The sequence below is a fragment of the Aromatoleum evansii genome (genome assembly GCF_012910805.1).
In the GTDB taxonomy this organism is placed as follows: Bacteria; Pseudomonadota; Gammaproteobacteria; order Burkholderiales; family Rhodocyclaceae; genus Aromatoleum; species Aromatoleum evansii.
Genome location: NZ_WTVK01000009.1, coordinates 54,340 through 111,320 on the forward strand (window position 1 = coordinate 54,340; position 56,981 = coordinate 111,320).

The 56,981-nt window shown below is 67.3% G+C and carries 51 protein-coding genes (2 of these 51 only partly in view); 30 read left to right on the top strand and 21 right to left on the bottom strand.

The genetic code is table 11. The features are described 5' to 3' along the window. The 4 genes from pcnB to GO615_RS06275 form a co-directional block, all read right to left on the bottom strand. Positions 1-756, bottom strand: the 5' portion of a protein-coding gene (pcnB, locus tag GO615_RS06260; RefSeq protein ID WP_169126184.1) for a polynucleotide adenylyltransferase PcnB. Its footprint begins 603 nt before the window's first position; the window shows 756 of its 1,359 coding nt (coding positions 1-756); the start codon lies at positions 754-756; its stop codon lies off the left edge, out of view. Positions 757-902: 146 nt separating this feature from the next. Beyond that, positions 903-1,565 (bottom strand): histidinol-phosphatase, encoded by a 663-nt coding sequence (locus tag GO615_RS06265; protein WP_169126185.1) that lies wholly within the window; start codon positions 1,563-1,565, stop codon positions 903-905. A 34-nt stretch (positions 1,566-1,599) separates the two neighbouring features. Then, positions 1,600-2,271, bottom strand: a complete 672-nt coding sequence (gene hda / locus GO615_RS06270; RefSeq protein WP_169126186.1) for a DnaA regulatory inactivator Hda — start codon at positions 2,269-2,271, stop codon at positions 1,600-1,602. After that, positions 2,268-3,359 carry an AI-2E family transporter gene (locus GO615_RS06275; protein ID WP_169126187.1) on the bottom strand — a complete coding sequence of 364 codons (1,092 nt, stop codon included), beginning with the start codon at positions 3,357-3,359 and terminating at the stop codon, positions 2,268-2,270. Before GO615_RS06275 ends, hda begins: the two co-directional genes overlap by 4 nt. A 139-nt stretch (positions 3,360-3,498) precedes the next feature. Here GO615_RS06275 and purM point away from each other — a divergent pair, with 139 nt between their 5' ends. From purM to GO615_RS06295, 4 genes are all read left to right on the top strand, one after another. Then, positions 3,499-4,545, top strand: a complete 1,047-nt coding sequence (gene purM, locus GO615_RS06280; protein ID WP_169126188.1) for a phosphoribosylformylglycinamidine cyclo-ligase — start codon at positions 3,499-3,501, stop codon at positions 4,543-4,545. A 245-nt stretch (positions 4,546-4,790) separates the two neighbouring features. Next, positions 4,791-5,936: an efflux RND transporter periplasmic adaptor subunit gene (locus GO615_RS06285; protein ID WP_169126189.1), complete on the top strand. Its 1,146-nt coding sequence runs from the start codon at positions 4,791-4,793 to the stop codon at positions 5,934-5,936. A 10-nt stretch (positions 5,937-5,946) separates the two neighbouring features. Continuing rightward, positions 5,947-9,021, top strand: a complete 3,075-nt coding sequence (locus tag GO615_RS06290) for an efflux RND transporter permease subunit (RefSeq protein WP_169126190.1) — start codon at positions 5,947-5,949, stop codon at positions 9,019-9,021. Beyond that, positions 9,018-10,355 carry a hypothetical protein gene (locus tag GO615_RS06295; protein WP_339380148.1) on the top strand — a complete coding sequence of 446 codons (1,338 nt, stop codon included), beginning with the start codon at positions 9,018-9,020 and terminating at the stop codon, positions 10,353-10,355. The genes GO615_RS06290 and GO615_RS06295 overlap by 4 nt, the downstream gene beginning before the upstream one ends. A gap of 125 nt (positions 10,356-10,480) precedes the next feature. Here GO615_RS06295 and miaA read toward each other — a convergent pair whose 3' ends face one another. Both miaA and GO615_RS06305 read right to left on the bottom strand, forming a co-directional pair. Then, complete coding sequence (gene miaA, locus GO615_RS06300; RefSeq protein WP_169126191.1) at positions 10,481-11,428, bottom strand: tRNA (adenosine(37)-N6)-dimethylallyltransferase MiaA; 948 nt, start codon at positions 11,426-11,428, stop codon at positions 10,481-10,483. A 212-nt stretch (positions 11,429-11,640) separates the two neighbouring features. Further along, positions 11,641-12,831, bottom strand: a complete 1,191-nt coding sequence (locus GO615_RS06305; RefSeq protein WP_246262173.1) for an MFS transporter — start codon at positions 12,829-12,831, stop codon at positions 11,641-11,643. A gap of 266 nt (positions 12,832-13,097) precedes the next feature. Here GO615_RS06305 and GO615_RS06310 point away from each other — a divergent pair, with 266 nt between their 5' ends. Next, positions 13,098-14,258 (top strand): NnrS family protein, encoded by a 1,161-nt coding sequence (locus GO615_RS06310; protein ID WP_169126192.1) that lies wholly within the window; start codon positions 13,098-13,100, stop codon positions 14,256-14,258. Between the two features lie 7 nt (positions 14,259-14,265). On the opposite strand, the gene GO615_RS06315 is transcribed toward GO615_RS06310, so the two are convergent. Continuing rightward, on the bottom strand, positions 14,266-15,324 hold the full coding sequence (locus GO615_RS06315; protein WP_169126193.1) for an RNA methyltransferase: 1,059 nt from the start codon (positions 15,322-15,324) through the stop codon (positions 14,266-14,268). A 294-nt stretch (positions 15,325-15,618) separates the two neighbouring features. On the opposite strand from GO615_RS06315, the gene GO615_RS06320 reads away from it, so the two are divergent. The 4 genes from GO615_RS06320 (at position 15,619) to GO615_RS06335 (ending at position 19,505) form a co-directional block, all read left to right on the top strand. Then, the gene (locus GO615_RS06320) at positions 15,619-16,011 is read left to right on the top strand and encodes a hypothetical protein (RefSeq protein ID WP_169126194.1); all 393 of its coding nucleotides are present in this window, start codon (positions 15,619-15,621) and stop codon (positions 16,009-16,011) included. 76 nt (positions 16,012-16,087) lie between these two features. Then, complete coding sequence (locus GO615_RS06325) at positions 16,088-17,233, top strand: rhodanese-like domain-containing protein (protein ID WP_169126195.1); 1,146 nt, start codon at positions 16,088-16,090, stop codon at positions 17,231-17,233. 16 nt (positions 17,234-17,249) lie between these two features. Continuing rightward, positions 17,250-18,866, top strand: coding sequence for a tetrathionate reductase family octaheme c-type cytochrome (locus GO615_RS06330; RefSeq protein WP_169126196.1), 1,617 nt, complete (start codon positions 17,250-17,252; stop codon positions 18,864-18,866). A gap of 24 nt (positions 18,867-18,890) precedes the next feature. Beyond that, positions 18,891-19,505, top strand: coding sequence for a cytochrome b/b6 domain-containing protein (locus GO615_RS06335; RefSeq protein ID WP_169126197.1), 615 nt, complete (start codon positions 18,891-18,893; stop codon positions 19,503-19,505). A gap of 6 nt (positions 19,506-19,511) precedes the next feature. Here the strand turns inward: GO615_RS06335 and GO615_RS06340 are convergent, their stop codons facing one another. The 4 genes from GO615_RS06340 to GO615_RS06355 all read right to left on the bottom strand — a co-directional run bounded on the left by GO615_RS06340 (position 19,512) and on the right by GO615_RS06355 (position 23,831). Next, positions 19,512-20,081, bottom strand: coding sequence for a hypothetical protein (locus GO615_RS06340; RefSeq protein WP_169126198.1), 570 nt, complete (start codon positions 20,079-20,081; stop codon positions 19,512-19,514). Positions 20,082-20,294: 213 nt separating this feature from the next. Then, a complete protein-coding gene (locus GO615_RS06345) occupies positions 20,295-21,758 on the bottom strand; it encodes a DegQ family serine endoprotease (RefSeq protein ID WP_169126199.1) in 1,464 nt (487 codons plus the stop codon). 103 nt (positions 21,759-21,861) lie between these two features. Beyond that, positions 21,862-23,172 (bottom strand): ATP-binding protein, encoded by a 1,311-nt coding sequence (locus tag GO615_RS06350; protein ID WP_169126200.1) that lies wholly within the window; start codon positions 23,170-23,172, stop codon positions 21,862-21,864. Continuing rightward, positions 23,169-23,831 carry a response regulator gene (locus GO615_RS06355; protein ID WP_169126201.1) on the bottom strand — a complete coding sequence of 221 codons (663 nt, stop codon included), beginning with the start codon at positions 23,829-23,831 and terminating at the stop codon, positions 23,169-23,171. Before GO615_RS06355 ends, GO615_RS06350 begins: the two co-directional genes overlap by 4 nt. Before the next feature lie 299 nt (positions 23,832-24,130). On the opposite strand from GO615_RS06355, the gene GO615_RS06360 reads away from it, so the two are divergent. From GO615_RS06360 to GO615_RS06370, 3 genes are all read left to right on the top strand, one after another. Continuing rightward, on the top strand, positions 24,131-24,820 hold the full coding sequence (locus GO615_RS06360; RefSeq protein WP_169126202.1) for a response regulator transcription factor: 690 nt from the start codon (positions 24,131-24,133) through the stop codon (positions 24,818-24,820). Further along, entirely contained in the window at positions 24,810-26,201 is a 1,392-nt protein-coding gene (locus tag GO615_RS06365; RefSeq protein WP_169126203.1) for a sensor histidine kinase, read from the top strand. The genes GO615_RS06360 and GO615_RS06365 overlap by 11 nt, the downstream gene beginning before the upstream one ends. A 264-nt stretch (positions 26,202-26,465) precedes the next feature. Further along, complete coding sequence (locus GO615_RS06370; protein WP_169126204.1) at positions 26,466-27,467, top strand: TerC family protein; 1,002 nt, start codon at positions 26,466-26,468, stop codon at positions 27,465-27,467. 85 nt (positions 27,468-27,552) lie between these two features. On the opposite strand, the gene GO615_RS06375 is transcribed toward GO615_RS06370, so the two are convergent. Further along, positions 27,553-29,166 carry a calcium-binding protein gene (locus GO615_RS06375; RefSeq protein WP_169126205.1) on the bottom strand — a complete coding sequence of 538 codons (1,614 nt, stop codon included), beginning with the start codon at positions 29,164-29,166 and terminating at the stop codon, positions 27,553-27,555. A gap of 548 nt (positions 29,167-29,714) precedes the next feature. Here GO615_RS06375 and GO615_RS06380 point away from each other — a divergent pair. The 3 genes from GO615_RS06380 to GO615_RS06390 all read left to right on the top strand — a co-directional run bounded on the left by GO615_RS06380 (position 29,715) and on the right by GO615_RS06390 (position 33,639). Then, positions 29,715-31,007 (top strand): DUF445 domain-containing protein, encoded by a 1,293-nt coding sequence (locus tag GO615_RS06380; RefSeq protein WP_169126206.1) that lies wholly within the window; start codon positions 29,715-29,717, stop codon positions 31,005-31,007. Between the two features lie 123 nt (positions 31,008-31,130). Beyond that, positions 31,131-32,993, top strand: coding sequence for a sulfatase-like hydrolase/transferase (locus tag GO615_RS06385; protein ID WP_169126207.1), 1,863 nt, complete (start codon positions 31,131-31,133; stop codon positions 32,991-32,993). Between the two features lie 85 nt (positions 32,994-33,078). Continuing rightward, the gene (locus tag GO615_RS06390) at positions 33,079-33,639 is read left to right on the top strand and encodes a CDP-alcohol phosphatidyltransferase family protein (protein ID WP_169126208.1); all 561 of its coding nucleotides are present in this window, start codon (positions 33,079-33,081) and stop codon (positions 33,637-33,639) included. 21 nt (positions 33,640-33,660) lie between these two features. Here GO615_RS06390 and GO615_RS06395 read toward each other — a convergent pair whose 3' ends face one another. Continuing rightward, complete coding sequence (locus tag GO615_RS06395) at positions 33,661-34,479, bottom strand: IclR family transcriptional regulator (RefSeq protein ID WP_169126209.1); 819 nt, start codon at positions 34,477-34,479, stop codon at positions 33,661-33,663. A gap of 352 nt (positions 34,480-34,831) precedes the next feature. On the opposite strand from GO615_RS06395, the gene pta reads away from it, so the two are divergent. From pta to GO615_RS06410, 3 genes are all read left to right on the top strand, one after another. Then, the gene (gene pta / locus GO615_RS06400; protein WP_169126210.1) at positions 34,832-35,866 is read left to right on the top strand and encodes a phosphate acetyltransferase; all 1,035 of its coding nucleotides are present in this window, start codon (positions 34,832-34,834) and stop codon (positions 35,864-35,866) included. Between the two features lies 1 nt (position 35,867). Continuing rightward, positions 35,868-36,635 (top strand): TSUP family transporter, encoded by a 768-nt coding sequence (locus GO615_RS06405; protein ID WP_169126211.1) that lies wholly within the window; start codon positions 35,868-35,870, stop codon positions 36,633-36,635. A 127-nt stretch (positions 36,636-36,762) separates the two neighbouring features. Next, entirely contained in the window at positions 36,763-37,071 is a 309-nt protein-coding gene (locus tag GO615_RS06410) for a hypothetical protein (RefSeq protein ID WP_169126212.1), read from the top strand. A 25-nt stretch (positions 37,072-37,096) separates the two neighbouring features. Here the strand turns inward: GO615_RS06410 and GO615_RS06415 are convergent, their stop codons facing one another. The 3 genes from GO615_RS06415 to GO615_RS06425 all read right to left on the bottom strand — a co-directional run bounded on the left by GO615_RS06415 (position 37,097) and on the right by GO615_RS06425 (position 38,631). Further along, entirely contained in the window at positions 37,097-37,669 is a 573-nt protein-coding gene (locus tag GO615_RS06415) for a tellurite resistance TerB family protein (protein ID WP_246262174.1), read from the bottom strand. Between the two features lie 63 nt (positions 37,670-37,732). Continuing rightward, positions 37,733-38,248: a hypothetical protein gene (locus tag GO615_RS06420; RefSeq protein ID WP_211166971.1), complete on the bottom strand. Its 516-nt coding sequence runs from the start codon at positions 38,246-38,248 to the stop codon at positions 37,733-37,735. A 29-nt stretch (positions 38,249-38,277) separates the two neighbouring features. Further along, entirely contained in the window at positions 38,278-38,631 is a 354-nt protein-coding gene (locus GO615_RS06425; RefSeq protein ID WP_169126213.1) for a hypothetical protein, read from the bottom strand. Positions 38,632-38,913: 282 nt separating this feature from the next. On the opposite strand from GO615_RS06425, the gene GO615_RS06430 reads away from it, so the two are divergent. Beyond that, positions 38,914-40,599, top strand: a complete 1,686-nt coding sequence (locus GO615_RS06430) for a winged helix-turn-helix domain-containing protein (RefSeq protein ID WP_169126214.1) — start codon at positions 38,914-38,916, stop codon at positions 40,597-40,599. 70 nt (positions 40,600-40,669) lie between these two features. Here the strand turns inward: GO615_RS06430 and GO615_RS06435 are convergent, their stop codons facing one another. From GO615_RS06435 to GO615_RS06450, 4 genes are read right to left on the bottom strand one after another with little or no spacing between them, the layout of a single operon-like run. Then, positions 40,670-41,044, bottom strand: coding sequence for a Lin0512 family protein (locus tag GO615_RS06435; protein ID WP_169126215.1), 375 nt, complete (start codon positions 41,042-41,044; stop codon positions 40,670-40,672). Then, on the bottom strand, positions 41,037-41,390 hold the full coding sequence (locus tag GO615_RS06440; protein ID WP_169126216.1) for a Lin0512 family protein: 354 nt from the start codon (positions 41,388-41,390) through the stop codon (positions 41,037-41,039). The genes GO615_RS06435 and GO615_RS06440 overlap by 8 nt, the downstream gene beginning before the upstream one ends. A 35-nt stretch (positions 41,391-41,425) precedes the next feature. Beyond that, positions 41,426-43,168, bottom strand: coding sequence for a cobaltochelatase CobT-related protein (locus GO615_RS06445; protein WP_169126217.1), 1,743 nt, complete (start codon positions 43,166-43,168; stop codon positions 41,426-41,428). Further along, entirely contained in the window at positions 43,165-44,142 is a 978-nt protein-coding gene (locus GO615_RS06450) for an AAA family ATPase (RefSeq protein WP_169126218.1), read from the bottom strand. The genes GO615_RS06445 and GO615_RS06450 overlap by 4 nt, the downstream gene beginning before the upstream one ends. A 232-nt stretch (positions 44,143-44,374) precedes the next feature. Between GO615_RS06450 and GO615_RS06455 the strand changes: the two genes are divergently transcribed. The 11 genes from GO615_RS06455 to GO615_RS06505 all read left to right on the top strand — a co-directional run bounded on the left by GO615_RS06455 (position 44,375) and on the right by GO615_RS06505 (position 56,312). Continuing rightward, positions 44,375-45,802, top strand: coding sequence for an amino acid permease (locus GO615_RS06455; RefSeq protein ID WP_339380149.1), 1,428 nt, complete (start codon positions 44,375-44,377; stop codon positions 45,800-45,802). Between the two features lie 291 nt (positions 45,803-46,093). Continuing rightward, entirely contained in the window at positions 46,094-47,905 is a 1,812-nt protein-coding gene (gene xsc, locus GO615_RS06460; protein ID WP_169126219.1) for a sulfoacetaldehyde acetyltransferase, read from the top strand. A gap of 112 nt (positions 47,906-48,017) precedes the next feature. Then, positions 48,018-49,025, top strand: coding sequence for a YeiH family protein (locus GO615_RS06465; RefSeq protein ID WP_211166981.1), 1,008 nt, complete (start codon positions 48,018-48,020; stop codon positions 49,023-49,025). A gap of 16 nt (positions 49,026-49,041) precedes the next feature. After that, the gene (thiS, locus tag GO615_RS06470) at positions 49,042-49,251 is read left to right on the top strand and encodes a sulfur carrier protein ThiS (protein WP_211166973.1); all 210 of its coding nucleotides are present in this window, start codon (positions 49,042-49,044) and stop codon (positions 49,249-49,251) included. A gap of 27 nt (positions 49,252-49,278) precedes the next feature. Beyond that, a complete protein-coding gene (locus GO615_RS06475) occupies positions 49,279-50,100 on the top strand; it encodes a thiazole synthase (protein WP_169126221.1) in 822 nt (273 codons plus the stop codon). 166 nt (positions 50,101-50,266) lie between these two features. Next, complete coding sequence (locus GO615_RS06480) at positions 50,267-50,686, top strand: nuclear transport factor 2 family protein (RefSeq protein ID WP_169126222.1); 420 nt, start codon at positions 50,267-50,269, stop codon at positions 50,684-50,686. 29 nt (positions 50,687-50,715) lie between these two features. Next, positions 50,716-52,152, top strand: a complete 1,437-nt coding sequence (locus GO615_RS06485) for an NAD(P)/FAD-dependent oxidoreductase (protein ID WP_169126223.1) — start codon at positions 50,716-50,718, stop codon at positions 52,150-52,152. Between the two features lie 80 nt (positions 52,153-52,232). Further along, positions 52,233-53,231, top strand: a complete 999-nt coding sequence (locus GO615_RS06490; protein ID WP_169126224.1) for a TRAP transporter substrate-binding protein — start codon at positions 52,233-52,235, stop codon at positions 53,229-53,231. Positions 53,232-53,423: 192 nt separating this feature from the next. After that, complete coding sequence (locus GO615_RS06495; RefSeq protein WP_169126225.1) at positions 53,424-53,972, top strand: TRAP transporter small permease; 549 nt, start codon at positions 53,424-53,426, stop codon at positions 53,970-53,972. Positions 53,973-53,998: 26 nt separating this feature from the next. Then, positions 53,999-55,339, top strand: a complete 1,341-nt coding sequence (locus GO615_RS06500) for a TRAP transporter large permease (protein ID WP_169126226.1) — start codon at positions 53,999-54,001, stop codon at positions 55,337-55,339. Between the two features lie 94 nt (positions 55,340-55,433). Further along, the gene (locus GO615_RS06505; protein WP_169126227.1) at positions 55,434-56,312 is read left to right on the top strand and encodes a cache domain-containing protein; all 879 of its coding nucleotides are present in this window, start codon (positions 55,434-55,436) and stop codon (positions 56,310-56,312) included. Between the two features lie 67 nt (positions 56,313-56,379). Here GO615_RS06505 and GO615_RS06510 read toward each other — a convergent pair whose 3' ends face one another. Next, a protein-coding gene (locus GO615_RS06510) for a LysR family transcriptional regulator ArgP (RefSeq protein WP_169126228.1) crosses the window boundary here: on the bottom strand, positions 56,380-56,981 show its 3' portion. Its footprint extends 316 nt past the window's final position; only the last 602 of its 918 coding nucleotides appear in the window; its start codon lies beyond the right edge, outside the window; it ends in the stop codon at positions 56,380-56,382.

Sequence of the window (56,981 nt, forward strand, 5' to 3'; positions counted from 1 at the left end):
CTGCTGTAGGCACTTGACGGCGTAGCCGGAGAACAGCAGCTTGAGCATCTCGTCGAAGAGGCGTGCTGCGGGCACGTTCTCGAGGAGTTCCGCCATCTCGCGGATGGGGTTGCGCGCGGCGGGGTCGAGCGTGAGCCCGAGCTTGGCGCCGAGTCGCACGCCGCGCAGCATGCGCACGGGGTCTTCGCGGTAGCGCGCGCGCGGGTCGCCGATGATGCGCAGGGTCTTCTGCTTGAGGTCCGCGACGCCGTGGTGGTAGTCGAGGATCTGTTCGGTGGTCGGGTCGTAGTACAGCGCGTTGACGGTGAAGTCGCGGCGCGTGGCGTCCTCGGCCTGCGAGCCGTACACGTTGTCGCGCAGGACGCGTCCGTGTTCGTCGGTTTCGGCGTCCTCGGCAGTCTGGCTGGCGCGGAAGGTCGAGACTTCGATCGTTTCCGGGCCGCTCATGACGTGCACGATCTTGAAGCGGCGGCCGATGATGCGCGAGCGGCGGAACAGCGCGCGCACTTCCTCGGGCGTTGCGCTGGTGGCGACGTCGTAGTCCTTGGGCGGATGGCCGACCAGCAGGTCGCGCACGGCGCCGCCTACGACAAAGGCCTTGTGGCCGGCTTCCTGCAGCACGGTGCACACCTTGCGGGCGGCAGGCGAGATCTGTTCGCGACGGATGCCGTGCTGGGTGACGGGGACCAGCGCAGGTTCGGTGTTGATGGGCGAGGCGGCGCGGCGGAAGACCTTGCGCAGCAGCTTGCGGATCATTGGAGGGAAAGGGGTGCAGTCAACATAAGCTTGGAATCATAACCGATGCGGCGCTGCGGTAGGGGCTGCATCGTGCTGTGGGAGCGGCTTCAGCCGCAAATGGGCGCCGATTCGCGGCTGAAGCCGCTCCCACGGGGCGACGGGGCTCAGCGCAGCGACATGATCGGCCAGCCGGCCTGCGTCGCGTGGGCGCGCAGGGTGTCGTCGGGATCGACGGCGACGGGATCGGTGACGCGCGACATCAGCGGCAGGTCGTTGTGCGAGTCGCTGTAGAACCACGAGCGCGCGAAGCTGCCGGCATACAGGCCGAGCGATTCGAGCCAGGCGTCGACGCGCTCGATCTTGCCGGCCTTGAACGCGGGCATGCCGCGCGGCTTGCCGGTGAAGGCGCCGTTCTCCTGCGCGGGGATGGTGGCGACGAGGTGCGGGATGCCGAATTCGCGCACGATGGGGCCGGTGACGAAGCTGTTGGTGGCGGTGACGACGGCGACGAGGGCTCCGCTTTCGGTATGTTGGCGCACCAGCGCGCGGGCCTTGTCGGTGATCATCGGTGCGACCGAGCCGGCCATGAACTCGCGGTGCCAGGCGTCGAGTTGCTCGCGCGAGTGGCGTGCGAGCGGGGCGAGCTGGAAGTCGAGGAACTCGAAGATGTCGAGCGTGCCGGCCTTGTACTGCTCGTAGAACTCGATGTTCTTCGCTTCCTGCACTTCGCGGTCGAGGACGCCCTTGGCGATGAGGAACTGGGCCCAGGCGAAGTCGGAGTCGCCGGCGAGGAGGGTGTTGTCGAGGTCGAAGAGGACGAGATCCACGTGTATTTCCTTGGGGTTGGGGCCTGCGGCCGGCTCAGATGTCGAGGCCGGCCTGCATCATTTCGCGCAGCAGCGGCAGCGTGACGGCGCGCTTGCGTTCCAGGGACGCGTTGTCGAGGGCGTCGAGCACCGTGAGCAGGCTGGGGAGGTCGCGGCGGCCATGACGCATGAGGAAGTCGATGACCTCGTCGGCCAGCCGCAGGCCGCGGCGGGCGGCGAGTGTCGCGAGGATGGCTGCGCGCGATTCGTCGTCGAGCGGGCGGACTTCATACACGAGACATTGCCCCACGCGCGTGCGCAGGTCTTCGCGCAGCACCAGCGCGAGGGGGCGGGCGTCGCCGGCGAGGAGCAGTTTCTGGCCGAGTGGGCGCGAGCGGTTGAAGGCGTTGAAGAGCGCGATCTGCGCCTCCGGGGCGAGCGCATTGATGTCGTCGATGGCCAACAGCAGGTCGGGCGTTTGCGGCAGTTCGTCGCCGATCCGGGCGGCTTCGAGATAGGCCGCCGGGCGGCCCGCCTTGCACGCGGCGTCGACGGCGGCGCGCAGCAGGTGGGTGCGCCCGCAGCCGGCCGGACCCCACACGTAGACGTGGCCGGGCAGTTGCGCGGCGTCGTGCAGGGCGGCGACGAGTTCCTGGTTGTTGCCGACCACGAAATTGTCGAGGGCTGGCGGCGCGTCGGGGCGGATGTCGAGGACGAGCTGTTTCATGACTGCGGCGGGGGCGAGTCGGTGTCGCCGAGGTAGAGGCGGCTGGTGAGCCAGGCCGTGCGCACTTCGCGCAGGCCGACGAGGATGGCTGCGCTGGCGGGCAGGGCGACGAGGACGCCGACGAAGCCGAAGAGCTGGCCGAAGGCCATCAGCGCGAAGATCACCGCGAGCGGGTGCAGGCCGATGCGTTCGCCGACGAGGTAGGGGGTGAGCACGAAGCTTTCGATGAGCTGGCCGAGGCCGAACACGATGGCGACACCGATCAGCGGCGACCAGCCTTCGGCCTGCAGCAGGGCGGTGAGGATGGCGAGCAACAGGCCGCCGCCGAAGCCGACGTAGGGAATGAAGACGAGCAGGCCGGTGATGACGCCGACCGGCAGCGCGAACTTGAGCCCGGCGATCCACAGACCGACGCTGTAATAGACGGCCAGCAGCAGCATCACGGAGAGCTGGCCGCGCAGGAACTCGGACAGCACGCGATCGATGTCGTTGATGATGCGCATCGTGCGTTCGAGCATCGGGCGCGGGATGACGGTCTGCAGGCCGTCGAGGATGCGGGGCCATTCCTGCAACAGGTAGAACATCACGACCGGCACGAGGAAGACGCTGGCGGCGGCGCCCAGCAGCGCGAGCCCGCCCTGGCGGAGCTGGCCGAGGATCACGGGGATGAGGTCCTGCGCGCTGTCCCAGTGCTCGGCGATCCAGGTGCGCACGAAGGCGGCGTCGAGCTGGAAGTCGATATCGAAGCGCGCCTGCAGGACGGGGGCGACGCGCGCGTTGAGGAGCTCGATGAGGTCGGGCAGGCGGCGGATGAGCGCGATCGCTTCGCGCCACACCATGGGGGCAAGGATCAGGAACAGCAGCACGAGCAGCAGCCCGGCGCCGAGGATCACGATCAGCACCGCGGCGGGGCGCGGGATGCGCCGGGCGGCCATCCAGTTGACCGCCGGATCGCAGATATAGGCGAAGACGGCGGCGATCGCGAAGGGCGCGAGGATGGGCGACAGGGCGTAGAACAGGGCGACCAGCGCCAGCGCGACGCCGGCCCAGGCGGCGGTTTGCAGACGGTCGGCGCGGGAAGGGTTCATTTCGAGTAAAATCGCGGACTTGGCGCGGGCTATGGTGGCCCGCGAAACCCGTAAATGTAGCCACTTGGCGTGGCGGCCTCAAGTTCGGCCGCCCCCGGAAGCGGCCCGAACGCGCATTCAGCAAGCCTGAGGAACGATCTTGAGCTCCCCGAAACCCTCCCTTTCCTACCGTGATGCCGGCGTAGATATCGATGCCGGCGACGCCCTCGTCGACCGCATCAAGCCGCTCGCGAAACGCACCATGCGCCCCGAGGTGCTGGGCGGCATCGGCGGTTTCGGCGCGCTGTTCGAGCTGTCGAAGAAGTACCGCGAGCCGGTGCTGGTGTCCGGCACCGACGGCGTCGGCACCAAGCTGAAGCTCGCCTTCCAGTTGAACAAGCACGACACGGTGGGCCAGGATCTGGTGGCGATGAGCGTGAACGACATCCTCGTGCAGGGTGCCGAGCCGCTGTTCTTCCTCGACTACTTCGCCTGCGGCAAGCTCGATGTCGAAACCGCCGCGGCGGTCGTCGGCGGCATCGCGCGCGGCTGCGAGCTGTCGGGTTGCGCGCTGATCGGCGGCGAGACCGCCGAGATGCCGGGCATGTATCCGGACGGCGAGTACGACCTCGCGGGCTTCGCGGTGGGCGCGGTGGAGAAGTCGGAGATCATCGACGGCTCGACGATCGGGCCGGGCGACGTGGTGCTGGGGCTGGCGTCCAGCGGCGCGCATTCGAACGGCTATTCGCTGATCCGCAAGATCATCGAGCGCGCGCAGCCGGACCTCGACGCGGACTTCCACGGTCGTCCCTTCCGCGACGTGGTGCTGGAGCCGACGCGCCTGTACGTGAAGCCGATGCTGGGCCTGATGCGCGCGATCCCGGGTGTCGTGAAGGGCATGGCGCACATCACTGGCGGCGGCCTGACGGAGAACGTGCCGCGCATCCTCGCCGACAACCTGACCGCGACGATCGATGCGTCGTCGTGGACGCTGCCGCCGCTGTTCCAGTGGCTGAAGCGCGAAGGCAACGTGGACGCGCAGGAGATGTACCGCGTGTTCAACTGCGGCGTCGGCATGGTCGTGATCGTGGCGCCGGAGCAGGCCGACGCGGCGGTTGCGAACCTGGAGGCGGCGGGCGAGACGGTGTATCGCCTCGGTCGCATCGAGGCGCGCGCGGAAGGCGTGGCGCAGACGACGGTGGCCTGATTTCGGGGGCGCGCGGCACGCGCGCCTGCCGACCGCGCAACTTTGTTGCCGGAACCGTTGTCAGCAGCAGGCAGGGAGCGCACAGGAAAGGGTGCGCTCGTTTTTTTTCCGGATCTTTCCTGGTAACCCGGCAACGAAATACCGTTCGGGCTGAGCTTGTCGAGGCCCTGCCAGTGCCCTTCGACGAGCTCAGGGCGAACGGGGATAGCCGACCGCCGCCTTGATTGTTTGAGTGCTCGCCGAAAATGCCCGTCCGTCGTCACCTGATCGCCGCCCTCAGCCTTGCCGGAATCGCCGCTCTCGCGGGCTATGCGTATTACGCGCATCGCAGCGTCGGCACGGTGCCGTCGGCGCCCGGGGCGAAAGCGGCGGCGGGTGCCAAGGGGGGCGCCACGCAGGGACCTGCGGAGGTCGAGACGACGACGGTCGTGGCCGAGGCGATTGCGGACGACGTGAGCGCGGTCGGCACGCTGCGTTCGAACGAGTCAGTCGTGTTGCGCCCGGAAGTCGCCGGGCGCATCGAGACGATCCGCTTCCGCGAGGGCAGCCCGGTCCGCCGCGGTGACGTGCTGGTCGACTTCGATGCCGCCGTGCAGCGGGCCGAAGTGCAGCAGGCCAAGGCGAACCTTGCGCTCGCGCAGGCGAATTTCGGCCGCACCGAAGATCTCTTCAACCGCAAGTTCCTCAGCCAGAGCGCGCGCGACGAGGCGGCGTCGCGGCTGGAGGTGGCGCGCGCGAACATGGCGCTGGCCGAGGCGCGGCTGGACAAGATGCGCATCCGCGCGCCCTTCGCCGGCATCGTCGGCATCCGCAACGTGAGCGTCGGCGACTACGTCAAGGAAGGCGAGAACCTCGTCAATCTGGAGGACATTGCGACGCTGAAGGTGGATTTCCGCCTGCCCGAGATCTACCTCGCGCAGATCCGCCCGGGGCAGAAGCTGGAGCTGGCATCCGATGCGGTCGAGGGCGGGCGCTTTGCCGCCGTGGTCAGCGCGATCGATCCGCTCGTCGACGAGCAGGGGCGGGCGGTGGTGATGCGTGCGTCGCTGCAGAACGAGGGGCTACGCCTGCGCCCCGGGATGTTCGCGCGCGTGCGGCTGATCCTGCAGGAGCGTGCGAACGTCGCGGTCGTGCCCGAGGAGGCGCTGGTGCCGGCGCCCGGTGACGTGCAGTTCGTGTATCGCGTGGTGGACGGCAAGGCGCAGCGCGTCGAGGTGAAGACCGGCGTGCGGCGCGGCACGCGGGTGGAGATCGTCAAGGGCGTGCAGGCGGGCGATGTGATCGTCACCGCAGGACAGCAGAAGCTGCGCGACGGGGCAGCCGTCAAGCTCGTCGGGGCGGGCGAGGCGCCGGTCGCGCCGGCAGCCGGAACGGCCAAGCCGGCAAGCTGAGGAGGCGGCCATGGTCCTGTCGGAGATCTGCATCAGGCGCCCGGTGTTCGCGACGGTGCTGTCGCTGCTGGTGCTGCTGATCGGGCTGATGTCTTATTCGCGCCTGACGGTGCGCGAGTATCCGAACATCGACGAGCCGGTCGTGACGGTGGATACGACCTATACCGGCGCGAGCGCCGAGATCGTCGAGTCGCAGGTGACGAAGCCGCTGGAGGATTCGCTCGCGGGCATCGAGGGCGTCGATGTGCTGCAGTCGATCAGCCGCCAGGAGCGCAGCCAGATCACGGTGCGTTTCCGCATCGAGCGCAATGCCGACAGCGCCGCCGCGGACGTGCGCGACCGCGTGTCGCGCGTGCGCCGGCGCCTTCCCGACGACGTCGACGAGCCGGTGATCTCGAAGGTGGAGGCGGACGCGAACCCGATCATCTGGATCGCGTTCTCGTCGGACCGCCATTCGCCGCTGGAACTCTCGGACTTCGCCAGCCGCGTCGTCAAGCCGCGCCTGCAGACGCTGTCGGGGGCGGCGGACGCGCGCATGTTCGGCGAGCGTCGCTATTCGATGCGCATCTGGCTGGACCGCGACCGGCTGGCGGCCTTCCGGCTGACGCCTCAGGATGTCGAGGACGCGATCCGGCGCCAGAACGTGGAGCTGCCGGCCGGCCGCATCGAGAGCCGCGAGCGCGAGTTCGCGGTGGTGGCGCAGACCGATCTCGATACGCCGCAGGAGTTCGAGGCCATCGTCGTGCGCGAGCCGCAGGCGCCCGGCGGCTACGCGGTGCGCATCCGCGACGTGGGCCGCGTGGAGGTTGCGGCACAGAACGAGCGCACGCTGGTGCGCTTCATGGGCAAGCCGGCGGTGTCGATCGGCCTGATCAAGCAGTCGGTGGCGAATCCGCTGGATCTCAAGCGCGGCCTCGTGGAGATGCTGCCGGTTCTGGAGGCGGAACTGCCCGAAGGCATGCGCATGAACATCGCCAACGACACGACGGTGTTCATCGAGCGCTCGATCGAGTCGGTGTTCAGCACGATCTGGGAGGCGGTGCTGCTGGTCGCGGTGATCTGCTTCTTCTTCCTGCGCAACTGGCGCGCGATGCTGATACCGCTGGTGACGATCCCGGTGTCGCTGGTCGGCGCGTTCGCGCTGATGCTGCTGTTCGGCTTCTCGATCAACACGCTGACGCTGCTCGCGCTGGTGCTGGCGATCGGCCTCGTCGTGGATGATGCGATCGTGGTGCTGGAGAACATCTATCGCCATGTCGAGGAAGGCATGGAGCCGCTCGCGGCGGCCTTCCGCGGGGCGAAGGAGATCGGCTTCGCGGTGGTCGCGATGACGATCACGCTCGCCGCGGTGTATGCGCCGGTGGCCTTCATGACGGGGCGCACCGGCAAGCTGTTCACGGAGTTCGCGCTGACGCTCGCGGGGGCGGTGATCGTGTCGGGATTCGTCGCGCTGACGCTGTCGCCGATGATGTGCTCCAAGCTGCTGCGTCACGAGAGGAAGCACGGGCGCGTGTATAACGCGATCGAGGGTTTCCTCGGCGGGCTCACGGTGGGCTACCGGCGCGCGCTGGGGGTTGCGCTGAATGTGCGCTGGCTCGTGATGCTGGCCTTCGCCGTGGTCGCCGGAACATCGTTGGTGTTGCTGAAGACGCTCAAGACCGAGCTCGCGCCAGTCGAGGACCGCGGGCGCGTCGTGGGCATCTTCTCCGGGCCGGAAGGGGCGACGATCGATTTCATGGCGCGCTATGCGGCGCAGCTGGAGGGGATTTACGCGAAGGTGCCGGAGGTGGATCGCTACCTCGTGATCTCGGGCAATCCGACGGTGTCGCAGGGGATTTCCTTTGCCGGCTTCAGCGACTGGGCCGAGCGCGGGCGCAACTCGACGGCGATCGCCGGCGACATGCGGCCGAAGATGGCGGCGATCCCCGGCCTGCAGGCTTTCCCGGTGCTGCCGGCGTCCTTCGGGCAGAGCCCGCGCACGCGCCCGATCAGCTTCGTCATCACGACCTCGGAGTCCTACGACGAGCTCGCGCGCTACACGGACCTGATCCTCGACGAGATGCGCAGGCAGCCGGGCTTCGTGTCGCCGGACACGGACCTCAAGCTCACCAAGCCCGAACTCGCGGTGGACGTCGATCGCGACAAGGCGGCCGATCTCGGCATTCCGGTGGATGTGATCGGGCGCACGCTGGAGACGATGCTGGGCGGGCGCCAGGTGACGCGGTACAAGCAGGACGCCGAGCAGTACGACGTGATCGTGCAGGTGGAGGCGCCGAGCCGGGCCGTCGCGCGCGACATCCGCGAGATCTACGTGCGCGCGAAGAATGGCGAGATGGTTCCGCTGGCGAACCTCGTGAAGGTGCACGACCGCGTGAGTCCGCGCGAGCTGAACCACTTCGGGCAGCGCCGTTCGGTGACGATCTCGGCTAACCTCGCGCCGGGCTTCGCGATGGGCGAGGCGCTGGAGTGGCTCGAGGGGGCGGCGGGGCGCATCCTGCCGGCCGGCTATGCGATCGACTACGATGGCCAGTCGCGGGAGTTCAAGACCAGTTCGGCGAGCCTGGCGCTGACCTTCGTGCTCGCGCTGGCCTTCATCTACCTCGTGCTGGCGGCGCAGTTCGAGAGCTTCCGCGATCCCTTCATCATCATGCTGACGGTGCCGCTGTCGATGACCGGGGCGCTCGCGGCGCTGTATTTCGCCGGGGGTACGCTCAACGTGTATAGCCAGATCGGGCTGGTGACGCTGGTCGGCCTGATCACGAAGCACGGCATCCTGATCGTGGAGTTCGCGAACCAGTTGCGTGACCAGGGCGCGGCGCTGCGCGAGGCGGTGATCGATGCGTCGGTGCTGCGCCTGCGCCCCATCCTGATGACGACCGGGGCGATGGTGCTGGGCTCGATCCCCCTCGCGCTGGCGACCGGGGCGGGGGCCGAGAGCCGCCAGCAGATCGGCTGGGTGATCGTCGGCGGGCTGCTGCTGGGGACCTTCTTCACCCTCTTCGTAGTGCCGACCGTCTATACGCTGCTCGCGCGGCGTGAACGCAACCGGCTCGCGGTCGAGGACGGCGCGCCCGCGTCCGCGTGAGCGTCCGCGGCGTGTCCGACGCGCATCTCCACCCCCTGTCGCGTCCGCGCGCCGTCCTTGCCGCCTGGCTGATGGCGGGGCTGGTGCTGCTTGCGTTCGCGCACGGCGCACGCACGGGGTTGCCGGCCTGGCCGGCGGGTGTCGCCGCGTGGGGAGCGGGTGTCGCGCTGTGGCCGCGCCTCGATGCGGGGCAGCGCCGGTTCGCGCTGATCCTGTGCGGGCTGGGGATGCTCGCGCTGGGCGTGGCGGTTTGGCGCGGGGGGCGGCCGGCGTGGAGCGGCCTGCTGACGCAGAACACTGCGCTGCTCGGGATGCTGGCGGCCGTGAGCTTCCTGCAGCTCGTCGGCGTCGGCAAGGACGGGGAACGGCCGCTGCCGCGCGGCCGCCGCGCGCTATGGCAGACGCTCGCGGGCGTGCATGTGCTGGGGGCGGTCATCAACATGTCGGTCGTGTTCATCATCGCCGAGCGCATCGCCCGGGACGGTCGCCTGAGCGCGGCGCAGGCGGCGCTGCTCGCACGCGGATTCCTCCTCGCGGCGTTGTGGTCGCCGTTCTTCGGCGCGATGGCGGTGGCGCTGACCTACGCGCCGGGGGCGCGGCTGGAGGAGCTCGTGCTGGCCGGCGTGCCGCTGGCCGTGACGTTGTTGTGGCTGATCACGCGCACCCTGCCGGCGGACGCGGATGCGGGCGGGTTCGTCGGTTTTCCGATGCGCGCGTCCTCGCTGTGGCTGCCGCTGGCGCTGACGGCGATGGTGTCGGCGGGGCTGGCCTGGCTGCCCGGCTGGTCGTCGCTCGCGGTGATCAGTGGTTCGGCGTTGATGATCAGCGTCGTGTCGATGCTGGTGGCGCGCGGGCCGGTCGATGGTGTCGAGCGGCTTGCGGCCCATGCCTTGCGTCGTCTGCCGGCGATGTCGGGGGAGCTGATGCTGTTCCTGTCCGCGGGCGTGTTCGCCACCGGCCTGCAGGCGCTGATGCAGGGCGATGCGGGCTGGACGCCCTTCGAGCGCTTCGGCCCGGTGGAGGCGGCGCTGGTGCTGGGCGCGATGGTCGCGCTCGCGGCGATCGGCGTGCATACGGTGATCACGATCGTGATCGCGTCGACCTGGCTCGCGCCGCTGTCGCCCGATCCGATGCTGCTGGCGCAGATATTCCTGATGGCCTGGAGCATCGGCCTCGCGCTCAATCCGATGGCGGGCGTGCATCTGTCGCTGCAGGGGAGATTCGGGCTGTCGGCCGTGGGGCTGGCGCGGGGCAACCTGCGTTACTGCTTGGCGAGCTACGTGCTGGCGTCGCTGTGGCTGGTTGCGGTGGGGGCGTGGCGGGGCATATTGTGAATGCAGATCCGGTGTGGGAGCGGCTTCAGTCGCGAATTGGCTGAAGCCGCTCCCACAGCGGTAGATCTGCAAGCGGCGGGAGGCGCTGGGCTTTCCCGCCCTACGACAGGGCCGCGCGAATCCTGCTACGCGGCGCTTAGCAGGCGTTGCGCCGTCGCAGCGACGGCGGCGGCGAGGTCCGGGCGCAGGCAGTCGAGTTCGACCAGCTCCGGCCAGGTGTCGCGGAACTGGCGTTGCCAGGTGAGCTGGCGCTTCGCGAGCTGGCGCGTGGCCGCAATGCCCTTGAAGCGCATCGTGTCGTAGTCGTCCGTGCCGTCGAGGTATTCCCACGCCTGCCGGTAGCCGACGCAGCGCATCGACGGCATCGACAGGTCGAGTCGGTAGCGTTCGCGCAGGCCGCGTACTTCGTCGAGGAGGCCGGCCGCGAGCATCGCGTCGAAGCGCTGTTCGATGCGCGCGTGCAGCACCGCGCGGTCGGACGGCGCGAGCGCGATCGGCAGCAGGCGGAAGGGCGGCGGCGCCATCTCGCGCTTTGCGTAGCTGTCGGCGAGTGGGCGGCCGGTGAGGCGGACGATCTCTAGCGCGCGCTGGATGCGCTGGGAATCGCCCGGTTCGAGCCGCGCCGCGGCGTCCGGGTCGAGGCGCGCGAGCTCGGCGTGCAGTGCGGGCCAGCCGCGCTTCGCCGCTTCCGCGTCGATCTCGGCGCGCAGGGTGGCGTCCGCCGCCGGGAGGTCGGACAGCCCGTCGCGCAAGGCCTTGAAGTACAGCATCGTGCCGCCGGCGAGCAGCGGGATGCGGCCGCGCGCGGTGATCTCGTCCATCAGGCGCAGGGCGTCGGCGCGGAATTGCGCGGCCGAGTAGCTTTCCTCTGGCGTGACGATGTCGATCAGGTGGTGCGGGCAGGCGGCAAGCTCCTCCGCCGTCGGCTTGGCCGTGCCGATGTCCATGTCGCGATAGACGAGGGCGGAGTCGACGCTGACGATCTCGACCGGCAGGATGCGCGCGAGCGCGAGCGCGGAGGCGGTCTTGCCGCTGGCGGTGGGGCCGAGGAGAAGCAGGGCGGGCGGGAGCATCGGTCGGGCGCGTGAGCAGGGCTGAGGCCGCGATTGTAGCGATGAAACGTGCCCGACCCGAGAAGCTTCCGGCACAGGGGAGGGCAATCGCACCAATGTAGTGCAGTCCCGCCGTGGGAGCGGCTTCAGCCGCGAATGGGCGTCTGGTGGGTGCGAGCCGGTTGATTCGCGGCTGAAGCCGCTCCCACGGAAACGGGTTTCGCCCCGGCGGGTCAGCGCGTTCGCATGAGCACGACGAGCAGCGTCGCGCCCGCCAGCGCGGCGCCGGCGACGAAGGCCCAGGCGGCGCCGAACTGTTCCCACAGCAGGCCTGCCAGCGCGCTCGCGAGCAGCAGGCCGATGCCGCTGACGAGGTTGAAGACGCCGTAGGCGGTGCCGCGCAGCGCGGCGGGGGCGGTGTCCGCGATCATCGTCGCGAGCAGGCCCTGGCTCATGCCCATGTGCAGGCCCCATAGCGCGATGCCGGCGACGAGCCAGGGCCACTCGGCGCCTTGCGCCAGCGCGAGGTCCGCCGCGACCAGCACGACGAGGCCGAGCGCGAGCAGGCGCGCGTGGTTCATGCTGTCGGCGAGCCGGCCGAAGGGGTAGGCGGTGAGCGAATAGACGACGTTCATGCCGATCAGCACCAGCGGCGTGTACGCGACCGGCAGGCCGGCGTCGAGCGCGCGCAGCACGAGGAAGGCCTCGGAGAAGCGCGCCAGCGCAAACAGCGCGCCGATGCCGACGACCCACCAGTAGGCGCGAGGCAGCTGACGCAGGTTCTCGCGGCGGATCGGGTTGAGCACCGGTGTGCCGGGCGGGCGTTCGGGTTCGCGCACGCCGAAGAATAGTAGCGCGACCGAGAGGAAGCCGGGGATGATCGCGACCCAGAACACCGCGCGGAAGTCGTTCGCCCACAGCAGCATCAGCCCCATCGCGAGCAGCGGGCCGAGGAATGCGCCGACGGTGTCGAGCGACTGGCGCAGGCCGAAGGCCGCCCCGCGCACTTCGGGCGGGGCGATGTCGGCCACCAGCGCATCGCGCGGCGCACCGCGGATGCCCTTGCCGACGCGGTCGATCAGGCGTGCGGCGAGCACCATGCCGGCACTCGTCGCCAGCGCGAACAGCGGCTTGGAGATCGCGCCGAGCCCGTAGCCCAGCACCGCGAGCGGCTTGCGCCTGCCCCAGTAGTCCGAGAGGGCGCCGGAGAAGACCTTGACGATCAGCGCGGTCGCTTCCGCTGCGCCTTCGATGAGGCCGACCGCGAGTGCGCCGGCGCCCAGCGAAGTGACGAGGAAGACCGGCAGCAGGCTGTGGATCAGCTCGGAGGAGACGTCCATCAACAGGCTGACGAAGCCGAGCATCCAGATCGCGGCCGGCAGTTTCGGTCGTGTGGAGGGGGCCGCGGGCGGGGCGTCTTGCATGGTCCGGTACCGGGTCGGGGCGTTGCCGGCATTCTGTCATGCAGCGCGAGGCAGTCAAATGACAGGCGCGAAATGTCGCAGATCAAGGAGACGCTCGGCAGCCTCGTCCAGAATCGGCGGCGGTTTGGTCCGCTTATCGGTTTGATCCCTTTGCCTGCGCTGCACCTGGATACCGTTCGGGCTGAGCCTGTCGAAGCCCTGACAGCCCTTCGACAAGCTCAGGGCGAACGGTCGTGTCTTTGATCGCTACCCCATTAGCCCTTCTCATGAAGCTCGTCTCCCACCCGTTCTGGCTCGTCGGATTCCGCCCCTTCTTCAGCCTCGCCTGCTTCGCCGGCCTGAGCCTGCCGCTACTGTGGGCGCTGATGTTCAGCGGCGCGCTGCCCGCACCGGTGGGGCGTTTCACCCCCGTGCAGTGGCACGCGCACGAGATGTTCTTCGGCTTCGGCTGGGCGGTGATGGGCGGCTTCCTGCTCACCGCGTCGAAGAACTGGGTGCAGATTCGCGGCTACCACGGTGCGGCGCTGATGTGGCTGGTCGCCGCATGGCTGTTCGAGCGCGCCGGCATGGCCTGGGGCGGGCAGTGGCCGGGCGCGCTGTTCTGGCTGTCGAACACCGTGTACCTCGGCTCCATCGTCGCGATGCTGCTGTGGACGCTGATCCGCTACCGCAGCCAGGACAGCTTCCGCGACAACTACTTCTTCCTCGTCGCGCTGCCGCTTTTCATCGCCGCGAAGCTGTTGATGCTGGGCGGCGACAGTTTTCAGTCCGGCGTGACGATGGCGGTCGGGCTCTTTCGCGTCGCCTTCCTCGTGATGCTCGAACGCACGCTGACGCAGTTCATGAAGGGCGTGTTCCAGGCGGAGATCCTGCGCCATCCGCTGCTGGACAACCCGATCAAGCTGACCGCGCTTTCCCTGGTCTTCGTCGCCTGGATGCCCAAGCCCATGGCAGGGGCCCTGCTGGTCGTGCTCGCCTTTCTCCTTGTCGCGCGTCTGGCCTTCTGGAAACCGCAGCTCGCGATGCGCCGGCTGGAGCTGGCGGTGATGTACCTCGGCTATGCGGCGATCGCCGTGCAGCTGCTGCTCGAATTCGTCGCCTTGCACGGGTCGCCGGGCTGGGTCGGCAGCCTGTCGGTGCACGTGTTCACGTTCGGCGTGATGGGGCTGATCATCCCCGCGATGCTGGTACGCATCTCGAAGGGGCATACGGGGCGCAAGGTCGTGTTCGACGCAGGCGACAAGCTCGTGCTGTGGATCATGATCGGCGCCTTCGTCGCGCGCGTCGTGCTGCCGCAGATCGTGCCGGGCATGTACACGGGATGGATCCACCTGGCGGCGACGGCATGGTTCGCGTGCTTCGCGATCCTCGGCTGGCGCTACATTCCCTTCCTGCTCGCGCCGCGCGTGGACGGCAAGGAGCACTGAGGCCGGATCAGTCCGCCCGCAGGTCCGCGTCGGTTGCGGGAAAGCGCCGCAGCACGGCCGGCGTGCGCGGCGCGACGAGGCGGGCGCGCAGCTGGCCGCAGCCGCCGTCGACGTCCTGGCCTGCCGACTGGCGTAGCTTGGTGAGCACGCCGCGTGCGTGCAGCCGGCGTGCGATCGCCTCCGCTTGTTCGCGTTCGGGGCGCGCAAAGCCGAAGCCTTCCACGTTGTTCCACGGGATCATGTTCATGATCGCGTACTTGCCCGCGAGCAGGCGCACGATGCCGTCGATCTCCGCGTCGGTGTCGTTGATGCCGGCGAGCAGCGTCCACTGGTACTGGATCGGATAGCCGGTCGCGCGGGCGTATTCCTCGCCGCGCTCGACCAGATCCTCCGGGCTGATGCGCGGGGCGCGCGGCAGCAGGTGTTCGCGCAGGTCGGCACGCGTCGTGTGCAGCGACAGCGCCAGTGCCGGCTTCACGCGCCCCTGCGGCAGGCGCTCGAACACGCGGTGGTCGCCCACCGTCGAGAACACCAGGTTCTTGTGACCGATGCCGCCCTCGGTGCCGAGGAAGTCGATCGCTTCCAGCACGTTGTCGATGTTGTGTGCCGGCTCGCCCATGCCCATGAACACGACCTTCTTCACGAAGCGGCGCGCGCGCGCGAGCACGACCTGGGCGACGATCTCGGCGCTGCCAAGCTGGCGGATGAGGCCGTCGCGGCCGGTCATGCAGAAGGTGCAGCCGACCGCGCAGCCGACCTGCGAGGACACGCACACGCCGTCGCGCGGCAGCAGCACGCTTTCCACCGACTGCCCGTCGGCGAGTTGCACCAGCAGGCGCGCCGATCCGTCCTCGCCGGGATGCTCCGAGAGCACGCGCGCGAGCCCGTGCAGCTCCTCGCCCAGTGCCGGCAGGGCGGCGAGGATGCGCGGCGAGAGGAAGCCGTCGGCGCGCTTGCGGCCGCTGTCGAGCGGGCGCGCCTGGGCCCAGGCACGCAGGATCGCCTGTTCGTGGCAGGGCTTGGCGCCGAGGTCGCGCAGTCGCTGGCGGAGGTGTTCGATACGCATGGAGGGGGGGCGATGCGGGCCGGTGGCGCACATGAGCCGGGTCGGGCTGCCGCTTCCGGCTGGGTCGTTGCGGTGCACAAGAATAAAAAATTTTACACCCGTTCCCGCGGGTTTGCCGGGAAAACGCGCGGCGGAGTGATCTGGGTCACATTCAAATAAGAGAATAATTAAATGCGAATTTAATGCTGATAGAATGGCTCCAGATTTCGTATGCCCTTGGGTTTCCCGGGCTGCGACCTGGAAGCGGGCCGACGGGCAGGCGAAGACAGTTTCCGCAAACCGGAGTGTCACATCATGAAACCCCGTCAATTACTGTTCTCGATCCTTGCGACGAGTCTCCTCGGCGTCAGCTTCGGCGCCGCCGCGTACGACGCCGACTGGAAGCGCGGCCGCATCTACTACCGCAGCGTCTGCACCGCCTGTCATGCCGCCCAGGCGGGCGGCTCCATCGCTCCCAGCACGATGACGATGGCGCAGTGGGAGGGCTATCTGAAAGCGGACAAGCACGCCGCCGGCAAGGACTCGCTGAAGAAGTACGTCGGCAAGGACTACCGCGCCAGCATCCGCTCGCAGAACAAGGCGGCCGACAAGTTCGCCGACGTGCCCGATGCCGAGCTGTTCGAGGACATCAAGGCCTTCGTGATCAAGGGCGCCAAGGACGGCGACGCGCCGGCCAGCTGCAGCTGATCACCCGCCTCCACGCATTCCGGACCTTCGCCCGCGCTTGGCGCGGGACGAGTCCCTCATCGTTCAGGGAGCCATCATGAAACTCCGTCACACCCTGGCCTTCGCGGCCCTGCTGGCGGCGCTGGGCGCCGTTCCGCTGCAATCCTTGTCCGGCGCTGCGATCGCCGCCGACGCGCCCGCCGCTGCGGAAGCGAAGGCGGGCTGGTACAGCCGCATCGTCGATGCCGACTTCGTCGCCCGCTATGCGGTCCTGCCCAAGCCCGACGGCGTGCAGATCATCGACTCGCGCCCGACCGCGCGCAAGTACGATCCGGGCCACATCCCGACCGCGCTCAGCCTCCCCGACAGCCAGTTCGACAAGCTCGCCGACAAGCTGCCGCAGGACAAAGCCACGCTGCTGATCTTCTACTGCGACGGTCTCGAGTGCATGTTGAGCCACAACTCCGCCTTCCGCGCCGAGAAGCTCGGCTACACCGATATCCGCGTGTATGCGGCCGGTTTCCCGGACTGGGTGAAGAACGGCCACATGGCGGCGATCTCGGTGCCCCATCTCAAGAAGCTGATGGACGAGGGCGCCCCGATGGCGCTGGTCGATTCGCGGCCGAAGGAGCGCAAGTACGACAAGGGCCACATCCCCGGCGCGATCAGCCTGCCCGACTCGCAGTTCGACAAGCTCGTCGACCGCCTGCCCGCCGACAAGGCGAGCCCGCTGTATTTCTATTGCGAGGGCCTCACCTGCAGGCTGAGTTCGGATTCCGCCGCGAAGGCGGTGAAGCTCGGCTACACGCAGGTGAAGGTGGTGCCCGAGGGTTATCCGGAGTGGGAGCGCCTGTATGGCGCAGGCCCGACCGCCGAGGGCGCTGCGGCCGCCAAGCCCGTCATCCAGGCCGGCAAGGAGAGCGGAACGATCGCTGTCGCATCCTTCGAGAAGATCTACAAGGAGGCCCCCGACACGATCCACCTGATCGACGTGCGCGAGCCCAACGAGTTCGCCGCGGGCACCTTCAAGGGCGCGGTCAACGTCCCGGTCAATACGCTCGAGAAGCGCATCGACGAGCTGCCGGCCGACAAGCCCATCGTGTTCTTCTGCGGCGCGGGCGGGCGCAGCGGCGAGGCGCACGACATGGTGCAGCTCTACAAGCCCGCCCTGAAGACCTTCTTCCTCAACGCCGACATCAAGTGGGCGCGCGACGGCAGCTACACGATGGTCGAGAAGAACTAGCAAGCGGGGAATCGCCATGAAGACGAATCGAACGAATCGGCGTGCGCGCCCCTGGGCGGCCGCGTTGCTCGCCGCCGCGCTAGCCGGCGCCGCATTCCAGGGCGGGCCGGCGCTTGCGGCGACGAAGGCGAGCACCGCCGATCACACCAAGTTCAAGGAGCTGCAGCAGGGCTTCGCGTCCGGCCCCGATGTCACGAAGGCCTGCCTCATCTGCCACACGGAGGCGGCGAAGCAGGTGCACAACACCAAGCACTGGAGCTGGGAATTCCTCAATCCCGCGACCGACCAGAAGCTCGGCAAGAAGAACGTCATCAACAACTTCTGCATCTCGATCCCGTCGAACTACCCCTTCTGCACCAGCTGCCACGTCGGCTACGGCTGGAAGGACGCCAGCTTCGACTTCACCGCCGAGCAGAACGTCGACTGCCTGGTGTGCCATGACACCACCGGCAGCTATCGCAAGCTGCCGGGACTCGCCGGCCATCCGCCCTATCAGGACACCGAGATCCCGCCGGGATCGGGCAAGTTCGCGAAGGCGGTGGACCTGACCAAGGTCGCGCAGAAGGTCGGTCGCAGCAGCCGCGACACCTGCGGCACGTGCCACTTCTTCGGCGGCGGCGGCGACGGCGTCAAGCATGGCGACATGGACTCCTCGCTCGCGGCGCCGGACAAGGAGCTCGACGTGCACATGGACGCCACCGGGCTCGACTTCAGCTGTGGCACCTGCCACCGCACCTCGAGCCATGACGTGCCGGGCAGCCGCTACACGCCGGTCGCGCGCGACACCGAAGGCGCGCACATCCCCGGTCGCGCGGACGACTCGCTGCCGGCGACCTGTCCCGCGTGTCACGGCCAGGCGCCGCACAAGGGCGGCGGGCATGCGGCGAAGCTCAACGACCACACCGACGTCGTCGCCTGCCAGACCTGCCACATCCCGGAGATCGCACGCGGCGGGGTCGCGACCAAGATGAGCTGGGACTGGTCGACCGCAGGGCAGATGGGGCCGGACGGCAAGCCGATGCTGAAGAAGGATGAGGCGGGGCGGGTGATCTACGACTCCAAGAAGGGCGACTTTGTGCTCGGCGAGAACGTCGTGCCCGAGTACCGCTGGTTCAACGGCGAGGTCACCTACACGCTGCTGGGCGACAAGGTGGACAAGGACAGCGGTGTGACGCGCATCAACCGCCTCGGCGGCAGCGCGGACGACGGCAAGTCCCTGATCTGGCCGATGAAGGTGTTCGTCGGCGTGCAACCCTACGACCCGGTGAACCGCACCCTCGTCACCCCGCACACCGCGGGCAACGACGACACCGCGTACTGGAAGAACTTCGGCTGGGAAAAGGCCATCAAGACCGGCATGCAGGTCTCCGGTGCGCCGTTCTCGGGCGAGGTGGACTTCATCCGTACCGAGATGTCGTGGCCGATCACGCACATGGTCGCGCCCAAGGAGAACGCGGTGCGCTGCGCCGAATGCCACATGAGGGGCGGACGCCTGGAGAAGGTCGGAGGCGTGTATATCCCGGGCCGCGACGCCCATCCCCTCGTCGACCTGTTCGGCTGGCTGATGGCGGGCGGCGCGCTGCTGGGTGCGCTTGCGCACGGTGGGCTGCGCATCCTGCGCCGCAAGGGCTGAACGAAGAGCCAAGGAGAGATCACCATGGAACGCATCTACATCTTCAAGCGCTTCGAACGCTTCTGGCACTGGTCGCAGGCGCTGCTGATCATCCTGATGATGGTCACCGGCTTCGAGATCCACGGCACCTACACCCTGCTGGGCTACGGCGACGCCAGCGAGCTGCATACCAGTGCGGCCTGGGCGCTGATCGCGCTATGGGTGTTCGCGATCTTCTGGCACTTCACCACCGGAGAATGGCGCCAGTACATCCCGACGACGGAGAACCTCGTGGCGATGCTGCGCTACTACCTGAGCGGCATCTTCACGCATGCGCCGCACCCGTTCCGGCTGACGCAGCTGAGGAAGCACAACCCGCTGCAGCGCCTCGCCTACCTCAACGTGAAGCTGATGATCAATCCGCTGATCTGGCTGAGCGGGCTCGCCTATCTCTATTACAACGAGATCAACGCCGCCGGCCTCGGGCTCGACCTGGGCGTGGTTGCCGTGCTGCACACGATAGGCGCCTTCCTCATGCTCGGCTTCTTCATCGTGCATGTGTACGTGATCACCACAGGGCATACCTGGAGCAGCCATCTCAAGGCGATGATCACCGGCTGGGAGGAGATCGAGGATCCGCAGGCCGGTGCGAAGTCCTGAAGCGCGCTACACGTCGCTGTCCCCGGTGCCCTGCTTGCGGCCGCGCCGCAGCAGGGCACCGAGCGATCGGCCGACCCGCTCCGGAAAGTGGCTGGAGACCCACGCGAAGACGCCGTATTTCAGCAGCTTTCCGGCCAGCATGGCGACGAACACGCCGGCGTAGTCCGGACGCAGTGCGCCGAAGAACATCAGCGCGGGGGTCTGCGGCAGCGGCGAGGCGGCGATCAGGAACAGTGCGGCCGTGCCGTAGCGCGTTCCCCAGTCGACCACCTGCGCCCACGACGGATCGGTCGCGAGCTCAGGAAAGCGCTCGTAGAGTTGCGTCCAGCCCAGATGGTGAAAAACCACCATCAGCACGGTCGCGCCGATCGCGCTGCCGAGCGCAGCAACACCCGTGATTGCGCGCCAGCGCCCCGCGGCCATCAATGTCGCGGGCACGACCACGGCGGTCACCGGCCAGGCTGCGGTCAGCGTGCCGACGAAGGACAGCGCGCTGCAGGCGAGCAGCAGGCGGTGCCCGGCCTCGGCGAAGCGCAGGATGCGATAGATCAGGGCTTCGATGCGGGCGACGAGCATGCGGGGAATTCGGCTGAAAGCGGGGTGAAAGAGCTGCGCGATTCGCCCCGTCAGCGTGTGCCCGCAGCGTCGGCCGGAATGCTGCAGGACTCGGCCGGGCAGTCGTCAGGGGGGGCGACGCCTGCCCGGCCGTCCATGCGGTGCCCCTCAGGCTGACAACCTGTCGTCCCCCGGGGCACTGACGCAGGGCGACAGTCGGCAATCGTGGCGGCGTCAGCCCAGTTCGATCGGCACGAAGATGCGCGCGTCGCCGCGCTGGATGAGCAGTGCGACGTGCTTGCCGGCGTCGGTGAGCTGCTTGCGCAGATCGTCCACGCGGTTCACGTGCTTGCCGTTCACCGCGAGGATCACGTCGCCTTCCTCGATGCCGGCGCGGGCTGCCGGACCGTATGAGTCTAGCACCAGAAGTCCGCCGCGCGTTTCGACCTCCTTCTGTTCGTCGGCCGTCAGCGGGCGCACCGATACGCCGAGGCGGCCGCCGTCATCCGGTGGCGTTTCGGCGGCGGCCACCTTCTCGGGCTGCTGCTCGCCGACGGTGACGGTGATCTCCTGTGCCTTGCGTTTGCGCCAGATCTCCAGCTTCGCCGGCTTGCCCGGGGTGACCACGGCGACGCGCGGCGGCAGCTCCGCGGACGAAGCGATCGCCTCGCCGTTGAATTTCAGCACGACGTCGCCCGGTTCGATCCCGGCCTCGGCCGCGGGGCTGCCGGGCTCGACATGGCTCACCAGCGCACCGCGCGCCACGGTCAGGCCGAACGAGTCCGCCAAGCCCTGGTTCAGGTCCTGGATCGCGATGCCCAGGCGCCCGCGCGTCACCTTGCCCTGCGCGAGCAACTGGTCCTTCACGTGCGCCGCGACGCTGATCGGGATCGCGAACGAGAGTCCCTGATAGCCGCCCGACTGGCTGTAGATCTGCGAATTGATGCCGACCACCTCGCCCTTCAGGTTGAGCAGCGGCCCGCCCGAGTTGCCGGGGTTGATCGCGACGTCCGTCTGGATGAAGGGCACGTAGCCCTCGTCGGGCAACGAGCGCGACTTTGCCGAGACGATGCCCGCCGTGACGCTGTTCTCGAAGCCGAAGGGCGAGCCGATCGCGAGCACCCAGTCGCCGACGCGGATGTCCGTGGGGTCGCCGAGCGGCACGGTCGGCAGGTCCTGCGCGTCGATGCGCAGCACCGCGATGTCGGTCGGCTTGTCGATGCCGATGACCTTGGCCGTGAACTCGCGCTTGTCGGTGAGCTTCACCGTGACATGGTCGGCGTTGGCGACGACGTGCGCGTTGGTGAGCACGATGCCGTCCGCGCTGACGATGAAGCCCGAGCCCTGGCCGTGCGTGATCTGCTCGCCGGGCTTGCCCTGCCCGCGCGGGGCGAAGCGGCGGAAGAACTCGGAAAACGGGTCGTCCGGGTCGAGCTGACCGAAGGGCGTGCGACCGCGCGCGGCGGTCTTCACGGTGCCTTCGACGCTGATGTTCACGACCGCGGGGCCGTAGGAATCGACGATGCTGCCGAAGTCCGGCAGTGACGCGGCCGCGTACGGCTGCCCCCCCTTGCGCACGACCGTGGGGGTGGTCGCGGCGGGGGCCTGGTCCACGGAGCGGCCGATTTCATAGCCGCCCCACAGCGTCGCGGCAATCGCCGCGGCAATGACGGGTAACTTGAGCGCCTGTAGTGACATGATCTGTTTCCTCCCATCCCGCATGCACGGAGCGGGACGATGTTGGCACTCTACGGGCCTCTGACTTAAATCAAACTTAAGGGAATGCTGAATTTGCCCCGTTTCACGCGGGCGGGAATCCTACCGCGATGCGCAGGCCGCCCAGCGGGGAGGCGTTCAGGACGACGCGCGCATCGTGGCGCCGGGCGATGCTGTCGACGATCGCAAGGCCGAGTCCGCTGCCCGACTCCTGCTGGCCGGCGGGGCGATAGAAACGGTCGAGCACGCGGTCGCGCTCCTCGGGCGGGATGCCCGGTCCGCTGTCGTCGACGCGCAGCCAGTAGCGGCCATCGCTCTTGTTGACCGACACATCCACGCGGCCGCCGCGAGGCGTGTAGCGGATTGCGTTGTCGATCAGGTTGCCGGCCAGGGTGCGCAGCGCAGCCGGATCGCCCTGCGTCGCGAGCGCGTCGTCGAGCAGTTCGGCGCCGAGATCGATGCCGAGTTCGTGCGCGAGGGTGGTGTAGTCGGCGAGCGACTTGCGTGCGATGTCGGCGAGCACGACGCGCACCTGCGGTTTCGCCGCCCCCTCGCCGGGTTCCTGTCGGGCCAGCGTCAGCAACTGCTGCACGAGGTGCGCGGCGCGCGTCAGGCCGGTGCGCAGCTCTCCGAGCGCAGCGGTGCGTGTGGTTTCGTCGCGCGCCCGTTCGCACAGCTGCAGCTGGATCTGCAGCGCCGCGAGCGGCGTGCGCAGCTCGTGCGCGGCATCGGCGACGAAGGCGCGCTGGACGCTGATCGCCTGCCGCAATTGCTCGAGCAGTTCGTTGAGCGCCCGCACCAGCGGCTGCGCCTCGTCGGGAATGCCCTTCAGCGGCAGGGCGTCGAGCGAATCGGCGCGGCGCGTCGCCACCTCCTGCGCGAGCCGCTCGAGCGGGCGCAGGCCGCGGCCGACCAGATACCAGATCAGCGCGCCCAGGAGCGGCATCAGCGCCACCAGCGGGATCAGCGTGCGCAGCGCCGCGTGGGCGGCGAGGCGGCTGCGCACGGCCATCGGCTGGGCGATCTGGATCACGTGGTCGAGCAGCGGAATGGAATACACGCGCCAGTCGCCCTCGGAGGTCGTGACCGTCGTGTAGCCGAGCTGCGCGCGGGCCGGCAGCGCGGTGTGCGGGTGCGAGAGGTACAGGCGCACGCCGGTGTCGTCCCAGATCTGGATCACGAGGTCCAGCGACTCGTCGGGCGCTGCGAGGGGGGTGACATTCGGCTCCGCCAGGCGCCTGTCGCGCAGCGAGAGCGCGAACTGGCGCAGGTTGTAGTCCATCAGCGCGTCGATCTCGTTGTGCGCCATGCGGTAGGTCGCGATGCCGCCGATCGCGAACACCAGCACCAGGGCGCCGAGCAGCGAGAACAGCAGCGTGCGGCGCAGCGAGTTCATGGCCGCTCCGGCACGTAATAGCCGACGCCGCGCAGGTTGCGGATCCAGTCGGCGCCGAGCTTGCGACGCAGCGAATGGATATGCACCTCGACTGCGTTGCTGTCGACCTCTTCATCCCAGCCGTAGATGCGCTCCTCGATCTGGCTGCGCGACAGCGGCCGGCCGGGGTGTTCCAGCAGCGCCGACAGCAGCGCGAACTCGCGCGCCGAGAGCCGCACCGGCTCGCCCGCCAGCGTCACCGCGCGGCTCGCGGGATCGACCTGCAGCGCACCCAGCGTCACGAGCGGGTTGGCCTGCCCGCGCTGGCGGCGCAGCAGGGCCCGCACGCGCGCGGAGAGTTCGTCGAGGTCGAAGGGCTTGACGAGGTAGTCGTCCGCGCCGGCGTCCAGCCCGCGGATGCGGTCGGCGACGGCATCGCGTGCCGTGAGCACGAGCACGGGCATCGCGTGGCCGGCCGTGCGCAGGCGCTGCAGTAGCTCGATGCCGTCGCGGCGCGGCAGGCCGATGTCGAGCAGCAGCAGGTCGTAGGGGTTGTCGCGCGCCGCGAGTTCGCCGGCCACGCCGTCGCGCACCCAGTCGACCGCATAGCCGTCCTCGCGCAGCGCCTGCTGCACGCCGGCACCGATCATCGCGTCATCTTCGATCAGGAGCAGTCTCATGGTGGCGTAGGGTGGGGCGGCGGACGCCTTTGAAACATTCTATGCGATTGCACTGCCACACATCGAGGCACTACGTCCCGGTCTGCCCGCCATGTTGCCGTCGATGGCTTGTCCCCGGTGCCCGTCCTGCGCGACAAGCATCGGGTTCCCGGTCGCAACCGGATGGTATTTCCCGCAGGCGAATGTCTGATCGATAGCCTGTCGTGCGCCGACCGGAATAAACTGCGCGCGAGCGCGATCACCCCGGACGGTGGTGTGGTCGTCCGCCTGATCCACGACGCCGGACCGCGCAGGACCCAATGAAGATACTTCTCGTCGAAGACGATCCGCAGCAGGCCGCCTACATCCGCAGGGGGCTGCAGGAAGCGGGGCACATCGTCGACGTCGCCGCCGACGGGCGCGACGGCTTGTTTCTCGCCACTACCGAAAGCTACGACGTCCTGGTCCTCGATCGCATGCTGCCGCGCGTGGACGGCCTCACGGTGCTGCGCACGCTGCGCGCGTCGAACGTTGCGACGCCCGTCGTCATCCTCAGCGCGCTGGGCGAAGTTGATGACCGGGTCGCCGGCCTGCGCGCCGGCGGCGACGACTACCTGGTGAAGCCGTTCTCGCTGATCGAACTCGTCGCCCGGCTGGAAGCCCTGGCGCGCAGGGGCGCGGTGTCCGGGGCCGGCGGGCCGAACACGCGGCTCGCCGTTGCCGACCTGGAGATGGATCTCCTGCGCCGCAGCGTCACGCGCGGCGGTCGCAAGATCGACCTCAAGCCCAAGGAGTTCCAGTTGCTCGAGTTCCTGCTGCGCCATTCGGAGCAGGTGGTCACGCGCGCGATGCTGCTCGAGGCCGTCTGGAACTACCATTTCGATCCCCAGACCAACGTCATCGACGTGCATATCTCGAACCTGCGCGCGAAAATCGATCTGGCTGGCCTGCCGCCGCTGATCCATACGGTGCGCGGCGCCGGCTACCGCCTGAGCACCGATGTCGCGTGAGACGGCGCCGGGCGGGCTGCGCGCCTGGTTCGGCAGCCCGTTCCACCGCTTCGCCCTCGCCCTGCCGGCCGCGATCGCGCTGATCGTGGCGATACTCTTCTATCCGCTGTTCCGCGAGGCCGAGGGGCATATCCGCGATGAGGTGCGCGCCGCGATCACGCTCGAGATCAACGGTCTCGATGAGCACTTCCACGAGCGCGGACTGGCCGGCCTGCGCGACGCCCTGCAGCGCCGCGTCGACGCGGCTGCGGACCGCGACGCCGTGTATCTGCTGACCGACCGCGAAGGGCGGGCCGTGGTCGGCAACCTGGCCGCCTGGCCCGACGGCGTGCCGGTGGCCGACGAGGCGTGGTTCCACGTCCGCGAGCCCGACGGCAGCACGCTGGAAGGGCAGGTGTTCGTGCTGTTCGGCGGCGACCGCCTGCTGGTCGGGCGGCATTCGCCGCTGGAGTCCTTCCAGCAGCACATGACGACCCGGCTGTGGGGCTCCGCGGCGCTGATCATCGTCGTCGCGGCGGCGATCGGATGGTTCTTCATGCAGCATCTGCACCGCCGGCTGGAGACGCTGGCGCGCGAGGCGGCGCGCATCCAGGAAGGCCACCTGGCGCAGCGCCTCAGCCTGAGTGCACGCAATGACGAGCTGGACGCGCTGGCGCGGCGCTTCAATCGTGCCTTCGACGAGATCGAGCGCCTCGTCGATGCGTCGCGGCACGTCTCCAGCGCGATCGCGCACGACATGCGTCGTCCGCTGATCGCCCTGCGGCGGGCGATCGACGAGGCGCGCGAGGCTGCCGCGGCGGACCGGATCCTGCGCGAGCGGCTGGAGGGGCTGCGAGTGCAGACGGACGCACTGCTGCGCACCTTTGCTGCGCTGTTGAGCCTGGCGCGCATCGAGGCCGGCGCGCTCGGGCCGACATGGCAGCCGGTGGACCTCCGCGCCGTGGCCGCCGATGCGATCGAACTGTACGAACCGGTGGCCGCCGCCGAGGGCAGGGAACTCGTCGGTACGCTGGCGCCGGCAACGGTGCGCGGAGATCCGGACCTGTTGTTTCAGGTGCTGCAGAACCTGATCGAGAACGCGCTGAAGCACGGGGCGGGGACGATAGCGCTCGATCTCGCGGCGGGCGAAGGCCGTGTCGTGCTGAGCGTGCGCGATCATGGTGCGGGCGTTCCCGACGCCGCGCTGCCGCGGCTGTTCGAGCGCTTCTTCCGTCTCGACGAGAGCCGCAGTGCGGCCGACGGGGCCGGCGTCGGCCTGGCGCTGGTGCGGGGCATCGTCGAGGCCCACGGCGGGCGCGTGTCGGCGCTCGATGCCGGCCCGGGCCTCGCCATCGAGGTCGTGCTGCCTGTCGACGGCGCAATGCCTGCGTCGCTTGACTGATGCCGCCGGACGTTCTATTTTTCGTACGTCCCAAGGGGGAGTAGCTCTCCGCCGCGGCGTCGTCAATCCGGCAGTCCCCGTGCAGGGGTTGCCCGGCGCCCGGGCAGTCGTTTCCCGACGGCTGCGAGCAAGACCTTTGCCGCGATGGCGGAGGTCCCCTTGTCGTATCCACGGCCCTTCGTCCTCGCAGGACAAAGGGCCGTTCTGTTTTTGCGCCTGCGGTGCGGGCAGGACGGGCTGGCGGATCCGGCAAGGAGGGAATTTATGGAAACAATCGGTACATGGTGGATGTGGGCGGGCTTCTTCGGCATCGTCCTGGCGATGCTCGCGGTGGACCTGTTCGTCGTCGGCGGGGGGCGCCAGCATCGCGTGAGCTTTCGCGAGGCGGCGACCTGGTCGGCCGTGTGGGTGGCGGTGTCGCTGGCCTTTGCGGCAGGTTTGTGGGGCTACCTCGACGGTTCGCTCGGGCGGGAGGTCGCCAACCAGAAGACGCTGGAGTTTCTTACCGGCTACCTGATCGAGAAGTCGCTCGCGGTCGACAACGTATTCGTTTGGCTGATGCTGTTCGGCTTCTTCGCGGTGCCACTGGAATTGCAGAAGCGCGTGCTGGCGTACGGTGTGCTCGGGGCGATCGTGCTGCGGACGGCGATGATCTTCGCCGGCGTGTGGCTGATCGCGAAGTTCCACTGGATCCTGTATGTGTTCGGCGCTTTCCTGCTCTTCACCGGCGTGAAGATGTGGTGGTTCGCCGAGGCCAAGCCCGACCTCGCGAACAACCCGCTGATCCGCTGGCTGCGCGGGCACATGCGTATCACCGACCACCTCGAGGGCGAGCGCTTCTTCGTGACCCGCGGCGAGGGCGGGCGCCTCGTGCGCTACGCGACGCCGCTGTTCCTCGCGCTGGTGCTGGTGGAGATCTCCGACGTGATCTTCGCAGTGGACTCGATCCCGGCGATCTTCGCGATCACGACTGACCCCTTCATCGTGCTGACTTCGAACGTCTTCGCGATCCTGGGCCTGCGGGCGATGTACTTCCTGCTCGCCGGCATGGCGGACCGCTTCTCGCTGCTGAAGTACGGCCTGGCGCTGGTGCTGGTGTTCATCGGCACGAAGATGCTGCTGATCGACCTGATCAAGATCCCGGCGGGGGTGTCGCTTGGCGTTGTGGCGGTCATCATCGCGACGTCGATCCTGCTGTCGCTGCGCAGGGAGCGCAATGCGGGGGAGGCTGAAGGGGAGGCGGTGAGCGAGGGGCGCGGGGCTTGAGTGCGGCTGCGCGGTGAACGGAAACGGGGCAAGCGCCCCGCCGGATGCGGCGGAGGCTTGCCCCGGGGTGCGAGCCGGGTACGGCTTAGATGATGGTCACGTCTTCGGCGGTGAGGGTTGCGCCGACGTTGAGCTGCGCGACTTGCACCGCCCCGCCGGCCCCATTGGCGTCTGCATCGTAGTACAGCGCTCCCGTGGTGCTATCGAACAGCAGGAAATCATCCGCTTCGACCGCAACAGCGCCGCTGACCAAGCTGCCGGCCGCGAGCGCACCATCCGTAGTGAATGCCGTGAACACGCTGTTGTCGAAGGCGAGCATGTCGTTGCCGTTGCCGAAGTCCGTGATGGTGTCGACACCTGTCAGATCATCGAACAGGAACACGTCATCGCCCGCGCCGCCGGTCAGTGTGTTCGAACCCGCGTTGCCGTCCAGGACGTTGGCGCCTGCGTTGCCGGTTGCGCTGAACGCCCCGGTACCCGTGAGCTCGATGTTCTCGACATTGGCGAGCTTCGCGAGACTGAAGTCGGACGATGCGATCACCGTGTCGCTGCCGCCGCCAGCCTGCTCGACGATCTTGTCCTTGGCGTTGTCGACGACGTAGGTGTCGTTGCCCGCACCGCCAGCCATGTTGTCCGCATCGGTGCCGCCGTCGATGAAGTCGTCGCCGTCGCCGGCCTTGATCTTGTCCTTGCCGGCGCCGCCGGAGATGTCGTCGTTGCCCGCACCGGACATGATGACGTCGTTGCCCGAGCCGCCGTCGATGATGTCATCGCCGTCGCCCGCGGTGACCTTGTCGTTGCCGTCGTCGGCGGAGATCACGTTGAGGCCGTTGCCGGCGATGATGTTGTCGTTGCCGCTGCCGCCGTGGATCTCGTCGTTGCCCTCGCCGCCGGTGAGCTTATCGTTGCCGTCACCGCCGTCGAGGAAGTCGTCATCGGCGCCGCCGTCGAGGTGATCATTACCCTTACCGCCGATCAGGTCGTCGAAGCCGTTGCCACCGAACAGCTTGTCATTGCCGTCGTCGCCGTCGAGGATGTCGTCGCCGTCACCGCCGGTGAGCTGGTCGTTGCCCTTGCCGCCGAGGAGGTCGTCGTCGCCAGCCAGGCCGAAGAGCTTGTCGTTGCCGTCATTGCCGTCGAGTTCGTTGTTGTCGTCGCTGCCGGTGATGCTGTCGCTCCCGCGCGAGCCGACGACGTTCTCGATGCTGACGAGGGTGTCATTGCCCTGGCCACGCGAGGTTCCCGTCGTCAGGTTCACCGTGACGCGCGCCGACGAGTCGTCGTAATGGATAGTGTCGTCGCCGCTGGTGCCCTCGTGGGTGTCATCACCTTTGCGATCGCCGTGATCATCAATGTCTTCGCCGGGCATCAGGTCCTCGACGAAGTCCTCGAACTGCTCGCTATTGGCCCGCAGAGCGTTGAATTCGGTCGTCGTCATCGACAGACCGCCGATCAGGAGCATCGAATTGTTGCTTGCATCGCGGAAGTTCAGACTGTTGATGGTGCCGCTGCTTAGGTCGCTTGTCAGGTTGACGCCGGTGATCACGAGGGTGCTCGCATGCGGCAGGTCATCGCCCTCATAGGTCAGTCCGAGGATGATCTCCGTCGTCGAGGACGAGATTACGGTGGTGGAGCTGATGTCGCCGACCAGGTCTTCGACTTGGCTGTTGGTCAGAGTGGTATCAATCGTCGTTGCCATGTGCAGTCTCCCAACAAGGTTCTACAGGGTTGTTCGAAAGGTGATGCGGATTCGGCTTTGCGGTCGCTCACCGGTTGCGGCCGACTGTTTCATCCTGCGGGTGCATGGATTGCCGACTCATCTGGCTGATACATGCGTGTGGTAAAAATTCCCGCAGATCCGTAGATCGTAGTGTAATCCCCATCCCGAGAGAGGTTGGGAGAGATTGAAAGCAAATGTTTCAGCTGCCCGCGACCTCGTGGTTTCATCCTGGTTGTCGGCGCTGCAGGTGCGAATAGCATGTTGCGGGCAGTCCGCAGCCTTCGCTATGTAGCGCGAAGGGACTCCTGTTACAACTTCGCCGCCGACGAATGGCGCCCGGCGCGCGACGTAAGGAGGGGGCGCCGTGGCGTGATGCCTTACCGGTCCGTCGGCAGCCGCGATGACCAGTGCGGCGCTTGCGCGTGTAAGCTGATTGCATGGTGCTGGGGCATGGAGCGCGGAAGTATGGCAGGTCTGCTTTCCACGACTGTGACAGTTTGTTCCGGGTTAGGGCCGGAGATGGCGCAATGAGCGGCGCGGCGGCGCTCAAGGCGCGCGAGCTGGCGAAGATGAAGCGCGTGGCGCTAGCGCTGCTCGCCACGGTGACGCTGCTGTTCGTGCTGGCGCGCCTGCAGCACGGCGTGGGTATCTGGGGCTGGGTCGCGGCCTTCGCCGAGGCGGCGATGATCGGCGCGCTCGCGGACTGGTTCGCCGTCGTCGCGCTGTTCAGGCGTCCGCTCGGCCTGCCGATCCCGCACACGGCGATCATCCCGGCGAACAAGGAGCGCATCGCCGGCAACCTCGCGGCCTTCATCCGCGACAAGTTTCTTGCCACGGATACCATCGTGCGCAGGATGCGGGCTTTCGATCCGGCCGGCCGCATGGGGGTGTGGCTGCAGCAGCCGGACAACGCGGCGATGATTGCCGGCAAGCTGGGGTCGGCGCTGGCCGGCTGGCTCGATTTCATCGACGATGCGCGCGTGCGCCGCTTCCTCGCCGCGGCGGTCCGCGGGCGGTTGAAGGAGGTCGACCTGTCGGAGGTGACGGGCAGGATCCTCGACGCGATGACGGCCGACGATCGCCATCAGGAGGTGCTGGACGCGGCCCTCGCGCGCCTGGCGCGCTGGCTGGACGACCCCGAGGTGCAGGCGGCGTTCGCGGCGATGATCGTCGAGGTGGCGGGCAAGGAGTATCCGAAGGTGTTGCGGACGGTGGGGCTCGTGACCGACACCGAGGAATTCTCGCGCCGCATCGCGGCGAGCCTGGTGCGCGGCATCAACGGCTGGTTGCACGACATCGGCGACGACCCGCAGCATCCGCGCCGGCAGGCGTTCGATGAGTCGGTCGCGGAATTCATCGAGCGCCTGAAGACGGACGCGGACCTCGCCGCGCGCATCGAGGCGGCCAAGCGCGACCTGCTCGCGCACCCGGCGATGGCCGAGTACCTGAACGGCTTGTGGGACGACATGAAGAAATGGCTGCGCAGCGACCTGCAGCGTGACGACTCGCAGCTCGCGGGCCGGCTGCGCAGCGCGGCGATGGCCTTCGGGGCGACGCTCGCGGCCAACCCGGCGCTGCATGAATCGCTGGACGATCACCTGCAGTCGGCGGTCGTCGCGCTCGCGGACGACTTCCGCGATGGGCTGGCGGATCACATCGAGTCGACGATCCGCGGCTGGAAGGACGAGGACTTGGTGCGCGAGCTGGAGCTGAGCGTGGGGCGCGACCTGCAGTTCATCCGCCTGAACGGGACGCTGGTGGGCGGCGCGATCGGCCTGTTGCTGCATGCGCTGACCTTGCTGGCGACGCGGCCGGGGTAGCGGGCGCTCCGCGAGGGGCGGGTTTCACGATGTCTTGACATGTGTTCGACGGGCGTTTGACGGCCTCCGCGCGATGCTGGCGCGATTGTGAAACCGTCCGATCCACGCACCTGGAAATCGCCCATGCCCTTCACCCAGACCCAGCTCGTGCTGAGACGCTACTACGCACTGCTCTATGTCGCGGTGTTCGCGATGATCGCACTCTTCTGGCCGCATGCCGAGGTCGGGTCGTCCGGCGCGCGCGTGTTCCTCGTCGCGGCGACGGCGGGCTACGCGGCCTTGTACGTCGCCCCGCTGTGGATCCTCAGCTCGGCGCTGGGCCGGTTGCTGCGCAGCTTTCCGGGATGGCGGGTGCGCGTGCCCTACGGGGTGGCCTTTGTCGGCGGCAGTGCCGTGCTGCTGGCGATCTTCGCCGACTACCGCCTGTACGAGCTGTACCAGTTCCATTTCAATGCCTTCGTGTGGAATCTGCTGACGACCCCCGGCGGCATCGAGGCGCTGGGCGCAACCGAGGCGACGACGCGTTCGCTCGCGCTGCAGGTATCGGTGTTCCCGATCCTGTGCGGCGCAGCGCTGGCGCTGCTGTACCGCCGCGTGACGCACGGCTGGGCGCCGTCGCCGCGCACGCTCGTTGCGGCCGTGCTGGTGCTGTTTTCGGTGCTCTCGGTGGAGGAGGTCGTGTATGCCTACAGCGAGCACGTCGGCAAGGAGGACTACCTGCAGGCGGCCGAGGCCATCCCCTTCCACCTGCACACCGGCGCGCGCAAGGTGTTCAAGCGCATGGGCATCGAGCAGGCGGCCGTGAAGGAGCTGCGCCTGGCGGGCGGTACGGTGGACTACCCCGGCCATGACCTCCCTGCGAAGGAGATCGCGAAGCGGCCCAACCTGATGATGCTGGTGGGCGAGTCCTTCCGCTGGGATCTGCTGAGCCCGGAGATCACTCCCAACCTGTGGAAGCTCTCGCAGGAGGGAACACGCTACGAGCAGCACTACAGCGGCGGCAACCGCACGCGCATGGGCCTGTTCTCGATGTTCTACGGCTTGTATGCGCCTTACTGGTACAGCTTCGAGCAGCAGCGCGTCGCCCCTGCGCTGATGAACTTCCTGCGCGACCGGGGCTATCAGCTGGCGATCCATACCAGCCAGAGTTTCGACTATCCGGAGCTGCGCCATACCGTGTTCTCGGGCGTGCCGGAGGCGAACCTGCAGGAGCTGAAGCAGGGCGAGCCGTGGCGGCGCGACGTGCGGAACATCGACGACCTGATCGGCAAGTTCGACCGCCGAACTGCCGACAAGCCCTTCTACGGCTTCATGTTCTTCGAGTCCACGCACGCGCCCTACACCTTCCCGGAGGAAACCGCGCTGCGCCAGGACTACCTGCGCCAGCTCGACTACATGAAGCTCGACCTGCGCGACAATATCGACGCGATCCACGCGCGCTACATCAACGCCGCGCATCACGTCGATGCGCAGATCGGACGCCTGCTGGATCACCTGCGCGCGCAGGGCGAGCTCGACAATACGGTGATCCTGTTCTCGGGCGATCACGGCGAGGAGTTCATGGAGAAGGGCCACTGGGGCCACGGCCACGGCAACACCTTTCCCGAGGAGCAGATCCGCGTGCCGCTGGTGATCCGGCTGCCCGGCCAGCAGCCGCAGGTCGTCACGCACCGCACCTCGCACCTGCAGATCTCGCCGACGCTGCTGGAGTACCTCGGCGTGACCGCCCCGTCGCGCAGCTACAGCTCCGCGGATACGCTGGACCACACGGCGGACAATCTCGTGCTGGGCGAGTACGACTACATGGGGATCTTCGACGGCGAGCACAAGATCTCCTTCCCCTACACGCGCAGCTCCTTCTTCCGCTACAGCGTGTTCGATGCGCAGGATCATCCGGTCGCGCGCGAGGAGGGCAAGCAGGTGCTGGCGGAGAAGCAGTCGCTGCTCGACGCGGTGGTGCGCGAAAGCAGGCGTTTCGTGCGGTAGTACCGGCAACCGCGCCGCGACCTCGGCGGGACGGGCCGGCCGGCCATGCATAATGTGGGCGACGAGCCCACGATGGTCCGGCCAGATGCTCAATGTCCCCAACACCATCACCTTGCTGCGTGTCGCGCTGATCCTTCCGCTTGCCGTGCTGCTGCGGCGAGGCGAGTTCGGGATCGCGCTGGCTCTCTTCGTCGTGTCGGCGCTGTCCGACCTCGCCGACGGCCTCATCGCGCGTCGCTGGAATCTGCGCACGCGTTTCGGCGCGATCGCCGATCCTGTCGCCGACAAGCTGACGATGCTTACGGTGACGCTGCTGCTCGCGTTCGACGGGCGGCTGCCGTGGTGGCTTGCCGCGGCGGTCGTTACGCGGGATGTCGTGATCGTGGGCGGCGCGCTCGCCTATCACTACCTGATCGGGACGGTGGAGATGGCCCCGAGCACGGTGTCGAAGCTCAATACGGCGCTCGAGTTCCTGCTGCTCGCGAGCGTCCTTGCGATCGGCGCGGGATTCGTGGCTGGCGGGACGTGGCTCACCGCGCTCACGCTGACGACCTTCGTCACCATCCTGTGGTCCGGCTCCCACTATGTGTTGGTGTGGGGCCGACGGGCGTCACGGGCGCGACGCAGCCGATCCGCGCAATCCTGACCCGCCGGGCAGCGGAAGGCGTCAGGCCTCGGCCTCGTCCTCGTCCGGTTCGTTTCCTTCGATGCAGGCGAGCGCCGTTGCCGCGCGCTGTAGTGCCGGCAGGAACTGCAGGGCCTTTTCGCGCGTGAGCCGCATGATCGGTGCCTGGATCGCGAGGCCCATGTTGGACTGCTTGCGTTGCGTCGGGACGAGCACGCCGATGCACAGCAGGCCCGGCAGGAATTCCTCGTTGTCGAGCGCGTAACCGTTGCGCTTGACCTCCTCGATCTCGCGTTCGAGGGCGTCCACGTCGGTGATCGTGTTCGGCGTGAACTTTTCCAGCGGCGCGTAGGCGAGCAGGCGCCGGCGTTGGGCGGGCGTCATCTGGGCGAGGAAGAGCTTGCCGGTGGCGGAGCAGTGGGCCGGCACGCGCGAACCCGGATGCAGGTAGAAGCGCAGCGGGGCGGTTGACTCGAGGCGGTCGAGGTACATCACTTCGCTTCCCGAGAAGGCCGTGATGTTGCAGCTCTCGCCGACCTCTTCGACCAGCTGGCGCAGCACGACGTGGCGCGCGCCGTGGGTGGTGCTGTTGAGCAGCAGGTTCTCCGCGAGACGGCGCAGGCGCACGCCGGTGCTGTAGTGGCGGCCGTCGCCTTCGCGATGCAGCAGGCCTTCGGACTCGAGCTGCTGCAGCATGCGGTGGAGGGTGGGTTTCGGTAGTCCCGTTTCTTCGACGAGGCCTTGCAGAGAGACCGTCTGGTCCTTGGCCGCAATGACTTCCAGCAGGCTGAAAAGCCGCATGGTCGGGGTGTCGCCGTCGATGCGGGCGGGTTCCGATGCGGAGGCGCGGGTGATCTTCATGGCGATCTCGCTGAGGTAAGTTTCGATAAATAATACACCACGTACCGGTTTATAAGAATACCCGTTGACTGTGCCCTGTTTTGCATCTAGAGTTTGATCAAGTTTCGAATAACGGAACGAAACGTATCGAAAGTTGTTTGTTTGTTGTTGCTGATGCGTATTACCGCCCCCGCGCCTGACCGGCATATGGGCGGCGACGTCGGCGGCGCGCGTGACCCGCGTCGCTCCGCCGGCGGTGCTCCATCCGTGGTATTTCCCTCCACGGCCCCGCTTCCCCGGACGGGGCCGTTACCTGGCCGGAACCGAGTCGTCTCCCAACCCCTGCGGTTCCGGCATTTTTTTGGTGAATGGAATGAAAGCGATCAACCGCATCATCGAGACCGCACGCGCGAAACCCCGACGGATCGTGCTCAGCGAGGGCGACGACCCGCGCGTGCTGCAGGCCGCGGTGCGCGCGACGCGCGAAGGCACGGCGAAGATCGTCCTCGTCGGCAGCTGCGCCGCGATCGAGGCCTGCGCCTACCGTGAAGGGCTGGATCTGGCAGGCATCGAGCTGGTCGACCCGGCGCGTTCGCATCTCACCGAGGGTTTCGTGCGCGTGCTGCTGCGCCTGCGCGCGCACAAGGGCATGACGCACGAGCAGGCCCAGCGCGACGTGCTCGACCCGCTGTGCTTCGCGAACTTGATGGTGCGCCTGGGGCATGCGGACGGGTCGGTGTCGGGCGCGGTGCGCACGACTGCCGACGTGGTGCGTACCGCGATCCAGATCATCGGCCCGGACAAGTCGTTCAAGCTCGTGTCGAGTTTCTTCCTGATGATGTTGTGCGAGCCCTTCCACAGTCTGAAGGGCGGGTTGATCTTTTCGGACTGCGGGCTGGTCGTGGACCCCGATGCGGAGGAATTGTCGGAGATCGCGATGGCGGCGGCCGACAGCGCGCGCAGCCTGCTGATGGAAGAACCGCGCGTCGCGATGCTGTCCTTCTCGACGAGCGGCAGCGCGAAGCATGCGGCTGTGGACAAGGTGGTGGCGGCCGCGCAGCGCGTGCGCGAGATGCGCCCGGGGCTCGCGATCGACGGCGACGTGCAGCTCGATGCGGCCATCGTGGCCGAGATCGCCAACCGCAAGCTGCCGGATTCGCAGGTGAAGGGGCGGGCGAACGTGCTGGTGTTCCCGAACCTCGAGGCGGGCAACATCGGTTACAAGCTGGCGGAGCGGGTCGGCGGCGCGGTTGCGATCGGGCCGCTGCTGCAGGGGCTGGACAAGCCGGCGAACGACCTGTCGCGCGGCTGCAGTGCCGACGACATCTTCTACGTGATCGCGGTGACGGTCGTGCAGGCACAGGCGGCGGACGCCGCGCGGCAGCGCGAGACTGCGGCCGCGGTGTGAGATGGACGGCGGGACGCAGCTCGCGCTGCTGCTGATCGTTGCGGTCGCCACCTATTTCCAGACGGTCACGGGCTTCGGCCTCGGCATGATCGTCATGGGGGCGACCAGCGGCATGCAGCTCGCTTCGGTCGCGACTGTCGCGGCGGTCGTGAGCCTGGTGTCGCTCGCCAACAGCGTCGTCGCGCTGCCCGGTCGCATGCACGGCATCGACTGGCGCGCGGCACGGGCGGCCATCCTGGGCATCCTGCCCGCGATCGTCGCCGGCGTGGTGCTGCTCGATTTTCTGAGTGCCACGGCGGCCGGCATCCTGCAGCTTCTGCTCGGCATCGTCATCATCCAGGGCAGCGTCGGCTTCGCCTTGCGCCCGGTGCAGCTCGACGAGCGCTCGTCGGATTTCAGCTTCGCCGCCAGCGGCTTCTTTTCGGGGCTCAGCGGCGGGCTCTTCGGCGTCGCGGGGCCGCCGCTGATCTTCCAGTTCTATCGCCAGCCGATGGATGCGGTAGCGGTGCGCAACATTCTCCTGCTGCTCTTCTCGGTCACCTCCGCGACCCGCTCGGTCTACCTCGGCGTGCAGGGCCGGCTCGATGCGGAGATCTGGACGGTGTTCGCGCTCGCCTTGCCGGTGGTGGCCCTCGTGACGATCGTCGGGCGTCGGTACCCGCCGCCGCTCGCCGCGCGCACGATGCGCCGCCTCGTGTTCATGCTGCTGATGGCGATCGGTGCCTATCTGGTGATGTCGGCACTGCCGACAATCGTGGCGGGTTGGTAGCGTCGCTGTGGCGTACTCGCCCGTTGATGCTCATATGGCAATTGGCAATAACGATATGGGGTTCTAATAACCAGAGTTCGAGTATCCTCCACTTCGATATTTCGTCGTTCAGAGTTGGAGGCCCACGATGTCCGAACTCCTTGGCGTTGCCGCTGGCGTGTTGACCTTCGTGTCCGCCGCTTGCGTCCTCGGGCGCATGCGCAAGCAGGAAGGGCTCGCCTGGCTGGAGAGCCGGCCCCAGGATGTGGCGCGCCTGTATCTGAGGTCGGCATCCGACGTCGATGCCTACTGGCTGCACGTGGAATTCCGCAATGGCCGCAAGCGCATGGTCGCGGCGCCGTGGGAGATCGAAGACGCGTTGCGCCGCCTGGCGCCGCTCGGGCTCAGGCTGTCGGCGCAGGACCGCGAGGCGCTTGCGCGCCTGCATCACCGGTGAACGCCGCGCTCCGCAGGCGACGGGGCTATTCCGCCGGTGCGTCAGGTTCGACTGCGCCGGCCGCGGCCCGGCCGCGCTGCTTGGCCGCGATGAAATCGCCGCGGGGAATGTAGAGCAGGTCGCCGAGCTTGCGCATGAGGTGGTTCTCGTGATGGCTCAGCGTGCCATCCGCGTAGGCCACCTGCCACAGGTATTCGACCATGCGCAGCTTCTGCTCAGCGCTGAAGCCCTTGTTGAGGCGTGACGTGAAGCTGTAGAGGTCCGGCGCATCGCGCGAGGTCGCGTCTGCGAGGTCCATCAGGCGCGCGAGCTCGTCGTCGCCAAGGGGGAACTTGTTGCGCAGGGCCTGCACGACGGCCGTGCGCTCGGCCGGCGAGTAGTCCTCATCCGACCGCATCACCTCGACGAGGAGCACCGCTGCTGCGAGCTGAAGTGCGTGATCGGGGCCCTTGGCGGCGGCCGCACTGGATGGACCAGCGGTAAGGGAGTTGAATAGATCCCGCAGGTTGGCAAACATCGTCGTCGAGCGCTCCCATTCGAACACGAACGAGGGCTCAGTGTAGCGCGAGGCGCGAACGGGTTTCGCACGAGCGGCCAAGAACCCTCCAATCGCATAGGAGTTTACGGACGAGAGTGGCGATGCCTCGGCCCGAACCGCTGCTTACGGTGTCGAGATGTTCAGCACCCCCTTGTATAAGTTCGCCTTCTCCCACGGGTCGTCGATTTTCTCGAAATGTCCGGTACCGGAGGCTCCCTTGTAGAGACCGCTACCACTGAGCACCGTGTAGCGGCCGAGCATCGGCTTGCCCGGCTCGACAACGCCTTCGAAGCGCAGCGTCAGACTGGAACCGTCGGTGAAGGTGTAGGTGCTGTAGCCGTAGAAGGGCCCGGCGCCGTTCCGGAAATCGAACGAGAACGTAAACTCCTTGTTGGCGATGCGTCCGTCCGCGAACACGGCGGTACCGGCGTAGCGGCCGGTGCTGACCATCTGCCCCTCGACCTCGGCGATCTTTTCAGTCTTCACGTCGATGGTGCGGGTGACCAGCTGGAACCTGAGCTCCTGTTCCGCGGCCAGGCCGAGCGCGGGCGCGGCCACGAGCGCGGCGCCCAGGAGAAACCCGCGCAGCCGTCTGCGCAAGGGGGAACCCCCCGCGCTGCAATCGATGGCATTGTTCATGTCGATCTCCCCGGTCAGTTGTCAGGACGCTAGCGCGTGGTGGTCGCTCCGTCGCCTGGCGCGCTCGCGAGCAAGGGGTGGCCGGCATCGTAGGTCCGTGTCTTCACGTAGGGATTGAGCCACCCGCCGCGATCGAGCAGCGCCCGGGAGTAGCCGGCGAGGGTCGCCGTCATGACCGTGTCGGCCGATTGTGTGCCGTCCTCGTGACGCATCGCTGCTGCGAGGGGATTGCTCCACGTCCCTCGTTCAGCAAAGCCGTCCATGGTTTGTCTTGCCTGCGTGACAAGAGGGTCGGCAGCCGGCTCGGCCGACACGGCTGCGGTTGAAAGCGACAGCAGCGTGCCCGCTCCGAGTGCCCCGATGATTCCGATCAGTCGTTTCATGTTCGCCTCCATTCCTCTGGCGCGCCGGCTCGAACATGCCGCCGGGCCGCCATGATTTTTTCTATGCCGCCGCCCGCGAATCGGCCTGACGATCGTCTGACGAATCGCTGATTTTTTTATTCACACGAAAAATCAACGTGTTATGAATCCGTCGCGGCAGGTTTTCGGTTGGCGGAACAGCACCGAAAGCCGGCGAATGGGCCGGATGTCGTTACGGTTGCCCCGGATGCCGGCATGGTCTATCCGTAAATTGACCGGCTTGCATCCGGCCCAGGGGGCTCAATGGATTCCTTCTTCCTGCACGACTGCCGCATCCGTCCGTCCGAGCGCATCATCGAGCGCAATGGCGAAGCCCAGCGCATCGAGCCGCGGGCGATGGACCTGCTCCTGTTGCTCGTCGCGCGGGTGGGCGAAGTCGTGACCCGCCAGGAAATCGAGGATCGACTGTGGGAAGGCCGCGTGGTCGGCTACGACGCGCTCACCCAGACGGTGGCGAAGCTTCGACGCGCGCTGGGCGACGATGCCCACGAGCCGAGCTTTCTGCTCACCATCCCCAAGGGCGGTTACAAACTCGCGGTGGCTCCCGAGACGCGAGACGCAGGCGAACAGCGGCTCGCAGTGGCGGAGGCGCCGTCCCTCGCCGCACCGATGGTGCCCGCCAACGCGGCGCCGCGCGGCCCAAACCGCCTGTGGCGCCTCATGGGCGGAGCGCTCCTCGTGCTCGTCGCCATCGCCGGCATCGGGTGGATGAGCCAGGAGGCCCCGCCCGCGGCCCGGCCGGCTACGGCCCTGGAGCGACGGCCGGCCCTTGCGGTACTGCCATTCCTCGATCGCAGCAATGACGACGACTACGCCTACGTCGCCGACGGCCTGACCGAGGATCTCATTACAACCCTGACCCATATTTCAGAGCTCAACGTGCTCGCTCTGACCTCGACCACCGGATACAAGAGCCAGCCGTTCGACGCTGCAGCGGTTCGGCGTGCGCTCGGCGCGCGCTACGTCGTCACCGGGGCCGTGCAGGCGGATCAGGCCTCGCTGCGCGTTCATGTGCAACTGATCGACGCGGAAAGCGAAAGCAATCTATGGGCGGAGAAGTACGATCGACCCCGTGCCGAATGGTTTGCCTTGCGCGACGAATTGGCCGATGCGATCTCGTCGCGAGTGCTCCCGAACGTGCAGGAGGCCGAGAAGCGCCGCGCGCGCCGCAAGCCGACGGAGAACCTGGATGCCTACGATCTCTTCCAGCGGGCGCGGAGCGAGAAGCACAAGCTCACGGTCGACAGCGAGCGGGAGGCGGTGACCTTGCTGCGCCGGGCGATCGAGCTGGACCCGAATTTTGCCGAAGCCCACGCCTTGTTGGGTTGGGTGGGCGCCCTCGAAAGGCTCTTCGGCGGAACCGGCGCGTCCTATGAGGAGTCGCTCGCGCAGGTGCAGCGCAGCCTGGAGCTTCACCCGCAGCTTTCGATCGGATATCAGGCGCTCACGCAGGTGCTGACCTTCATGAAACGCTTTGAAGAGGCGACCCAGGCCGGACTGCGGGCGATCGAGATCAACCCCAACGACGCCGAGAACCACATCTTCTACTCGCGCGCGGCATCGACCGCGGGGTATTACGAGCCGGCGGTGGCGGCCGCCGAGCGGGCGGTCGCGCTCAACCCGATGTATCCGAAGTGGTACCCCTACATCTTCGCCCGGGCGCTGTACGCGGACGGACAGATCGCGCGGGCGGTGGAAATCTGCGCCGACGGGATGGCCCGCCAGCCATTCGTGGCAACGACGGTGACCTGCATCGCGGTGTTCGAACGCGCCAGCCGTCACGACGAGGCCGCGGCCCATGCACGGACGCTCAACGCGGCGCCGATACCGATCACGGTGGCGCACGCCCAGGATTCATGGGGATTCCGCGAGGCGGCACTCAACGAACGCTTTGCGGACGACCTGACGGCGGCAGGCCTGAGGCGGTGATCAGCCGATCGACCTCAGTGGGGCGGCACACTTTCCCGGTCGGCGCCCCGAAGCCGACGGTGCTCCCCGCTTACGTCTGAGTGGGCACCAGCCGCCACGCGTCCGATTCGATCGGCAGCCAGGCTTCGATGGCGGCGGTTGCGACGACGTGGAGCATGTCCTGCTCGGGGTGATGCACGTCGAGGCCGCCGAAGACCACCTTGACCTCGGGGCGGCCGCGCGGGAGTTCGGCGCGCACGATTTCGGCGTCGACGAGGTCCGGGCGTTGCACACCGATCGTGACCTGCACGCGCATGTCCTGGGTGTCGTAGCCCAGGGTGCGGAACAGCGGCATCACGGAGTGGTGCAGGGCGTCCTGCACGGCGCGGCAGGCGGCCTTGGTGTAGTCGCCACCGAGGAGGTCGTTGCCGGTGCCCATTTCGAGGATCAGGCGCTTTTCAGGCATGGGCGGGCTCCAGGTCGAAGGAGACGATGACGGCGGCGTTGGCGATCACGGTCACGCCAGTGCCGTCGTGCTTGGGGATGTCGAGCCCGCCGGGCACGAGCCTGATCGTGGGCTTGCCGTAGGGGAAGACTTCGAGCAACGGCGCGAGGTCCACCGCTTCGGGTTTCTGGATGCCGATCTCGACGTCAATCAGCATCTCGTCCTTGGGGAAGCCGAAGGCCGAGGCGACGTTGAGGGAGTTGTGCCACAGCGCGTCGCGGATCGCGCGTGCGGCGGCCTGGGTGTAGTCCTGGCTGCGGATCGAGGTCCCCATGCCGAACTGCACCACCATGCGGGTCTTTGCCATGCTTTGCCGGTCTCCTGGTCGGTGGATGGGCGCGCTCAGCGGTGGGCGTGGCCGCCGATGAGCTGCACGATTTCGGGGAAGAGCGTGTTGTCCAGCCCCCGCGTCAGGTCGGCCGCGAGGCTGCGGCGGTAGAAGGGGCTGAGGTCCAGGCCCACGCCGAGGCCGAGGATCTCGACCGCCCCTTCGCGGCTGCGCCGGGCGACGACGTCCTTGAGGTGATTGTCGAGGTAGAAGGGGTCGTTGGCCAGCCCCGTGGCGCTGTCCGAGGGGCAGCCGTCGGAGATCACGATGAGGATGCGGCGGGCCTCGGGGCGGGCGAGCAGGCGGTTGCACGCCCAGTCGACCGCTTCGCCATCGATGCCTTCGCGGAAGAGGTCGCCCTTGAAGAGGGCGGCGATGTCGGTGCGCGCGCGGCGCCAGTTGCGCTCGGCGTCCTTGAACACCATGTGGCAGACCTCATTGAGCCGCCCGGGGTGCGGCGGGCGGCCGCGGCTCATCCAGTCGCGGTACGCGCGCCCGCCGTTCCACGCGCCGGTGGTGAAGCCCAGCAATTCGGTGGCGACGCCGATCATGTCGAGGGCGCGCAGCAGCGTGTCGATCATCACCGCGACCGGCTCGATGTGCGCCTTCATCGAGCCGGAGCAGTCGAGCAGCAGGCCGACGATGCAGTCGGACTGCGGCAGGTGGCGCTCCTGGCGGAAGACGCGGCGCTCGGCGGGCGAGCTGATGACCTGCGCGAGGCGGCGGCCGTCGATGTGGCCTTCCTCTTCGCCGAAGCGCCAGCCGTCGCGCGCGGGGCGGGTGAGGACGGCGGCGAGCTGGCGTGCGAGGCGTGGCAGGTTGAGCCCTTGTTCGGCGACGCAGCGATCCAGCCGTTCGCGGTACTCGCGCAGCAGCGCGCGGCGCACGAGCGTGCCGGCGGCGACCTCGGTGTCGAAGCGGGTGGTGTACACGCGGTAGGCGAGGGCGGCGTCGGCGAGCACCTTGCTCGTGCCGGTGGTCGCGGCGGCGATGCCGTTGTCGCCGTCGCCGGCGTCGTCGAAATCAAGCAGCAGGGCGAAGTCGCGCGTGGCGGGTTCGTCCTGATCGGCCTTCTCCCCGTCTTCGGCCGCGGCCTGCTCGGCGTGCACGCGCTCGCCGACGATGCGCGCGATCTCCAGTGCGTGCGGCGCGAAGGCGGCCTGATCGTGGCGCTGGCGGCGGATGCCCGCGAGCGACGTGCCCATCGCGGAGACGAGGCCCATGCGGGTGCTTTCGATGTAGTCCTCGGTGTCTTCGAGGACGGGGCGCGTGGTGAGGCGCGACCAGCACATCTGCGCCACGGTGTACAACAGGATGCCGACGCTGCCCTCGGTGAGGCCGGAGCGGTAGAAGGCGCGCGACCAGCTCACGAAGCGCTCCTGCAGGTTGTGCGCCATGCCGGGCATGGCGGCGGGCGCGAGGGTTTCGACGCGCAGTTGTTCGAGCAGCTCGAAGACGAGACGCTCGACCGGGTCGGCGGGGGCGAGGCGGGCGTGCAGGGCGGCGTCCGAATGCAGCAGGCGCAGGGCGATGCCGTCGGCGGCGGCGCGGCAGTCGGCGAAGGCGTCGGTGCCGGCGTCGATGCGCAGGTGCGGCGCATGCACGGGCACGCTGCGTTCGCCTGCATACAGGCGGCGCCCGCGGTAGTGCAGGGCGGGGCGGCCGGTGAGCGCGCGCAGCGTCGCCGCGCACAGCTCCTCGACGCGCTGCTGGCGCCGCGCCTGTTGCTGAGCGTTGGGCGCCGGGGCCTTGCTCACGCTGCGGCCTCGCGCATCCAGGATTCGTCGAGTTCCGTGCCGAAGCAGCGCTGGTAGTACTCGGCGACGATGGGGCGTTCGGCCTCGTCGCACTTGTTGAGGAAGGACAGCCGGAAGGCGAGCGCCGGGTTGCGGAAGATCTCGCAGTTCTCCGCCCAGGTGATCACTGTGCGCGGCGACATCAGCGTCGACAGGTCGCCCGCGGCGAAGCCCTTGCGGGTGAGCTCGGCGACCGCGACCATCGCGCGCACGAGTTCCCGGCCTTTCTCGTAGTTCTTCGCCGGCACGCGCGCGAGCACGATCGCCACTTCCTCGTCGGCGGGCAGGTAGTTGAGCGTCGCGACGATGTTCCAGCGGTCGATCTGCGCGTGGTTGAGCACCTGGGTGCCGTGGTACATGCCCGAGAGGTTGCCGAGGCCCACGGTGTTCGAGGTTGCGAACAGGCGGAACCAGGGATGCGGGCGGATCACGCGGTTCTGGTCGAGCAGCGTGAACTTGCCGTCGCGCTCGAGGATGCGCTGGATCACGAACATCACGTCGGGGCGACCGGCGTCGTACTCGTCGAAGATCAGCGCGACCGGCCGCTGCAGCGCCCACGGCACGATGCCTTCCTGGAATTCGGTGACCTGGCGGCCATCGCGCACGACGATCGCGTCCTTGCCGACGAGGTCGAGGCGGCTGATGTGGCCGTCGAGGTTCACGCGCACGCACGGCCAGTTCAGGCGCGCGGCGACCTGTTCGATGTGCGTCGATTTGCCGGTGCCGTGCAGCCCCTGGACCATCACGCGGCGGTCGCGCGTGAAGCCGGCGAGGATGGCCAGCGTGACGTCCGGGTTGAAGCGGTAGGCCTCGTCGATCTCGGGGACGTGGTCATCGCGGGTGCCGAAGGCGGGCACCTGCAGGTCGGAATCGATTCCGAACAGCGAGCGGACCGAAACCAGCTGGTCCGGTGTGTCGAGGGCGAGTTCCGTCACGGCAGTCTCCTGGGGGCGTCTTGTGCGATTCATGATAGTCGCGTTCCGGTAAAAGGTACAAGAAGTTCCGGAAAGAGAAATTTAGCTTGACGCCTGCGAGGCTTGATCCTACATTCACATCAAAACAGCGAATCCGTGCATAAGGCTGAACGATTGGCCCGCGACCGGACGCGCAAGAAGACGACAAGCATCGGTTGCGGCCTTGCGGGCCGCGCCAACGGAGGAGACGGACGTGAAACCGGAAGCTGGAAATTCGGCTGGGCTGCAGCACGGCCTCAAGCAGCGGCACATGACGATGATCGCGCTGGGCGGCGTGATCGGCGCAGGCCTCTTCGTGGGCAGCGGCGTGGTGATCAAGTCGGCCGGCCCGGCCGCGGTGCTGTCCTTCCTGCTCACGGGCGGGCTCGTGGTGCTGGTGATGCGCATGCTCGGCGAGATGGCTGTGGCGATGCCGGGTGTCGGCGCCTTCTACGAATTCGCCCGCACCGCGTGGTCGGACCGGCCCGCGGTCGGCAATCTCGCCGGCTTCCTGACCGGCTGGATGTACTGGTACTTCTGGGTCATCGTCGTCGCGCTCGAAGCGGTCGCCGGGGCGGATCTGGTGCGTTACTGGCTGCCGGACGTGCCGGCCTGGATCATCAGCCTGGTCTTGCTGGTGACGCTGACGATGACCAACCTGATCTCGGTGAAATCCTTCGGCGAGTTCGAGTTCTGGTTCGCATCGATCAAGGTCGCGGCGATCATCGTGTTCCTGTTCCTCGGCGGCCTGTACGTGCTGGGGATGTGGCCGGACGCCACGGCCAGCGTCGCCAACCTGACCGAGCACGGCGGCTTCATGCCGAACGGCATCGTGCCGGTGCTGACGGGGGCGGTTGCCGCCACCGGCTTCTACTTCGGTGCCGAGATCGTCACGGTCGCCGCGGCCGAGACAGCGGAGCCCGAGCGCGCCGTCGCGAAGGCGACGAGTTCGGTGATCACCCGCGTGCTGGTGTTCTACGTAGGCTCGGTACTGCTCGTCGTATGCCTCGTGCCGTGGAACTCCAGTGCGATCTCGACGCCCTACGTCAGCGCGCTCGACGCGATCGGTATTCCGGCCGCGGCGCAGATCATGAACGCGATCGTCCTGACCGCGGTGCTGTCGGCGCTGAACTCCGGCCTCTACGCCTCCTCGCGCATGCTCTTCGCGCTGACGCGCCGCGGCGATGCGCCGATGGTGCTGGCGAAGGTGAGCCGCAACGGCGTACCGGTGCCGGCGATCCTGATCGGCACGCTGTTCGGTTACGGGGCGGTGGTGATGTCGTACGTGTCGCCCGACACGGTGTTCGCCTTCCTCGTGAATTCGTACGGCACCGTCGCGATCTTCGTCTATGTGTCGATCGCGGTTTCCCAGCTGCGCCTGCGTGCCCGTCTCGAGAAGGAAGATCCCGCGCGCCTGCGCGTGAAGATGTGGTGCTATCCCTATCTCACCTGGGTCGCGATCGTCGGCATGCTCGCGATCGTCGTCGCGATGGCCTTCATCCCCGAGCAGCGCACGCCGCTGCTGCTGGGCGTGGCGAGCCTGGGCATCCTGCTTGCCCTGTACGGCATGAAAAGCCTGTGGTTGGCGAAACCGGACATCGCCCCCGTCGTGATCGACACGCAGGCTTTCGAGCGATCCTGATCCCTCCGTGCGCGGGGTAGGGGCCGTCACCGGCCCCGCGCCGCCGCGCTTCGGCAGAAAACGGCATCCGTCGCCGATTGGCGCGGATGCCGTTTTCACGTCCACGCCCTGCCGATCCTGCTGCACTTGGATGTAATTTCAAAATAAGAGACAAATGGTTCAGAAAAACGAAATTTATGTTGACGTCTCAAAAATGTCGACGTACATTGAACTCAAGTATCGAATATCGGAACGCTAGGTACCGAAAACGATATCTTGACTTCGCGATCACTCGACAAGGAGACAGCAGCAATGAGCGAACAAGACCGCCGCACCGTCGTCAGCGGCCCGCACAAGATGACCCCGTCGGAAGCCTTCGTGGAAACCATGGTGGCCAACGGCGTGACCGACATGTTCGGGATCATGGGCTCGGCCTTCATGGACGCGATGGACATCTTCGCGCCGGCCGGCATCCGCCTGATCCCGGTGGTGCATGAGCAGGGTGCGGGCCACATGGCCGACGGCTACTCGCGCGTGTCGGGTCGCCACGGTGTCGTGATCGGCCAGAACGGTCCCGGCATCTCCAACTGCGTGACCTCCATCGCGGCGGCGTACTGGGCGCACAGCCCGGTCGTGATCGTGACCCCCGAGACCGGCACCATGACCATGGGCCTGGGCGGCTTCCAGGAATGCAAGCAGCTGCCGATGTTCCAGGAATTCACCAAGTACCAGGGCCACGTCACCAACCCCGCGCGCATGGCCGAGTTCACCGGCCGCTGCTTCGACCGCGCGATGAGCGAGATGGGCCCGACCCAGCTCAACATCCCGCGCGACTACTTCTACGGCGAGATCACCTGCGAGATCCCCAAGCCCAGCCGTCTCGATCGCGGCCCCGGCGGCGAGCAGAGCCTGAACGAAGCGGCCGAGCTGCTCGCCACTGCCAAGTTCCCGGTGATCATCTCGGGCGGCGGCGTGGTGATGGCCGATGCGGTCGAGGAGTGCAAGGCGCTCGCCGAGCGCCTGGGTGCGCCGGTCGTGAATAGTTACCTGCACAACGATTCCTTCCCGGCGAGCCACCCGCTGTGGTGCGGCCCGCTCGGCTACCAGGGCTCCAAGGCGGCGATGAAGCTGATCAGCCAGGCCGACGTGGTCGTCGCGCTCGGTTCGCGCCTCGGCCCCTTCGGCACGCTGCCGCAGCACGGCATGGACTACTGGCCGAAGAATGCCAAGATCATCCAGATCGACGCCGACAACAAGATGCTGGGCCTGGTGAAGAAGATCTCGGTGGGCATCTGCGGCGACGCCAAGGCCGCCGCGAAGGCGCTGGTGTGGCGCTTGACCGGCCGCACGCTCGAATGCGATGCAACCCGCGAGCAGCGCTTCGCCAAGGTGCAGGAAGAGAAGGCCGCGTGGGAGCGCGAACTCGACGAGTGGACGCACGAGCGCGACCCCTTCAGCCTCGACATGATCGAGGAGAACGCCAAGGAGAAGACCTTCAACGGCGGCGACTACCTGCATCCGCGCCAGGTGCTGCGCGAACTGGAAAAGGCGATGCCGCCGGACGTGATGGTGTCCACCGACATCGGCAACATCAACTCGGTCGCCAACAGCTACCTGCGCTTCGAGAAGCCGCGCAGCTTCTTCGCCGCGATGAGCTTCGGCAACTGCGGTTACGCCTTCCCGACCATCATCGGCGCGAAGGTCGCCGCGCCGCATCGCCCGGCAGTGTCCTACGCCGGTGACGGCGCCTGGGGCATGAGCCTGATGGAGACGATGACCTGCGTGCGCCATAACATCCCGGTGACCGCGGTGGTGTTCCATAACCGCCAGTGGGGCGCGGAGAAGAAGAACCAGGTGGACTTCTACAACCGCCGCTTCGTCGCCGGCGAACTCGACAACCAGAGTTTCGCGGAAATCGCGCGGGCGATGGGCGCCGAGGGCATCACCGTGGATCGGCTGGAGGACGTGGGCCCGGCGCTGAAGAAGGCCATCGACCTGCAGATGAACCACGGCAAGACCTGCATCATCGAGATCATGTGCACGCGCGAACTGGGCGACCCGTTCCGCCGCGACGCGCTCTCGAAGCCGGTGCGTCACCTCGACAAGTACAAGGACTACGTCTGATCCGTAGCGCCTGAAGAAGGCGGGGCGGCCCACAAGGCCGTTCCGCCACCGCCCGACATCCCCACCGGACCCCGATCCAATGACCACTCAAACGACAATTGCGCCGCCCGCGATGTTCAGCGAGGTGCGTGTGCTGATGCCGGGCTTCATGCTGTGCGCCGTGATTGCCGTCGCGGCGACCTTCGTGTCCGAGCATTACGGCGGACCGCAGTTTCTCTACGCGCTGCTGCTGGGCATCGCGTTCCACTTCCTTTCCGACAGCGAGAAGTGCATCCCCGGCATCGAGGTTTCCGCGAAGAAGCTCGTGCGCTTCGGCGTCGCGCTGCTCGGTGCGCGCATCGTCGCCAGCGACGTGAGCGACCTGGGGCTGATCGGCGTCGGTGCCCTCGTCGGCGCGGTGGTGCTGACCATCGGCTTCGGCCTGTTGCTCGCCCGCATCCTCGGCCTGCCGCCGCTGCTGGGCCTGCTCTCGGGCGGCGGCACGGGCATCTGCGGCATCTCCGCGACGCTCGCGATCTCCTCGACGCTGCCCGCGACACGCGAGACCGAGCGCTACACGTTGCTCACCGCGATCGGCGTGGCGATCTTCTCGACCGTGGCGATGGTGCTCTATCCGCTGGTCGTGAAGGCCGCCGGGTTGTCGGTGAGCGAGGCGGGGCTCTTCCTCGGTGGCTCGATCCACGACGTCGCGCAGGTGGTCGGCGCCGGGCTGATCATCTCGCCCGAGGTCGGCGACGCAGCGACGCTCGCGAAGATGTTCCGTGTCGCGATGCTGATGCCGGTGGTCGTCGTGCTCGCGTTGGTGTTCCACGCCGAGCGCAAGAAGGAAAACGGCGGCAGCGCGAAGAAGACGCCGATCCTGCCGCTTTTCCTCGTCGCCTTCGCAGCGCTGGCGGCGCTCAACAGCCTGGGCCTGCTCTCGCACGAGCTGGTCGAGGCGAGCTCCACGCTCTCGCGCTGGTGCCTGGTGATCTCGATCGCCGCGCTGGGCGTGAAGACCTCGCTGGAGAAACTCGCCGAACTGGGGTGGAAGCCGATCGTGCTGCTGTCGGGCGAGGCCTTGTTCGTGGCTGCTTACATGCTGGCGGTGGTCTTCGCCGCCCGCCTGATCGCGACGTAATGACGGAGGGCGGACCATGGTCAGCGTGAAGATAGAACTGAACGGAGCGGCGCACATGCTGCGCGCCGGCCGCAGCCTGCACGACCTCATCGCCAGCCTGGACCTGCTGGGCAAGCGTGTCGCGGTCGCCGTCAATCGCGAGGTGATCCCGTCGCCGCGCTGGGCGGGCCGGGTGCTGCAACCGGATGATCGCGTCGAGGTCGTCGTCGCGATCGGCGGCGGCTAGTAAACAAGTAGAGGAGGAACGAACGGAATGAAGCTGAACGACACCCCGGACGAGATCCGGCCGGCCGTGACCGACGTGGGCCTCACGATCGCCGGCAAGACCTACGCGTCGCGCCTGCTGGTGGGCACCGGCAAGTATCGCGACTTCGACGAAACGCGGGCCGCGGTCGACGCGAGCGGCACCGACATCGTCACCGTGACGATCCGCCGCGTGAACATCGGCCAGCACGCCCACGAGCCGAATCTGCTCGACGCCGTGCCGCCCGACCGCTTCACGATCCTGCCCAACACGGGCGGCTGTTTTAACGCCAAGGACGCGGTCTACACGCTGCAGCTCGCACGCGAACTGCTCGATGGCCATCCGTTGTGCAAACTCGAGGTGCTCGGCGACGAGAAGACGCTGTTCCCGAACATGCCCGAGACGCTGAAGGCGGCCGAGGCGTTGGTGAAGGACGGCTTCGAGGTGATGGTGTATTGCAGCGACGACCCCATCCAGGCGCGCATCCTCGAAGACATCGGCTGCGTCGCGGTGATGCCTCTGGCGAGCCTGATCGGCTCGGGCATGGGCATCCTCAACCCGTGGAACCTGTCGCTGATCATCGAGCAGGCTCGGGTGCCGGTGATCGTCGATGCCGGCGTGGGCACCGCCTCCGACGCGGCAATCGCGATGGAACTCGGTTGCGACGGGGTGCTGATGAACACCGCGATCGCCCATGCGCGCGAGCCGGTGCGCATGGCGCGGGCGATGCGCCTGGCGGTGCAGGCCGGACGCGAGGCCTTTCTCGCGGGGCGCATGCCGCGCCGCTTCGCGGCTTCGCCGTCGTCGCCGATGGCGGGGCGGATCGCGTGAGTATTGCGCGCTGCGGAGTGAAATTTCAGAAAGTTTGTAGTTGTGTACCGATAATCGAAATTTCTCTTGACAGCGTAGCGGCGTAGTCCTAATGTAAATCAAGTTTCAAAAAACGGTACAAGACGTTTCATATTAGGCAAAAATAGTTTTCCGGAGATTTACTTTCATGACCAGCCTGACCGCCACCCCGACCCGCAGCGAAGTCACTGCCGAGACGCTGAAGGCCTTCGCCGATGCCTGGAACAGGCACGACATCGAGGCACTGATGAGCTTCATGGCCGAGGACTGCGTATTCCACGCGGTGGCCGGCCCGGATCTGTTCGGCAAGAGCTTCGTCGGTCGTGACGCGGTACGCGCCGGCTTCCAACTCGCCTGGCAGACCTTCCCCGACGCCGCCTGGCTCGACGGTGAGCACTTCGTGTGCGGCGACCGTGGCGTATCGGAGTCCACCTTCAGCGGCACCAAGGTCGACGGCACGCGCATCGAGGCGCGCATGGTCGACGTATTCACCTTCCGCGACGGCAAGATCGCGGTCAAGAACGCCTACCGCAAGGATCGCCCGCCGGTCGCCAAGGCGGGCAACTGAGCATCCCCGGACACATCAGGAGTCGGGACATGGAAGCCATTGCAGAAAAGCGCACCGTAAGCAGCGAGCGCGCCACCGCGCCGGTGCAGCCCTACGATCCGGCCTACGATCCGCTGGTATCGGCGACGCCGGGGCAGGGCCGCGATTACGCGCCGACCTACTGGATCGGCACCGCCGGCGAACCGCCCGCGGATGACGGTCCGGTACGCCAGGACATGGACGTCGATGTGGTGATCATCGGCGCCGGTTTCACCGGCCTCACGGCCGCCATCGCGCTCGCCGAGAAGCACGGCATCAAGGCGACAGTGCTGGAGGCCAATCGCACGGCCTGGGGCTGCAGCACGCGCAACGGCGGCCAGGCGCAGTGCGCCTCCGGGCGGCTGAAGCGCTCGCAGTGGATCGAGCGCTACGGCCTCGACACCGCCCTGCGCATGCACGAGGAAGTGTGCGACGGGATGGAGTACTTCAAGGAGATGATCAAGGACATCGACTGCGACCCGCAGCCGGGCGGCCATCTCTACATCGCGCACAAGCCGCGCGTGATGCCGGTGCTGGAGAAGGAAGCGAAAGTCCTGCGCGAGGTCTTCAAGTACGACGCGCGCATCCTCGACGCCGGCACCGTGAAGCGCGAGTACGTGGATGACAAGGAAGCCGCGGGCGCGATGCACGAGCCCGAGGGCATCGGCATCCACGCCGGCAAGCTCGCCTTCGGCTACCTCAAGAAGGCGCGCGCTCTGGGCGTGAAGGTGCACCCGGCGAGCCCGGTGACGGGTTGGGAAACGAAGAACGGCGTGCATCACCTGAAGACGCCCGGCGGCATCGTGCGCGCCCGCGCGGTCGGCATCGCCACCGGCGGCTACACTTCGAACCACCTGCACCGCGAGCTGAAGAACCGCATCCTGCCGATCCTGTCGAACTCCATCGTCACGCGCCCGCTCACGCAGGCCGAGATCGACGCGTGCAACTTCCGCACGACCCAGGTCATCACCGACACGCGCATCCTGCGCCACTACTATCGCCTGCTGCCCGACGGCCGCGTGCAGATCGGCAGCCGCAGCGCGATCACCGGCAACGACGCGCCGCAGGATAAGTACAAGCAGTTCCTGATCCGCGACCTGCACCGCAAGTTCCCGGCGCTCGAGGGCATCCAGATCGACTACTCGTGGTGGGGCTGGGTGGACGTGGCGCACGACATGATGCCGCGCATCTATCAGCCGAATCCGAAGGAAACGGTCTATTACGCACTCGGCTACGGCGGCAATGGCGTCATGTACTCCGCGCAGGCCGGCCGTCGCCTCGCCGAGAACATCGCCGGCATCCGCACGCCCGAGCTGCCGATCTTCCGCTCCAGGCTGCCCTTCCCGAACGTGCGCGAGATGGTCGAGGCGGAAATGTTCGCCCCCTTCCGCCGCTTCGGCCAGTGGTGGCTGTACCGCTGGTACCACTTCAAGGACGAAGTCCTGTAACGGGCCGCTGCAGGAAGCAGCACCTTGATACCCCCAGGCAGCAAGATCTGCCAAACCATAAAGAGATCGAGGAGACAGAAATGAAATTCAGCAAGAACGTACTGATGCCGCTCGTCACCGCCGCCAGCCTGCTGGTGGCCGCGCCTGCTGCGCTCGCCGAGACCTTCAAGATGGCCGTCGGCGATGCCGCGGGCGGCACGCAGTGGGAACTCGGGACGACTTTCGCCAAGCTGTTCCAGCAGAAGACCGGCGGCAAGCACAAGGTGGACCTGTTCCCCAACGGGCAACTCGGCAGCGAGGAAGACACGATCAACAACGCCGCGATGGGAACGCTGGATTTCTCGATCCTCGCGGTGAACAACATCACACCGTTTTCGCCAACGGTCGGTCTGCTGACGATGCCCTACCTGATCCAGAGCGCCGATGAAGCGAAAAAACTGACCCAGGGTGAAATCGGCAAGGAGCTGACCGACAACACCGTGCGCGACGCCGGCGTACGCATCGTCGGCTGGGCCTACTCGGGCTTCCGCGTGCTCACCAACTCCAAGCGCCCGGTCAAGACGCTGGAAGACCTCAAGGGGCTGGTGATCCGCGTACCGAAGAACGAAATCATGATCTCTTCGTATCAGGCGTGGGGCATCAACCCGACCCCGATGTCGTGGTCGGAAACCTTCACCGGCCTGCAGCAGCGCGTCGTCGACGGCCAGGACAACCCCTACATCACCGTCTCGGCGATGAAGTTCTACGAGGTGCAGAAGTACATCACCAACATCCGCTACATCTTCTCGCTGGAGCCGCTGGTGGTGAGCGAGCAGGTCTTCAAGTCGCAGAAGCCCGAGGTGCAGAAGGCGATCCTCGAAGCCGGCCAGGAGGCCACCGAGCACAGCTTCAAGTACCTGCTCGACACCGAGGACAAGATCAAGAAGGACCTCGCCGCGCGCGGCATGCAGATCACCGATCCGGCCAACGGCGAGAAGGAGTGGATCGCCAAGGCGACCACCGCGGTGTGGCCGAAGTTCTACAAGAGCATCGGCGGCAAGGAAAAGCTCGACCGCGCACAGAAGGTGCTCGGCCGCTGAACCTCGGCCGGAGGCGGTGTCCGGCGGCAAGGCATGCGGCGCGCGAGCCACGGCTCGTGCCGCATGCGGCCCCCGGAGCCGCCACGAACGCAGATCTCGCGCACAACAAGCCGCCACGATTCCGGACGACTCCAGCCGGTGGCAGGGGCCGTCCCCGTGTGATCGGGCGCACCGGATTTCCTGGAGTTTGTCATGGCCGCAGGGCGCATCTTCCTCAAATTCATCAGCAACATCGAAGAGTATCTGTGCGAGGCGCTGCTCGCGTTCTTCGTCGTGCTGCTCTTCGTCCAGATCCTGCTGCGTCAGTTCTTTCAGTACTCGCTGCCCTGGGGTGAAGAACTCGCAACTTATCTCTTCGTCTGGTTTGCCTACCTCGGCGCCTGCGTGGCGGCCAAGATGTCGGCGCACAACCGCGTGGCCTTCCACTTCAAGTTCTTCCCGCCCATCGTCAAGAAGGTCAGCGAGGCGTTCGCCGACCTGCTGTGGGTCGGTTTCAACCTCTATTTCGCCTTCCTCAGCTACGACTTCGTCTTCAACCGCATGAACCTGTTCTGGAAGTCGCAGACCATCGGGCTGCCGATGAAGTACTTCTACATGATCCTGCCGATCGCCTTCGTGCTGATGTCGATCCGCATCCTGTGGAACAACTACCTGTCGCTGTTCAAGGGCGTGGAGATCCTCGATCCGGAAGCCGAGGAGCTCGAGAACCTGAAGCGTGCCGCCGCCGCGGCGAATGCCTGAGACGGATCCTCCGCGGAGAAAAGACAATGGAAGCATATGTGGTAGAAATCCTGTTCGGCGGCTTCTTCGCCCTGCTGTTGCTGGGCGCGCCGATCACGGTGTCGCTGGCCGGCGCGGCGATGGTCGCCTTCCTGGTGCTGGGGAAGAATCCCATCGCCTTCGTGCAGATCGCCTTCACCTCGGTGGGCAGCTTCCCGCTGATGGCCCTGCCGGCCTTCGTACTTGCCGGCGCGCTGATGGAGGCCGCCGGCATCTCGAAGCGGCTCGTGGACATCGCCGAAACCCTGGCCGGCCCGATCACCGGCGGCCTCGGCGCGGCCACGGTGCTCGCGTGCCTGTTCTTCGGCGCGATCTCCGGCTCGGGTCCGGCCACGACCGCCGCCGTCGGCATGCTGATGATCCCGGCGATGGTCAACCGCAAGTACGAGCGCAGCTACGCCTCGGCGGTCACTGCCGCCTCGGGCGGTCTGGGCATCATCATCCCGCCGTCGATCCCGATGGTGATCTTCGGCATCTCGGCGCTGGGCATGGCGCCGCCGTCCGATGCCGTCGAGAAATACGGCGAGTTCGCGTCGCTGTCGATCCCCAAGCTGTTCGTCGCCGGCGTCGTCCCGGGCTTCATCATGGCCGCCGCACTGCTGATCACGAACTACATGATTTCCAACAAGCGCGGCTATCGCGGGCTGACGGAGAAATGGTCGTACGGCGAGATCGGCCAAGCGCTGCGCCGGGGCACGTGGTCCGTGCTGGCGCCGGTGATCATCCTCGGCGGCATCTACACCGGCCTGTTCACGCCGACCGAGTCGGCCATCGTCGCGATCTTCTACACGCTGTTCGTCGGTCTCGTGCTGCACCGCGAGCTCAAGTTCGCCGCGATCCTGAACTCGCTCAAGACCACGACGTGGATCACCGGCCGGGTGCTGCTGATCCTGTTCGCGGCGGTGGTGTTCGGGCGCCTGCTGGTTGAACAACGCATCCCGGCGACGATCGCGGAATCCCTGCTGAACCTCACCGACAACATCTACCTGATCTGGTCACTGATCATCGTGTTCCTGCTTTTCGTCGGCATGTTCATGGAAACGCTCGCCGCGATCATGATCCTGGTGCCGGTGCTGTTGCCGGTGATGTACATGATGGGCGCGGACCCCACCCACGTCGGCATCGTCGTGATCTGCACGCTGTCGGTCGGCTTCCAGACGCCGCCGCTGGGCGAGAACCTCTTCGTCGCATCCGGCATCGGCGGTTCCACGGTCGAGCAGATCGTCGCGCGCATCCACCCCTTCGTGCTCGCCTCGACGGCCGCGATCTTCCTGATCGCCTTCGTGCCGCAACTCTCGCTGTGGTTGCCGCAGATGCTCGGCTACTGAGCGACTCCCGCCCCGCAAAGCAAGCGTGCATCGTGCACGCTTGCTTTGCGGGGAGAAAACAACAACCGAAACAGCATTCTCAAGAGGTTCGACGATGTCTGCTCCAGTTCGCGCACTCGTTCTCACGCTGGGCCTCGCCCTGGTTACGGGCTTACTGACGTCACCCGCCCATGCGGCCGACGCCGAATCGATCCGCCTGTTCGACAGCGAACTCGGCAAGCGCGCCACCGCGCTGCTGGAGCGCGCGGTCAAGCACATCGAGCAAACGGGGGAAAAAGGTGCGGCCGACTTCAGTCGCCAGGCGGCTTTCGTCGATCGCGACCTCTACGCCTACGCGGTGCGCATGGACGGCCGCTTCCTTGCGAGCGGAGGATCGTCGGCCGCGCTGATCGGCGACAACGTGCTCGACTACACCGACGTCGAAGGCAAGGCGTTCTTCCGCGAGATGATCGAACTGGCGAAAGCCAAAGGGGGCGGACAGGTCGAGTACCGCTGGTTCAACCCCGCCGACAGCCGCGGCGAGCCGAAGGTGACGATGTTCCGCAAGGTCGGCGAGATCGTCGTCGCCGTCGGTTTCTATCCGCCCCGTGCCACCCCGGTCCAGGCCCGGGCCCTGCTCAAGGACGCGGTCAAGGCGATGAAGGCGGATGTGAAGGGCGCGCTGGCCCAGTTCCAGCGGCTCGACGGACGCTTCGTTCACGATGACCTGTACGTCTTCGTCATCGACATGGCGGACGGTCGGTTTCTTGCGCATGGTGCGACGCCGACCCTTGTCGGCAGCAACGGTTTCGAGGTGCGCGACCCGAACGGCAAGCCGATCGTCACCGAGATGGTCAGGCTCGCGGCGAAGAAGGGTGAGGGCGAGCTCGACTATAGCTGGCTGAACCCGATGACCGGCAAGGTCGAAAGGAAGCACTCCTACTTCCGCGCCGTGGATGGAAAACTGGTCGGCGTCGGCTACTTCCAGCGCTGAGGATGACCTGATGCAGCTCGCGCCGGATTGGTGACGCGGCTGACGGCCGCCCCTTGTCGGCTGACTGCTAACCCGTGATCTCGCGCGCGTGCTGGCGCAAGGCATTACGGGCAACCGTCCGCACCGCGGACGTCAGTGCGTGCAGCGCCTGCGAGCCCAGTCGCCAGCGGTGCCAGTGGAGCGGCACGTCCAGATACCGGCCGGGTGCGATCTCGACCAGGTCGCCCGCCGCGATGGCCGGCAGCGCGAAATGCTCGGGGACCATGCCCCAACCCAGCCCGCGTTGCGCCAGCGCGACGAAGCCATGTACCGACGGCACCATGTGGGTCGGCGGCTGCAGGGCGTCGGTCGTGAAGAGTGCGATGAACTGTTGCTGCAGCGCGTCCTTCAGGTTGAAGCGCAGCATCGGCGCGCTGCCGAGGGCGGCGGCATTCATACCGGCCGGGAAATGGCAGGCGACGTAGGCCGGCGAGCTCACCGCGAGGTAGCGCATCACGCCGAGGGGCTCGACGGTGCAGCCCTGGATCGCCGCCGGGCTCGCGCTTACGGCCGCCATCACCGTGCCCTCGCGCAGCAGCGCGGCGGAATGGTCCTGGTCCTCGACGCGCAGGTCGACGCTGATCGCCGGCTCGGCCGGCATCGCGTCGAAGACCGCTAAAAACCAGCTTT

Coding starts and splice junctions, on each gene's coding strand:
- hda (WP_169126186.1), bottom strand. CDS start 2,271: ATGAAACAGCTCGTCCTCGACATCCGCCCCGACGCGCCGCCAGCCCTC.
- GO615_RS06275 (WP_169126187.1), bottom strand. CDS start 3,359: ATGAACCCTTCCCGCGCCGACCGTCTGCAAACCGCCGCCTGGGCCGGC.
- GO615_RS06285 (WP_169126189.1), top strand. CDS start 4,791: ATGCCCGTCCGTCGTCACCTGATCGCCGCCCTCAGCCTTGCCGGAATC.
- GO615_RS06290 (WP_169126190.1), top strand. CDS start 5,947: ATGGTCCTGTCGGAGATCTGCATCAGGCGCCCGGTGTTCGCGACGGTG.
- miaA (WP_169126191.1), bottom strand. CDS start 11,428: ATGCTCCCGCCCGCCCTGCTTCTCCTCGGCCCCACCGCCAGCGGCAAG.
- GO615_RS06305 (WP_246262173.1), bottom strand. CDS start 12,831: ATGCAAGACGCCCCGCCCGCGGCCCCCTCCACACGACCGAAACTGCCG.
- GO615_RS06310 (WP_169126192.1), top strand. CDS start 13,098: ATGAAGCTCGTCTCCCACCCGTTCTGGCTCGTCGGATTCCGCCCCTTC.
- GO615_RS06315 (WP_169126193.1), bottom strand. CDS start 15,324: ATGCGTATCGAACACCTCCGCCAGCGACTGCGCGACCTCGGCGCCAAG.
- GO615_RS06320 (WP_169126194.1), top strand. CDS start 15,619: ATGAAACCCCGTCAATTACTGTTCTCGATCCTTGCGACGAGTCTCCTC.
- GO615_RS06325 (WP_169126195.1), top strand. CDS start 16,088: ATGAAACTCCGTCACACCCTGGCCTTCGCGGCCCTGCTGGCGGCGCTG.
- GO615_RS06330 (WP_169126196.1), top strand. CDS start 17,250: ATGAAGACGAATCGAACGAATCGGCGTGCGCGCCCCTGGGCGGCCGCG.
- GO615_RS06335 (WP_169126197.1), top strand. CDS start 18,891: ATGGAACGCATCTACATCTTCAAGCGCTTCGAACGCTTCTGGCACTGG.
- GO615_RS06340 (WP_169126198.1), bottom strand. CDS start 20,081: ATGCTCGTCGCCCGCATCGAAGCCCTGATCTATCGCATCCTGCGCTTC.
- GO615_RS06345 (WP_169126199.1), bottom strand. CDS start 21,758: ATGTCACTACAGGCGCTCAAGTTACCCGTCATTGCCGCGGCGATTGCC.
- GO615_RS06350 (WP_169126200.1), bottom strand. CDS start 23,172: ATGAACTCGCTGCGCCGCACGCTGCTGTTCTCGCTGCTCGGCGCCCTG.
- GO615_RS06355 (WP_169126201.1), bottom strand. CDS start 23,831: ATGAGACTGCTCCTGATCGAAGATGACGCGATGATCGGTGCCGGCGTG.
- GO615_RS06360 (WP_169126202.1), top strand. CDS start 24,131: ATGAAGATACTTCTCGTCGAAGACGATCCGCAGCAGGCCGCCTACATC.
- GO615_RS06365 (WP_169126203.1), top strand. CDS start 24,810: ATGTCGCGTGAGACGGCGCCGGGCGGGCTGCGCGCCTGGTTCGGCAGC.
- GO615_RS06370 (WP_169126204.1), top strand. CDS start 26,466: ATGGAAACAATCGGTACATGGTGGATGTGGGCGGGCTTCTTCGGCATC.
- GO615_RS06375 (WP_169126205.1), bottom strand. CDS start 29,166: ATGGCAACGACGATTGATACCACTCTGACCAACAGCCAAGTCGAAGAC.
- GO615_RS06380 (WP_169126206.1), top strand. CDS start 29,715: ATGAGCGGCGCGGCGGCGCTCAAGGCGCGCGAGCTGGCGAAGATGAAG.
- GO615_RS06385 (WP_169126207.1), top strand. CDS start 31,131: ATGCCCTTCACCCAGACCCAGCTCGTGCTGAGACGCTACTACGCACTG.
- GO615_RS06390 (WP_169126208.1), top strand. CDS start 33,079: ATGCTCAATGTCCCCAACACCATCACCTTGCTGCGTGTCGCGCTGATC.
- GO615_RS06395 (WP_169126209.1), bottom strand. CDS start 34,479: ATGAAGATCACCCGCGCCTCCGCATCGGAACCCGCCCGCATCGACGGC.
- pta (WP_169126210.1), top strand. CDS start 34,832: ATGAAAGCGATCAACCGCATCATCGAGACCGCACGCGCGAAACCCCGA.
- GO615_RS06405 (WP_169126211.1), top strand. CDS start 35,868: ATGGACGGCGGGACGCAGCTCGCGCTGCTGCTGATCGTTGCGGTCGCC.
- GO615_RS06410 (WP_169126212.1), top strand. CDS start 36,763: ATGTCCGAACTCCTTGGCGTTGCCGCTGGCGTGTTGACCTTCGTGTCC.
- GO615_RS06420 (WP_211166971.1), bottom strand. CDS start 38,248: ATGAACAATGCCATCGATTGCAGCGCGGGGGGTTCCCCCTTGCGCAGA.
- GO615_RS06425 (WP_169126213.1), bottom strand. CDS start 38,631: ATGAAACGACTGATCGGAATCATCGGGGCACTCGGAGCGGGCACGCTG.
- GO615_RS06430 (WP_169126214.1), top strand. CDS start 38,914: ATGGATTCCTTCTTCCTGCACGACTGCCGCATCCGTCCGTCCGAGCGC.
- GO615_RS06435 (WP_169126215.1), bottom strand. CDS start 41,044: ATGCCTGAAAAGCGCCTGATCCTCGAAATGGGCACCGGCAACGACCTC.
- GO615_RS06440 (WP_169126216.1), bottom strand. CDS start 41,390: ATGGCAAAGACCCGCATGGTGGTGCAGTTCGGCATGGGGACCTCGATC.
- xsc (WP_169126219.1), top strand. CDS start 46,094: ATGAGCGAACAAGACCGCCGCACCGTCGTCAGCGGCCCGCACAAGATG.
- GO615_RS06465 (WP_211166981.1), top strand. CDS start 48,018: ATGTTCAGCGAGGTGCGTGTGCTGATGCCGGGCTTCATGCTGTGCGCC.
- thiS (WP_211166973.1), top strand. CDS start 49,042: ATGGTCAGCGTGAAGATAGAACTGAACGGAGCGGCGCACATGCTGCGC.
- GO615_RS06475 (WP_169126221.1), top strand. CDS start 49,279: ATGAAGCTGAACGACACCCCGGACGAGATCCGGCCGGCCGTGACCGAC.
- GO615_RS06480 (WP_169126222.1), top strand. CDS start 50,267: ATGACCAGCCTGACCGCCACCCCGACCCGCAGCGAAGTCACTGCCGAG.
- GO615_RS06485 (WP_169126223.1), top strand. CDS start 50,716: ATGGAAGCCATTGCAGAAAAGCGCACCGTAAGCAGCGAGCGCGCCACC.
- GO615_RS06490 (WP_169126224.1), top strand. CDS start 52,233: ATGAAATTCAGCAAGAACGTACTGATGCCGCTCGTCACCGCCGCCAGC.
- GO615_RS06495 (WP_169126225.1), top strand. CDS start 53,424: ATGGCCGCAGGGCGCATCTTCCTCAAATTCATCAGCAACATCGAAGAG.
- GO615_RS06500 (WP_169126226.1), top strand. CDS start 53,999: ATGGAAGCATATGTGGTAGAAATCCTGTTCGGCGGCTTCTTCGCCCTG.
- GO615_RS06505 (WP_169126227.1), top strand. CDS start 55,434: ATGTCTGCTCCAGTTCGCGCACTCGTTCTCACGCTGGGCCTCGCCCTG.